The sequence below is a fragment of the Janthinobacterium sp. B9-8 genome (assembly GCF_000969645.2).
In the GTDB taxonomy this organism is placed as follows: Bacteria; Pseudomonadota; Gammaproteobacteria; order Burkholderiales; family Chitinibacteraceae; genus Iodobacter.
Window position 1 is genome coordinate 3,966,269 of record NZ_CP014222.1, and the last position, 57,671, is coordinate 4,023,939.

Sequence of the window (57,671 nt, forward strand, 5' to 3'; positions counted from 1 at the left end):
GAAATGACCGAAAGATTGCCAAAATCGGCTTGCAAATAGCGGCCTTCAAAATCGATATCGGCAATACCAAGGCCGGTAATCACCCGATCTGGCTCGCGCAAGCAATAGAGGCCTACACCGCTATAGCCTTTTTTGGTCGCGTAATGAAAAAAGCCTTTTAGCCCCGCAGGCTCTTTCATTTGCTGGGAAAGATCGGCTTCTTGTGCTTTAAGTTCTTGCAAGGCCACCACATCGGCGTCTTGTTTTGCTAGCCATTCAAAAAAGCCCTTATTTGCAGCTGAGCGAATGCCGTTTAAATTAGCACTGATAATGCGCATTCGGTGTCCTTTTGTAAGAAATGTTATGCTTCGCAGTATTTGAAATTAATAAAACAGGAAAATGCAGCATGAGTGATTTTCGTCGCGACTTTATTTCTTTTGCTGTCGAGCAAAATGTGCTGTGTTTTGGTGATTTTATCACTAAGGCTGGCCGTCAATCGCCGTACTTTTTCAATGCGGGATTATTTAGCGATGGTGCATCCGTAGGTGCTTTGGCGCAATTTTATGCACAGGCGGTACAAGCGTCGGGCGTTGAGTTTGATGTGTTATTCGGGCCAGCCTATAAAGGAATTGTGCTGGCATCGGCGACGGCCGTGGCTTTGGCTACGCAGGGGCGGAATGTGCCCTTTGTATTTAATCGAAAAGAAGCTAAAGATCATGGTGAAGGCGGGGTTTTAGTGGGCGCGCCGCTTAAAGGCCGGGTTATGATTATTGACGATGTGATTTCTGCGGGCACATCAGTGCGTGAGTCTGTAAATATGATTCGTGCTGCGGGAGCAGAGCCAGCGGGTGTTTTGATTGCGCTTGATCGTATGGAGCGCGGCCAGGGGGCCTTGTCAGCGGTGCAGGAAGTAGAACAACAGTTTGGCATTCCGGTGATTCCTATTGCTTCACTGGATGATTTGCTGGGCTATTTAAGCGCCCAAAATGGTATGGATGAGAAGCTGGCTAAAGTCAGCGCTTACCGTAATCAGTACGGAATCTAAAAGGCTTATTTGATGCTGCGTGGTCTGCTTACTTTTTTACTACTGGCCTTGTTGACGGCCCCTGCATTTGCCAAGCTTTATCGCTGGGTGGATGAAACGGGTCGTGTGCAATACAGCGATAAGCCGCCAATGACTGCGCCAACAAGTGGCGTATCTGAACTTAATAAATCAGGAGTAGTAAAGGCTACGCCAGTGCCGGTGCTGAGCAAGGAAGAGAAAGAAAAAATTCAAAATGAGCAAGCGCTGCAAAAAGAGCAGCAGCGTAGAGATCGCGCTCTATTGCAGTCTTTCTCCCGCCCTGAAGAAATTGATCTTATCCGGGATAGACGGATAGGCATGATTCAATCGGCCACGATTGCTAATTCTATGCGTATGCAAGCAGCATCTCAGCGTAAAACGCGTTTAGAAACACAACTCGCTCGTATGAAAAAATCAAAAAGATCAATTCCGCCTGATTTAGAAGCAGAGTTAGCAGCGATCAATAAAGAGATTGTCGATATTGATGCAGATAATAAAACAAAGAATGATGATATAGAAAATGTAAAACGCAGAGCAGAAGAAGATAAAAAGCGTTTGTTAGAGCTGAAATCTGCTATTTCAAAATAAGCTTTTATATAAAAATATTTTTTAAATAAATTAACGAATGGAATAACAATGATTGAGCAAATGGCATCTGCAAAGATTGTTCTAGGTATTGATATTGGCGGCACAGGGATTAAAGGTGCCCCTGTCAATGTGGAAACAGGCGAGCTACTCTGCGAGCGAGTGCGGATCGATACACCACAACCTGCCACGCCAGAAGCGGTGGGGGCGGTGGTTAAGCAGTTAGTTGAGCAATTTAATTGGCAAGGGCCGATTGGCTGTACCTTTCCTGCGATTGTGCACAATGGCGTTACCTTGTCCGCTGCCAATGTGGATGCGTCGTGGTTGAACGCTCCAGCACAAGATATTTTGGCGCAAGTAACAGGCTTACCTTTAAAGCTGATTAATGATGCTGATGCAGCGGGCTTAGCCGAAGGCATTTTTGGTGCTGCAAAAGGTAAAGTGGGCAAAGTACTGATGATTACTTTAGGCACAGGGATTGGTAGTGCATTAATTGTGGATGGTAAGCTGATTAGCAATACCGAGTTGGGTCATTTGATTTTTAAAAATGATGAAATTGCTGAAAAATATTGTTCTGGAAAAGTAAAAGACGATTTAGATTTAAAGTGGAAAGAATACACCCAACGTTTAAATGAATATATTTTGCATTTGCAATTATTACTATCGCCAGATTTATTGATTATTGGTGGTGGAATCAGCAAGAAACACGATAAATTTATCCCGGAGTTAACGGGGTTGCGTTTCCCTGTTGTGCCTGCCGAGCTTAAAAATGATGCAGGGATTGTGGGAGCGGCATTAGAAGCGGCTCGCGAGTTTGGTGTGTTGTAATGGTTGATTGCTGGCACGATGCCGAGCGCTAAATGCCTCGGCTTGCGAAAAAATGGCATGAATAAAGCTTTTAACTCGTTTCTATGATGGCGCTTCGGGCCGGATGTGCTCGTAGATTTAGGGTTGTCTATGTTCCACGTGAAACGCCCCGTAAAATCGGGGCGTTCGCATTTTATCGCTCCGCGATAGTCGTCAAGGCAGATACGGCGTAAAATCTTGCCCCTTTGCTTGCTGGATGCTCAACGCGATGCTTTATCCTACTCGATACGACGTGATTGTTGTCGGCGGCGGCCACGCCGGGACTGAGGCTGCGTTGGCGGCCGCCCGCATGGGTAACAAAACCCTGCTGCTGACGCACAATATTGAAACCCTTGGTCAAATGTCTTGCAACCCATCGATTGGCGGGATTGGTAAGGGCCATTTGGTCAAAGAAGTCGATGCTTTAGGCGGCGCAATGGCGCTGGCGACCGATTTTGGCGGCATTCAGTTTAAAACACTGAACTCTAGTAAAGGCCCAGCGGTTCGTGCTACGCGTGCGCAGGCCGATCGTATTCGCTATAAAGCTGCGGTTCGCCATATGCTGGAAAATCAGCCGAATCTGGATTTATTCCAGCAGGCTGTGGACGATCTGACTTTAGATGGCGATCGCGTTACCGGCGTGATTACCCAAATCGGCATTCGTTTTGAAGCGGGTGCGGTGGTGCTGACAGCCGGAACTTTCCTTTCCGGTAAAATTCACGTCGGCTTGGAAAATCACGTTGGCGGCCGTGCGGGGGACCCTGCTTCGGTCACGCTCGCTGCACGTTTACGCGATTTAAATTTACCTGTTGGCCGTTTAAAAACCGGCACGCCACCACGCATTGATGGGCGCTCAATTGATTTCTCGGTATTAGAAGCACAATACGGCGATACGCCTGAGCCGGTGTTTTCGGCACGCGGAAATGTGGGCATGCATCCAAAGCAATTGCCTTGCTGGATGGCGCACACCAATCTTAAAACGCACGATATTATTCGTAGCGGTTTTGATCGCAGCCCAATGTTTACCGGCAAAATAGAAGGCGTTGGCCCGCGCTATTGTCCAAGTATTGAAGACAAAATTAATCGCTTTGCCGATAAAGATAGTCACCAGATTTTCTTAGAGCCTGAAGGCTTGGATACGCATGAATATTATCCAAACGGTATTTCGACCAGCTTACCGTTTGATATCCAGCTGGCCGCCGTGCGCTCGATTGCTGGTATGGAAAACGCGCATATTCTGCGTCCGGGCTATGCCATCGAATACGATTACTATGATCCACGTAATTTAAAAGCCAGCTTTGAAACCAAAAGCATTGCCGGTTTATTCTTTGCTGGGCAAATTAATGGCACGACGGGCTACGAAGAAGCTGCAGCACAAGGCTTGCTGGCAGGTTTAAATGCGGGCCTTTATGTGCGCGAAAAAGATGCGTGGACGCCAAAACGCAATGAAGCTTATTTAGGTGTGTTGGCTGATGATCTGGTGACCAATGGGGTGACCGAGCCTTACCGCATGTTTACCAGCCGCGCCGAATACCGTCTGCAATTGCGTGAAGATAATGCCGATTTACGCCTGACCGAAATGGGCCGTGAGCTAGGCTTGATTGGTGATGCGCAGTGGGAAGCCTTCTGCAAAAAACGCGATGCAATTGATTTAGAATTAGAACGCTTGCGCACGACATGGGTAAATCCACGTATTCTTGCGGTAAGCGATGCTGAGCGGGTGCTAGGTAAAGCGATTGAGCGTGAATATACGCTGGCCGATTTACTGCGCCGCCCGCAGGTCTCTTACGATAGCTTGATGACTATGGATATTGCCAAGCCCGCCGTGGAAGACCCTCTTGTGGCCGAGCAGGTAGAGATTCAACTGAAATATCAGGGTTATATCGAGCGGCAACAATCTGAAGTGGCTAATCGCGATAATCTAGAAGAATTCTTGCTACCAGCAGATCTAGATTTCACTGATGTCTCGGGCTTATCCAAGGAAGTGCAGCAAAAGCTGATTAAACATAAGCCAGAAACCATGGGCCAAGTGTCCAGAATTTCCGGTATTACTCCAGCGGCCATTGCTTTAATGCTGGTTCATTTAAAGAAAAAGCAAATGCTTGATGCTAGAAAGGTTACTGAATGACTGTATCTACTCCTGATTCTCTCTTCGCCGAACTGGCCGCAGGCCTCGCTGAACTTAAATTAGACTTATCCACAGCACAAGCAGTGAGTTTGCTGGCGTATACCGCGCTGATTGCTAAGTGGAATAAAACCTATAGCCTGACCGCAATTCGTGAACCAGAACGTATGGTTTCGCATCATCTTTTGGATTCACTTGCTCCATTGCCTCAATTTAAAGGGCAGGCGAGTGAAAAGATTCGTATCCTCGATGTAGGCTCGGGCTTTGGTACACCGGGTATTCCATTGGCGATTGCACGGCCAGATTGGCAATTATTCTTGCTCGACTCAAATCACAAGAAAACTACGTTTTTGCGTCAGGTGATTGCTGAGCTCAAGCTCACTAATGTCACTGTGCTTACCGAGCGTGTTGAGCTGTACAAGCCAGAAGCGCCGTTCCAGATTATTACTTCACGCGCTTTTGCTGAGCTAGCCGAGTTTGTAAAACTCACCCAGCACTTGCTGGCACCAGAAGGGGAGTGGGCTGCTTTGAAAGGTGTTTATCCTTTTGAAGAAATCGCACATTTGCCAGCAACAGTAAAAGTAACCGCCGTGGATCATTTAAAAGTGCCGGGCATCGATGCAGAACGCCATTTAGTGCATGTGGTTAAGGTTTAACAGGCCCATGCATCTTTTAAGTACGTCGTTTCGTAGGGTGTACAACGACGTCGTCGTTGCGCACCATCATTCGGTGGGCAGCATTTGCACATCCTACGCTAATAACTTATGTACTTCGTAAAGGTATAACAATGAAAATTCTGGCCATTGCTAATCAAAAAGGCGGCGTAGGTAAAACGACTACTGCCGTTAATTTGGCTGCAAGTCTGGCTCATCTTGGCAGAAAAGTGCTGCTGGTTGATCTGGACCCGCAGGGCAATGCCACGATGGGTGTGGGGATCGATAAGGCTAAATTATCCAGCTCGGTTTACAACCTTTTGCTGGGCGCAACACCGATCCAAGAGATTATTCAGCGTTCAGAATCCGCAGGGATTGATGTGTTGCCGGCCAATCGCAATTTGGCTGGCGCTGAAGTTGAGCTGGTGAACCAAGAGCACAGAGAATCGCGGCTTAAAAATGCTTTAGCTTTAGTTGCAGATCAATACGATTACATTATTTTGGATTGTCCGCCTGCGCTGACCTTGTTAACGCTCAATGGCCTTGTGGCGGCGGATGCGGTACTCATCCCGATGCAGTGTGAATATTATGCGCTGGAGGGTTTATCTGACTTGGTGAATACGCTTAAGCGGGTAAAACAGTCGATGAATCGTCATATCGAGATCGAAGGACTGCTGCGCACCATGTTTGATCCACGTTCTACCCTTGCACAACAAGTGTCAGATCAATTAATTAAACATTACACCAGTAAACTGTACCACACTGTCATACCGCGTAATATTCGCTTGGCCGAAGCGCCTTCCTATGGCCGTCCAATCTTGTCCTACGACAAAAACTCCAAGGGCGCTCAGGCGTATCTTCAACTTGCTGAAGAATTGCTGGCCCGTCACAACTTGCTAGAAGAGATTCCCACAGCATGAAAATGAAAGGACTTGGACGCGGTTTAGATGCCTTGATGGGGGATAGTCAGGACTCCTTGCAAAATCTGCCGATTCATTCTTTGCAGCCGGGTAAATATCAGCCCCGCTTGCAAATGGATGAAACGGCTTTAGAAGAGCTTACTGCATCGATTCAGGCTCAGGGCTTAATGCAGCCTGTGCTGGTGCGGCCAATCGGGCTGGATAAATACGAAATTATTGCGGGTGAGCGTCGTTGGCGTGCGTCGATTAAGGCGGGCTTGGTAGAAATCCCTGCTTTGGTGCGCGAAATTGCCGATGAAGCGGCTTTGGCAATGGCTTTGATTGAGAATATCCAGCGTGAGAATTTAAATCCGCTAGAAGAAGCGCTGGGTATTTCGCGTTTGGTCGAAGAATTTGGCATGACGCATGAGGCGGCAGCTCTGGCTGTGGGTAAATCTAGGGCCAGTGTTTCAAACTTATTAAGACTATTAAATTTATCTGAGCCACTGCGGAAGATGCTAATGGCCGATCAGCTCAGTATGGGGCATGCTCGCGCCTTGCTGTCTTTGGATGATTTGCTGCAATTAGATACTGCGCGAATGGTGATTTTAAAAGGCTTATCGGTCAGAGAAACCGAGGCTTTGGTGAAAAAACAACAAGAAGCCGCACCAGAGAAGCCAAAACCACAACCTGATCCACATTTTTCCCAATTAGCGGCTGAGCTATCCACTAGGGTAGGGGCTAAGGTGTCGATTAAGCCCGGAAAGCTGGGAAGTGGCAGAATTACGATTGAATACAACAGCTCAGAACAATTGGATGGCTTGCTTAGCAAGATGTAACACAGCCAAGGCTAGAATAAGCTCAGTTTGGTGACAGTTAATGCTTCAAATACTCGCGCTTTAATTGAATGACAAGTAAATATTACTTAAAAGATCAATAGGTAAAATTGACGCAACACAAATCAGGTCAGTATAATCGCGGGGTTTTTCCCTAGTGGTGAAGCAATGATCGGGAAAGCACAAGTTCGGGGCATCATCCGGCTAAAGATTGGAATCGCAATCAGTACGGCTCTCCTCCTCTTCTTGATCTTGGGACAAAATCCGGCAATTTCAAGTTTACTGGGCGGATTTATTGCGGTGATGGGCAGTGTTTTATACGCAGCCATTGCATATCGCGTTGAATTCGCTCCGCCAGCAGTACTTCTAAAGCAGCATTTTGCTGCGGAAATGTGCAAGTTGGTTTGTACACTCGTCGCTTTTGCGGCGTTGTTCATTTTGTACCGAAAGGCAGATTGGCCATGGACGTTTGTGGGTTATCTCGCTACCACCAGTGCCTTTTGGTTTGGGCTTTTGATAAAATTTGACGGCAAAAAATAAAATGACTGAACATCACGCACCCGCTAACGCCACCGAGTATATCCAACACCATTTGTCTTTTAATCAGACAGCCAATGGTTTTCACTTGGATACCTTCTGGGTGGCTCTCGTTTTAGGTTTCCTGTTTGTCGGTATTTTCGCATTTGCCGCACGTAAAGCGACCGCTGGCGTGCCTGGTCCCTTGCAAAACTTCGTAGAAATGATCGTTGAGATGGTTGATAGCCAGATCAAAGATGCTTTTCACGGCAAATCAAAAGTGATTGGCCCATTAAGTCTGACAATTTTCTGCTGGGTGTTCTTAATGAACTCAATGGATTTCTTGCCAGTAGATCTGTTGCCATGGATTGGTCAGCACGTATTTGGGATTGAAAAGCTGCGTGTTGTGCCTACGGCTGACGTAAATCAGACTTTTGCGATGTCATTAGCGGTCATGCTGCTCATTATTGGTTTTTCCATTAAGGCCAAAGGGCTTGTTGGCTGGCTGAAAGAGTTATTTACCGCGCCGTTCCATGCTGAAGGCTTGGTGATGACTGTGCTGTTAGCACCAGTTAACTTTGCTTTCCAGATGGTTGAGTTAGTTGCTAAACCAATTTCTCTGGCTCTGCGTTTGTTCGGAAATATGTACGCCGGTGAGCTGATCTTTATTCTGATCGCTCTGCTGCCCTTCTGGGCGCAGTGGGTTCTGGGTACTCCATGGGCTATTTTCCACATCTTGGTGGTGACCCTGCAAGCCTTCGTATTTATGATGTTGACAATTGTTTACCTCAGCCTTGCGGTTGAAGATCACTAAAACTACTTTCGGCCAGCTTTGGCTGGTCGGCGTAAGTGTTTTGCTTTCCCCTTGTTTTACCCAACCTTCCTCTTGGAGATATTAGAAATGGTTGCACCAGAAGTAATTGCTAGCGTTCAAGGCATGACTGTAATCGCTGCCGCGATCATCATCGGTTTAGCTGCTATCGGCACTGCACTTGGTTTTGCTCTGCTTGGCGGTAAGTTCTTAGAGTCTGCTGCTCGTCAGCCAGAAATGATCCCAGTTCTGCAAACTAAGCTGTTCATTATCGCTGGTCTGTTAGATGCTATCTCGATGATCGGCGTTGGTGTTGCTATGCTTTACACCTTCAACAACCCGTTCCTGACTCCTCTGCTGAATGCCGTTGCTCAGTAATCTAGCCCGTCTTTTAGGAGGACATCAGCGTGGATATTAATCTGTCGCTTTTTGGCCAAATGATCACTTTTGCGATCTTGGTCATCTTCACGATGAAATTCGTGTGGCCTCCGCTGACCCAGATTATGGACGAGCGTGCTAAGCGCATCGCCGACGGTTTAGCCTCTGCTGATCGTGCCAAGCAAGATCTTGATTTGGCTGAGAAAGCAGCGGCTGACAAGCTTCGCGAAGCAAAGCAGCACGCGGCCGAAATCATTGCGCAAGCTGAAAAGCGTGGCGCGCAATTGGTTGAAGAAGCCAAGGGCCATGCAAAGGCAGAGGGCGAACGCCTTGTTGCCGGCGCTCAAGCGGAAATTGACCAGCAAATTCAACAGGTAAAAGAAGCCTTGCGTCAGCAGGTTGCAGGTTTGGTACTACAAGGTACCGAACAAATTCTGCGCCGCGAAGTTGATGCAAATGCCCATGCCGAGTTGTTAGCATCCATCAAAGCGGAACTGTAAGAGCGTCATGGCAGAACTCATTACCGTCGCAAGACCCTACGCCGTAGCTATCTTTCGTCTAGCCAAAGAAACCAGCACACTCCCACTATGGTCGGATGTGCTGGCTCAACTCGCCCTGATTGCAGGCAACGAGTTGGCGCTAGAAGTCGTAGCTAATCCAAAGTTTTCCGTGGCTCAGGTTAAGGAGCTGTTGCTTGGATTATTGGGTGGTCAGCAGAGCGATGAAGTACATAACTTCATCGACGCCGTACTTGAAAATCGCCGCTTTACTGCCCTAACGGCAGTAGCAGAGCTATTTGAAGAGTACAAAGCAGCGGACGCTGGCGAAGTTGAAGCCAGCATCGAATCTGCTTTTGCTTTGACCGATACCCAGGTTGCTGAATTATCAGCAACTTTATCCCAACAGCTGCACCGCAAGGTCACGGCCCAAGTCAGCGTTAACCCGGAACTCATCGGGGGCGTGAAGGTGACGGTAGGTGATCTGGTCGTAGACGCATCTGTCCGCGGCAAGCTAACCGCTCTCGCTTCGAGCCTGAAGAGTTAGGAGAAATCATGCAACTTAATCCGTCCGAAATCAGTGAACTGATTAAAGCTCGGATCCAGAATTTATCGACTGCAGCAGAAACGCGTACCACAGGTACAGTCGTTTCCGTAACAGACGGTATCGTTCGTGTGCACGGCCTGTCAGAGGCTATGCAGGGCGAAATGCTGGAATTCCCGGGTAATACCTTCGGTCTTGCGCTCAACTTAGAGCGTGATTCTGTCGGTGCCGTTGTGCTTGGTGATTACAAGCACATTCAAGAAGGCGACGAAGTCAAATGCACCGGCCGTATTCTGGAAGTTCCAGTTGGTCGTGAATTGATTGGTCGTGTTGTTAACTCTCTTGGCCAGCCTATCGACGGCAAAGGCCCACTGGGTACAACAGAATCTGCACCAATCGAAAGAATTGCGCCGGGCGTTATTGCCCGCCAATCTGTGTCGCAACCACTGCAAACCGGTATCAAGTCTATTGATACGATGGTGCCAGTTGGTCGTGGTCAGCGCGAGCTGATCATTGGTGACCGTCAGACCGGCAAAACTGCCGTTGCTCTGGACGCGATCATCAACCAGAAAGGCAATGGCGTGACATGTATTTATGTTGCGATTGGCCAAAAGGCTTCTTCGATCGCTAACGTAGTGCGCAAGTTAGAAGAGCACGGCGCGATGGGTCACACCATTGTGGTTGCTGCTGCTGCTTCTGAAGCTGCTGCTCTGCAATACATCGCTGCATACTCCGGTTGCACGATGGGCGAATACTTCCGCGACCGCGGTGAAGATGCTTTGATCGTTTATGACGATTTGTCTAAGCAAGCTGTAGCTTACCGTCAAATCTCCCTGTTACTGCGCCGTCCTCCGGGCCGTGAAGCGTATCCGGGCGATGTTTTCTACCTGCACTCGCGTCTGCTGGAACGTGCTTCCCGCATTAACGAAGCAGAAGTAGAAAAGCTAACTAACGGTGCAGTAAAAGGCAAGACCGGTTCTTTAACCGCTCTTCCTATTATTGAAACCCAGGCTGGTGACGTATCTGCATTCGTTCCAACTAACGTGATTTCGATTACTGACGGTCAGATTTTCTTGGAAACTGACTTGTTCAACGCGGGTATTCGCCCAGCAATGAACGCCGGTATCTCGGTTTCTCGCGTAGGTGGTGCAGCGCAGACCAAGGTTATTAAGAAGCTCGGTGGTGGTGTACGTTTGGCTTTGGCTCAGTATCGTGAATTGGCTGCGTTTGCACAGTTCGCGTCTGATCTGGACGAAGCAACACGTAAGCAGCTTGAGCGCGGCAAAATGGTTACAGAGCTGATGAAGCAGGGTCAATACAGCCCGCTGAAAGTTTCTGAATTGGCCATTACGTTATTGCTGATCAACAAAGGTGTGTTTGATGACATCAAAGTTGAAAAAGCCTTGGCGTTTGAAGCTGCATTCTTGGCTGAATTGAAGACTAACCATGCAGATGTGCTGGCTCGTATCGAAGACAAGGGTGACCTTGCTTCTGATGACGAAAAAGTGATCGTTAAAGCCGTGGAAGCCTTCAAGGCCAGCGCCGCGTATTGATTTGATACGTTGAGACAAGGATCAAATCATGGCAAGCGGTAAAGAAATTCGGACCAAGATCAAGAGCGTAAAAAATACGCAAAAGATCACCCGTGCTATGGAAATGGTTGCGACATCAAAAATGCGCAAGGCTCAGGAACGCATGCGAGCGGCGCGCCCTTACGGTGAGAAAATCCGTAATGTGGCTGCCCACCTGAGCGCTGCCTTTGTTGATTACACGCATCCTTATTTGCAAAAGCGCGACGTTGTTAAGCGTGCGGGCCTGATTACGATTACTTCAGACAAGGGGCTGTGTGGTGGTTTAAACACCAACTCCCTGCGTCTGGCCGTGAACCGTATGAAGGAATGGCATCAAAACGGCGTAGAAACCTCTGTCACCGCGATCGGTAACAAGGGTATTGGGTTTATGAACCGCTACGGCGCAAAGGTTTTGTCCTCTGCGCACGGACTCGGCGATACCCCGCACCTTGAGCAGCTGATTGGCCCGATCAAAGTAATGATCGACGCCTTTATTGCTGGTGAAGTAGACGAAGTTCACCTCGTTTACACCCGCTTCGTGAATACCATGAAGCAAGAGCCAGTGATGGAGCAGCTGTTGCCGCTATCAGACAACGCATTTGGCGAGCCTAAAAAAGGCTACAACTGGGAATACCTGTTTGAGCCGGATGCGAAGACTGTGATCGACGAATTAATGAGCCGTTACATTGAGGCCTTGGTTTACCAAGCCGTAGCGGAAAACATTTCTTCTGAGCAAGCGGCCCGTATGGTGGCGATGAAAGCGGCGACTGATAACGCAGACAATGTGATCGGCGATCTACAGCTCCTTTACAACAAAACCCGTCAAGCAGCGATTACGAAGGAACTCTCCGAAATCGTTTCTGGCGCGGCAGCGGTGTAACGCCCTGACGCACAACGGATTAACTGGGATTTAGGAATAACGATGAGCCAAGGTAAAATCGTACAAATCATTGGCCCGGTCGTCGACGTGGAATTCCCACGTGACAGCCTGCCCAAGGTGTATGACGCGATCACGCTCGACGCAGTCAACCTGACGCTGGAAGTACAACAACAGCTCGGCGACGGCGTAGTACGCGCGATTGCAATGGGTAGTACTGACGGCCTGAAGCGCGGCATGTTGGTAAGTGGTACTGGCGCACCGATTACGGTGCCGGTTGGTAACGCTACACTGGGCCGCATCATGGATGTGCTCGGTAACCCAATTGATGAAGCCGGTGAAGTGAAGAGCGAGCATAAGCGCTCGATTCACCAACTTGCACCTAAGTTCGACGAACTTAGCCAATCTATCGATCTATTAGAAACAGGTATCAAGGTTATTGACTTGATGTGCCCGTTTGCTAAGGGCGGTAAGGTTGGTCTGTTCGGCGGTGCGGGTGTGGGTAAGACCGTTAACATGATGGAACTGATCAACAACATCGCTAAGGCACACGCTGGTTTATCCGTGTTTGCTGGTGTAGGTGAGCGTACCCGTGAAGGGAATGACTTCTACCACGAAATGAAGGACTCTAATGTTCTTGATAAAGTGGCGATGGTTTACGGTCAGATGAACGAGCCACCAGGCAACCGTTTGCGCGTAGCGCTGACAGGTTTGACCATGGCCGAACACTTCCGTGATGAAGGTCGTGACATTCTGTTCTTCGTAGATAACATCTACCGCTATACACTGGCCGGTACTGAAGTATCTGCTCTGTTGGGCCGTATGCCTTCTGCCGTGGGTTATCAACCTACTCTGGCTGAAGAAATGGGTGCTCTGCAAGAGCGTATTACTTCGACCAAGACAGGTTCGATCACGTCGATTCAGGCCGTTTACGTGCCTGCGGATGACTTGACCGATCCATCGCCAGCAACAACATTTGCTCACTTGGATGCAACCGTTGTTCTTTCGCGTGATATCGCTTCACTGGGTATCTACCCAGCGGTTGATCCACTCGATTCAACATCGCGTCAGCTTGACCCGCAAGTTGTGGGTGAAGAGCATTACGGTGTTGCGCGTGGTGTGCAGCAAACATTGCAAAAGTACAAAGAACTGCAGGATATTATTGCGATTCTGGGTATGGATGAATTGTCTCCTGAAGACAAATTGTCGGTTTCCCGCGCACGTAAGATCCAACGTTTCTTGTCACAGCCTTTCCATGTGGCCGAAGTGTTTACTGGTTCTCCAGGAAAATACGTGCCACTGAAAGAAACCCTCAAGGGCTTCAAGGGCATTCTTAATGGCGATTACGACCATCTTCCAGAGCAAGCCTTCTACATGGTAGGCAGCATCGAAGAAGCGGTTGAAAAAGCCAAGACCATGCAATAAGGATTAGTGCCATGGCAATGACAATGCATGTGGACGTGGTAAGCGCAGAAGCACTGATTTACTCTGGCGTGGCTGAGTTTATCTCGGCACCCGCCGAAAAAGGTGAAATTGGTATTCTGCCGCGCCATGCCCCACTACTCACTCGTGTGAGGCCCGGAGCGGTGCGCATCAAAGTTGCCAATAGCGATGAAGAAGTGATTCTTTATGTTTCAGGCGGCATGTTAGAAGTGCAGCCTCATATCGTTACCGTGTTGGCAGATACTGCCATTCGCGGTAAAGATATCGACGAAGCTAAGGCGCTAGACGCCAAACGCCGCGCCGAAGAATCAATCAAGAATCACGGATCATCGATGGACTTTGCGATGGCTCAGGCCGAGCTAGTGGAAGCGGTAGCAAAACTTGCCGTGATCGACAAGCTCAAAAAGCGTGGTCACTAAGAATCTTTAGTGTGGTGATAAAAAAGGCAGCTTCGGCTGCCTTTTTTATGTTTGGGGATTGAGCTATTTGTAGGGCGGGTGTAACCCGCGTATTTTTCAGCATCGCTCGTGGGTTACACCCGCCCTACAAAAGGTGCAATGCATGCTATTGGCTTAGCTTAATGCGCATAGGGCTGATCAAGTTTTAGCCCAAGCCATCGTGCCTATTTATGATTTATTCGTTTTAAAAAACACCAGCATTGTTTGTACTTGCTGGGCTTGCTCGCTAAGCTGCTCGGCGGTGGCAGAGAGTTGTTCTGATGCGGCGGCATTGGTTTGTAGTAGTTGTGAAAGCTGGTCGATATTGTGATTGATCTGCTCTAGTTCATGGCTTTGCTCAAAGCTACTGGCTGCGATTTCTTGGACTAAATCGGCGGTTTTTCTAATTGATGGCTCAATTTTATTTAATAGCATGCCCGCCGATTCGGCCAGTTGTACGCTGCTGCCTGATAATTCGCCAATTTCTTGGGCTGCGGTTTGGCTACGCTCGGCTAATCTGCGCACTTCTCCTGCTACAACGGCAAAGCTCTTGCCATTGATACCTGCTCGGGCCGCTTCAATGGCTGCGTTGAGGGCGAGCAGATTGGTTTGATAGGCAATATCGTCGATTATTTTGATTTCTTTGGCTATTTTTCGCATGGCAAGCACGGTTTGCTGTACGGATTCGCAGCCATTTCTGGCGTCTAAAGATGATTGCTGGGCCATGCCATCGGTAATGTGAGCGTTTTGGGTGTTCTGATTAATATTGACGCTTAGAGTATCGATAGAGGCGCTGCTTTCCTCGATATTATTCGCGTTTTCAGTGGTGTTTTGGCATAGCGCCAGCGCGGCGCTGGAAACCTCTGCTGAGGATAAGGCGCTGATACTGGCTGCAGTTCTAAGCTCGATGACAATATGGTTGAGTTTTTCTACCATCTGGCTCATGGCAAAAAGCAGGCTGCTGTGATCTTTAGGCTGCACGATGACTTTTACACTTAAATCGCCTGCAGCAACTTGTGTGGCAATATGTGCAGCGTAAGCAGGCTCTCCGCCCAGCTGGCGCAGGATTTGCTGGGTGCTGAACCATACTGCAGCAAGGCCGATGAGAAAGCCTGAAATGGCCGCAATGACGACCACCCAAAAGATACGGTGGCCCTGGGCATCAATCTGCTTGCGAGCTATTGCGATATCGTTTTCTTCTAGTTTTACCAATTTGCTGAGATGCGCCATTGCCGCCTTATAAGCACGGTAGGCATCGCCATTGATAAGGGCATACGCCTCTGTTGGTTGGCCTTGTCTTGTAAGCTTAAAGGCTTCTTTATCTATTTTTTCAAATTGCAGCAGCTGCTTGCGGGTCTCGTCAATTAAAGCCTTACGGCTATTATCGCTTTCTAGTGCGTATAAGCTTGCTAAAGCGCTGCGCCCTTTATCTAAATTGATCTGGAATTGTTTCTCGGCATCCGCCTCCATTTGCGTAGTCCAAGCGTGAATTTGATTACGATCATCGGTGGTCGTGCTATTGATATGAAACGCGGCCTGATTCGCCAGAAACACTCTGCGGGCGTTTTCATCCAATGCAGAAGAGGCAAGGCGGCTGATTGATGAAATAGCATGTAAAGAAAGCAGCACAATCAGCATCGTTACCAGCGTAAGTAAGCCTGCTGGCAGCATGATTTTCCAGATAATCTTCAGGTCCCGCATACGCCACACTCTCCTTTTACCTATGTAGATTAGCTGGCGTCTTGCTTACTTGCTGTTTTACCTTGCTTAAATACTCCTTATTTCCTTCGTCGCATGCCTTGTGCCTAGCCGTTTTTCGGCTCAGCGTAATTGTGAATCAAACGCCAACAGACCCTAGGGTTCAAAGCAATTGCACTTGCTATGCAAGCTGGCATGATAAGTATTCTTACCTATAGAGATCCTATGCAAATGAGCCAAACCGCTTACCAAGCTGTGCTTGCAACTTTCACCCGTATTTATCGCTACGAGCATCTGGGCTCTTTGGCTAGCTGGGATCAGGCTGCCATGATGCCGTCTAAAGGCAATGATGCACGTGGTGCAGCAATGGCTGAGCTGGACGTGCTGATCCATAACACGCTGACCGACCCGGCATTGGCCGGGTTGATCAAGGCGGCAGAGCTGGGGGATTTAAGCGAGGTAGAACAAGCCAGCTTGCGTGAAATTAAGCGCGACTGGGAGCAGGCCAATTTGCTGCCTGCCAGCTTGGTAGAAGCCAAGACACTGGTAGGATCGCATTGCTCACACGAGTGGCGTACTCAGCGATCCAATAATGATTGGCAGGGTTTTTTAGCCAATTTTCGCGAAGTAGTGCGTTTATCTCGCGAAGAAGCACAGCTTCTGGCCGGGGAAACCGGTTTATCGCCTTACGAAGCGCTATTGAATAAATATGAGCCGGGCATGAACTGTGCAGAGTTGGATTGTATTTTTGGCGATGTAAAAAGCTGGTTGCCTGGTCTGATTCGCCAAGCGATGGAGCAGCAAGGCTCAGAGCAACTGATTGCAGCGACTGGCCCGTTTGCGGTCGAAAAACAACGCGCCTTGGGCCTGGAAGTGATGGCCTTGCTGGGTTTTGATTTTGAAGGCGGTCGTCTTGATGTATCAAACCACCCTTTCTGCGGTGGCGTTCCGGAAGACGTGCGTATTACTACCCGCTATCGCGAAGATGATTTTATGCAAAGCATGATGGGCATTGTGCATGAAACCGGCCATGCCCGTTACGAGCAAAATCTACCGCGTGAAACGGTCGCTTTGCCGGTTGGCCGTGCTCGTTCAATGGGCATTCACGAAAGCCAGAGCTTATCGTTTGAAATGCAATTAGGCCGCAACCCAGCGTTTTTGGCGCTGATTAGCCCGCTGGTTAAAAAGCATTTAGGCGATCAGCCTGCGTTTGAGGCGGCCAATTTAGCCAAAATGTACACCCGTGTTCGCCCTGATTTTATTCGCGTCGATGCGGATGAGCTGACTTACCCTGCACACGTAATTTTGCGCTACGAAATTGAACGTGCGCTGATCGATGGCGAGATCGAAGCCGACGATGTGCCAGCCTTGTGGGATGAAAAGATGCAGGCCTATTTGGGCGTGGATACCAAGGGCAATTTTAAAAATGGTTGCTTGCAAGATATTCACTGGACCGATGGCGCATTTGGTTATTTTCCAAGCTACACCTTGGGCGCAATGTATGCCGCGCAGTATTTTGCGGCGATTCGCAAGCTGCACCCGGATGTGGACGAACGCATTGCTGCGGGTGATTTAGAGCCGATCTTTAGCTGGCTGAACGCCAATATCTGGCGCCAGGCCAGTCAGTGGGAAACCGGTGATTTAGTCCGTCGCGCCACAGGCGAATCGCTTAATCCCGCGCATTTCCGCAAGCATCTAGAGCAGCGATATCTGGCTTAACCAAGTCGTTTTGTAGGGTGTGAAACGACGAAGTCGTTACGCACCGAGAGTCGGTGCGCAAGAAAAACGAATGTACACCCTACGAAAAATCGGCTTTTGCACTGTTTCTTGTCATAAAGGATGCCTAGAGAGGATGAGTACTACTCGCCCTTGCGAGTACTCCAAATAGATGGCCTAAAGTGTTCGCATTACGCATTGACGCGGGTTTGTAGCGAAAAAAGGGTTAAAATAATGTCTTTTAGCTTACTAGGTCTTGTCGTATGAGCGCTTTGCTTGATGTAGTTGTTCTCGCTGCCGGCCAAGGCAAGCGTATGTACTCCAAAATGCCTAAGGTTTTGCATCGCTTGGCGGGCAAGCCGCTGTTGGGGCATGTGCTTGATACTGCACGACATTTAAAACCGAGCAAGCTGGTGGTGGTTTATGGCCATGGTGGCCAGCAGGTACAAGAAGAGCTGTTAGGTAGCAAAGATCTAGCTTGGGCACATCAGGCCGAGCAGTTGGGCACGGGTCACGCGTTGGCGCAGGCTTTGCCGCATTTGCAGGGTGAAACCACGCTGATGCTATACGGCGATGTGCCTTTAACTCGTTTAGCTACGCTGCAAGCGCTGTTAGCAGCAAGCAGCCAGGGTAAATTAGGGATCCTGACGGATATCCTGGACGATGCCACCGGCTATGGCCGTATTGTTCGCGATGCAGAGGGTAAGGTGACCTGCATCGTTGAGCAAAAAGACGCAAGCCCTGAGCAAGCCGCCATTAAAGAAATGAATACCGGAATTTTAGTGCTGCCAACAGCCAAGCTGGCAGGCTGGCTTTCCGAGCTTAAAAACGATAATGCACAGGGCGAATATTACGCCACCGATTTGATTGCTCTTGCTGTGCGTGATGGCGTTGAAATTGCTACCGTGCATCCGAAGGAGCACTGGGAAGCTGAAGGCATTAATAATAAGGTGCAACTGGCCCAGCTAGAACGCATTCATCAAGCCGAGATCGCCCAATCACTGTTGCTGGCAGGTGTTAGCCTGATTGATCCGGCGCGTATTGATGTACGCGGCACGCTGCGTCATGGCATGGATGTGATTATCGATGTGAATTGCGTGTTTGAAGGTGAAGTGCTGCTGGGTGAAAATGTACGAATCGGTGCAAATTGCGTTTTAAAGAATGTAACGATAAATGACGACACCATCATTCACCCATTTAGCCATCTAGAAGACGCGGTAGTTGGCAAGGGCAATCTGATTGGCCCGTTTGCCCGTCTGCGCCCCGGTGCCGAGCTGGCTGACGATGTGCATATCGGCAACTTTGTAGAAATTAAAAAAGCCACTATTGGGCAAGGCTCCAAAGTAAATCACCTGAGCTATATCGGCGATACCACCATGGGTAGCAAGGTGAATGTGGGCGCGGGCACCATTACGGCCAATTACGATGGTATTAATAAATTCCGCACCGTGATTGAAGACGAAGTACGCATTGGTTCGAATAATGTGCTGGTAGCTCCCGTCACCATCGGTGAAGGCGCAACGACAGGCGCAGGATCGGTGATCGGCAAAAATGCACCGGCTGGCGAGTTGACTGTGGCACGAGCCAAGCAGGTGACGATTTATGGCTGGCAGCGGCCGGTGAAGAAGTAAGGCTCGGGGATATTAAGACCCAATGTAGGATGGGTGGAGCCGTTTTTTGGCGATACCCATCAATCACAAGCCGATGAGTATTTCCCTGTTCCTCCTATGGCTGATGGGTATCGCTCTACGTGCGTTGTCTTTTTTCGCTCAGTGAAAGCTCCACCCATCCTATAATGCTATTCAGGCCAGCTGAGTTCCCGCTGGCTTTCAAAGCGCCTGTTTTCACCTGTAAACGGATCTACAAACTCAATGGCCCGCGCTAATAATTGCAGAGGGCGACTGAAGTCGTCGCCTTTTTCGGGTAGTAATTCGGGATACCAAGGGTCATTTAAGATTGGCACGCCCAAGGCGCTTAAATGGGTGCGTAGCTGGTGCTTTTTGCCGGTGTGCGGTTTAAGGCGATAGCGTGCCCACGCACCGCGTTGCTCGATCAGCTCGATATAGGTTTCGCTATTAGGCTCGCCTGGGGCTTCTTCCATGGTGAACATGCCCTGTTGTTCCTGCATAAAGCTGCGATGCACACGGGGTAGCTCCAAATCAGCACGAAACGGCGCAATCGCCTCGTATTCCTTTGCTACATCCCGCTCTGAAAACAGCGCGTGGTAGCCAGCGCGGCAGGCCGGATCGAGGCTGAACAACATAATCCCTGCGGTTTCTCTATCTAAGCGATGAATCGGCGCAATGTCGGGTGCACCTAGCGACTTACGTAATCGGGTTAGCAGCGTTTCTTGTAAATAACGCCCAGCCGGAATACAGGCTAAAAAATGCGGCTTATCCGCCACTAGCAAGCGCTCATCCTGATAAATAATGTGCTCGGCAAATGGCACAGGTGTTTCTTCGGGCACTTCGCGGTAATACCAAATCCGCCCATTTGGCTGGTAGCTACTAGCAACATTTAATACTTCACCCTGATGATCGACGATCTCGCCACGCTCTAGACGCCCACGCAAAATTTCTGCAGGCATATGCGGAAAGCGGGTGATAAGAAACGTCAGCAAATCAGGCCATTGCCCGGCAGGCAGCTGCAAAAAACTCGGGGCAATGCCATCACGATGCGGCAGGGGGGAAGTACGGCGTTTACTCATGAGCGGGGCAATCAAAGGCAAAGGAGCTGCAGTTTACGGGGCGGGGGCGGGGAAAGGAACCTTAGCATTGCCTAGAGGAGGAGTTACGCTCGTGCAGAAACCCAAATCTTGAACCACAGAGAGCACGGAGGACACAGAGTTACACAGAGAAAACCGAGGCTTAAATGATGTGCTTGTTTATGAATTTTAAGCGCTTGGTCAGGAACCAAGCACCGTGGGCCAGTCGCTTTTCTTGCGCACCGCTCTCTGTGCTCGATTGCGTTGCTGTACACCCTATAAAAGGCTAATTTATTGAGTTGCTGGATAGAGCAGGCATAAATAACTTGCCAGTTCATTCTAATCCAGAGATTTTCTCCGTGAAACTCCGTGTTCTCCGTGGTTCAAGACTTGGGCTTTTGGGCGGAACACCCGCCGTTTGCCAACGGGATTTGTGCAGGGTGGAAGCGGCATCGGTCACAATCGGGTAAAATCCCGCTTTTAAAGTATATGTTGGCCGCGATTTGCGGCGAAAGGATGATATGAGTCTCAAATGCGGCATCGTTGGCCTGCCTAATGTCGGTAAATCGACCCTGTTTAATGCACTGACCAAGGCCGGTATTGCGGCTGAAAACTATCCTTTTTGCACCATCGAGCCTAACGTCGGCATCGTTGAAGTGCCGGATGTGCGCCTTGCTCAGCTATCTGAGATCGTTAAGCCACAAAAAATTCAATCGGCGATCGTAGAATTCGTTGATATCGCTGGTCTGGTTGCGGGCGCTTCCAAAGGTGAAGGCTTGGGTAACAAATTCCTCGCCAATATCCGCGAAACCGACGCGATTGTGAACGTGGTTCGCTGTTTTGAAGACGATAACGTCATCCACGTGAATGGCCGTGTAGACCCAATCGCCGATATCGAAACCATCGGTATCGAGCTGGCACTGGCCGATTTGGCCACAGCAGAAAAAGTATTTACTCGTGATAGCAAAAAAGCCCGCGCAGGCGATAAAGAAGCCATCCAAATGGTGGCGGTATTAGAAAAGCTCATCCCATTGCTAAATGACGGCAAGCCAGCACGCTCGGCTGGTCTGAGTGATGACGAAGTACTCGCGATTAAGTCGCTCTGCCTGATGACCATCAAGCCAGCGATGTACGTGGCCAATGTGGCCGAAGACGGCTTCAAAAATAATCCGCTGCTCGATCGCTTGGTGGCCCATGCCGCTCTAGAGGGCGCACCGGTGGTAGCCGTATGTGCCGCCATCGAAGCTGAAATTGCCGAGTTGGATGACGCCGACAAGCAAGAATTCCTCGCCGAGCTAGGCCTAGAAGAGCCAGGCCTGAACCGCCTGATTCGCGTTGGCTACGATTTACTTGGCCTGCAAACTTACTTTACCGCTGGCGTAAAAGAAGTACGTGCTTGGACGATCCACAAAGGCGACACCGGCCCACAAGCCGCTGGCGTGATCCACACCGACTTCGAACGCGGCTTTATCCGCGCCCAAACCATCGCTTTTGAAGACTTCATCCAATACAAGGGTGAACAAGGCGCAAAAGAAGCGGGCAAGATGCGTGCAGAAGGGAAAGAGTATGTAGTGAAAGATGGCGATGTGTTGAATTTCTTGTTCAATGTGTAAAGCCTGATCAGCAATTGATGAATTAATTGCCTGAATATAAAAAGCCCAGCGGATAAAGCTGGGCTTTTATTTGTGGATTAAAAATCCCAGCGTAATTGCAAGGTGGCGATGCTTTTTGATTTATTTTTACTGTTAAATGCTTTTGCATCGGGCACATAGCCAAGCTCGATTGCTATATTTTTATAAGAAGCATAAATAAAGGGTAAAGCGACTGCACCATTTTGATGAGGGCTATTTAAATAGCCACCCATGATAGCCAAACCTGCCCTAAAAGAATCATTAATAGGCCAATCTTGCCGTATACCCACTGTGGCATAGGCTGCCGTATCAGAATAAGAATCCCGATAAACCCCTGCCCGCACAAATGGCTTTCCCCAATCCTGTGTTTTAGCAGACCACTCGATGCCAAGTCCGGGATTAAATTCATTGTAATCACAAGTATTGCCTTTTTTCTTTTCGCAGCCAAAATGTTTGGATAGGCCATTTACAGTCATTGCAACATCAGCAAAGGCGGTTTGATTGAATAGGCAGAGCAGTGCTGCTATTAAAGAAAAGTGACGCATGTATTCCCCTGCGTATTTATTACCCAGCCGAAATCCGTCATGCAAAACGGCCTTAGCAAAGTAATTAGTCGATGTTCTATGAGATATCAAGTAAGCCGCATATTTTTTTAGAAAAATGTGTGTTTTATATTTTTTGGCTTTACTCGTTTTTATATATTAGGTCAAAAAAATAACGGGCGCGGGATTTTAATAGAATTTAATTTCAATTAATTTTAAATAAGCGAATGGATAGGGAAATACAGGCAAGGCTTTAGACAAGGTGACCACTAGGGTATGCCATAGCTTGTAAGCTAATCTCGGGAGTGTAAGGGGTCTATGTTAAAAGCAGGTTACAAGTTGTTCGCGTGGGTTTGGGTGCGTCAGCCTTAGCAAGTTAGGAAAAACTAGCGTAAGCCAAGGTTATGCAGCGCATCTTTTGTAGGGTGGGTGAAGTCTAACCCTATCAACTTAAGGTCAAAGCAAAGTATGGTTTTTCGTAGGGTGTGCAAGTTAGTTTTCTTGCGCACCAGCTTTCTGGGCTCTGGCTTCGTCGTTGTACACCCTACGAATATTGATTTAATTTATGAAGCCTAAGTTGATAGGATTGGAGTGCAATCCGCGAGCAATGCTGAAAAGTACGCAACGCCCTATGCTGGTAATCCCCATGCGGCGTAATACAGCCAAGCAAAAAAATGCTTGGCTGTATTACGCCCTGCGATGAGCGTCAGGTGGTGTCAGGGGGGATTGCGTCGCACTACATTGTCAACAGCATGATGCTATGCGCAATGGTAAGAATGGGCGTGATTGAGGTATATCTACAGGCGTTTTCACCATGGGTGATCGGGCTCTGCTCGGGGTTTTTGCTGATTAATGGCTCTGGCTTGGTGAATACAACAGCTTTGGGTTTTGGCTGGGTGTGGCTTGCAGGGGTAATAGGCTTGGTCGCCACTGCTTGTAGCTGAGATGTGTTTTTAGGAGTACCCCAAACTAGCCCGCTATATGATTCAAGCATTTTCAGCGGCTTATAAAAGCTGCCATTGAGCTGAGTTTTGGCCACCAAATGATCTCTAAAGTGCAGATATAAGCCGTTATCCGGCTTGGCGTTGGGGGCCGCTTGCCAGAATTGATCCAGCCCGCCTTGATAGGTCAGGCCAGTAATATCATACATGGCATTGCCGCAGGTAATAGTCGGCGCGCCGTGATGTAGGGCAGATAAACCTACGGTGCTGTTCACCACCACCACGCCGCGTACATGATTAAGCAAGGTGGGTAAGTGTTGATCATGGATATACAGCACCCGTGTTGCTACTTTGGCCTGACGGGCCAGCTTTGTGATCAGCCCAGTGTAATCCCGATAGCCTCTGTCCATTGGATGATGCTTAAAAACAAGTAGCGTGTCTTTGGGCGCATGTTGGGCAAAGGAGAGCAGCGTGCTTTCAATAAAGTGCTCTACACCATCAAAACCTGCATGCACGGTGATTTGCGAATCATTAAATACCTGCAAGGGCGCTAGAAAAAATTGCCTATCCCAATGGGTGATCAGCTCTTCTTGAATACCGCGCTCTGCCCAGCGATGCCATTGTTTGCGCCGCGCCGAGCGCATCCATGGGAAAAGCTCAAGCAGCGATAAAGGGCGGTGGTGCTGATAATGTCTAAAGAAAACTTTGCCTAAGGCCGCAATGCTGCCATACCAAAATCCAAACCAAATCATGGCCCAATACGCATTACCCACAGGCTGTTTTTTGGGGACAGGTGTTTTTTCCTGATAATCCGCAGGGTTGCGGGATAATTTGGAATAAGCATTTACGCCAAATCGCTCCAGCGTAATGTAATCAGGCCGCACATAACCTTCTTCAAATACGCCGATTTCTAAGCCATGCTTATCAGCAATAGCGTGCGCATCCTGATGAATGCGGCGGCAATCGCCAAATAATAAAATGGCATCAATATCCAAGTGTTGAATAAGCGCCTCAAAATAGGCAGGCCAATCTTCCATCTTGCCTTGATAATTGATGGCATTGCGCGGATAAAAAAACCAATCGCCGGCATTAAAATTAACTTTAAAAACTTCTGCCCCAGTATTGCGTAAATCTTTTGCCAGGCGGGCAAAGAATGTGGAAACCGGCCCTTGTAATAACAGCACGCGTTTGCCAGCAAATGCCTGAATACCTTCATTAATCATGATTTAAAAATCCAAGCTTTCGCCAATATATTAAGCTTGCGTAATTGGCGGCGTACCAAGCCAACGCGCAGTTTTTCCAGCCCATTTTGGGCTTCAAGCGTATTGCGGGTTTGAATAATCTGCTGCAATACCGCCTCGCAGCAGGTGTAGCCTTTTAAAGCCCAATCCCAATACAGCGGGTAATCCAATAAGGTGCCTGCTACCAATTCATCGAGCGATAATTGCCGAGTGCGGCGGGCAAAGGCTGTCCCTTCGCTTAGTACATCTTTAGTTAGCCCCCAGCCCGCATAGAATGGCTGGCCATACACCACCACTCGCTTATTACGCAGCAGCGCATCAAAGCCGGTGAGAGAAGTCATGGTATGCACCACATCGCAGGCATCGATGCAGCTGACCACCGATAGCCTAGCCTCCACAAAATCGGCAAATTGCAGCGCCTGAGCCAGTGCCAGCTTGCCCGCCCGGTTACCAGACATCACATCGGGATGCGGTTTGTAGACAATAAATGCATCGGGATGCGCCGCTCTGGCCGCCTGCAGCAGGCCCAGATTGGTTTTAATATCGCTGCAACCATAGCGAATCGAAGCATCGTCTTCGACTTGGCCTGGCACCAGCACAACTTCTTTGCCAGTGCTGGGCCATTGGGCGATATCACGTGGTTCTAAATTATATTTACTGATGCCATGCTGAGTGATGAAGTGGCGTAAATGCTGGCTGCGCGTGCATTCTTCATCAGAAAATTGCGTGGTGTTTAAGATGTGCTCCAAAGCAGAAGTTTGGCTAGGGTCAAAATAAATCCCCTGCTCATCTAGCACTAGCGACAGCGGGCGGATTAAATCTGAGCCTAAGCCCACCGAGCGCACAAAGCCATCCTCCATGCGTAGCAGCCGCGAGCCAGCTGAGGCCGCCAGCTCTGCCACACCTTTAGGCGCTTGCCGTCCCCAAAACACCAAGCAATCCGCCGCTTGCAGCTTTAAGCCCGCCGCCTGAGCCGCATCTTTTACAAATAAAACTTGCCCAGCATGCAGCGATAACAGCGGCTTGATATTCACTGCCTTCCAGCGCCTAAAGCCCACACCAATCATTCGGCCAGAATAACGGTTGGCCATTTTTCGCTGCAAAATCAGCCAATCAATCACATCAAAAATAGTGCCGGGTTGATGATTCACTGGGTTTAAATAACGGCTGTAATGGAAATACGCCGCCGCAAATAATTCATCCACCGAGCGGTGCTGAGTACGGCGCGGGCAGGGTAGTCGATCGTCCGTCATGCCCCAGCCCGCATACCAAGGCATGCCAAATACACTGACCGGTTTCGCCGCTAGCAAAGCCTCGAAACCCATGGTGGACGTCACCACATACACTTTATCCATCTGCTCAATAAGGCTCAGCGGATTAATCGCTTGGCGTAACACCACCGTGCGGGCATCATCTTGCACATGGCTTAAATAGCCCTGCTTGCGCCCTGACGTAACCTCTGGATGCGTCTTTACATAAACCGTAGCATCAGGATTTTCGGCGTAAGCCGAGGCCAGCATCTGGCTAAAACTAGCCGCATTCGCACCACCCAAAACTACGCTCATATCGCCAGCAGTTTGATCAATCACCAGCACCCGCTGGTGGTCATCACCGCGCAGCAAAGCCAGATCCAACACCGGCGCATGATTGTATTTACTCAGCTGATGCTGCAGCAGCAAAGCCTTAGCCCGCGCCACATCCGCCGCGACATTCGCCAGCAAATCAGCTTTAGAATTCAGTAAACTTTCTAAAGCCGAAGGGCCGGTGCAATCGTAGTAAATACCCTCAGCATCGAGCACAAGAGCCAAAGGGGGGCTGTGCTCACCAGTGTTATGCGAGCGTAAGAAACCGTCTTCTAGTGCAAGAAAAGGAAGGCCAAGTTGAGCTGCTTTTGCTCTTGGTTTTTTGCTGCTTGGGCGTTTGCCCCAGCCTGCAAATGCGTCTACTTGTTGAAGATTGATAGCTCTAATAGGACAGATTTCTGCGCCAACTAAAGCACTTAAACAAGGAATACGAAGAATGCCGCTGGAGTAAATGCCAATTCTATTAATATTTTTTACAGGCATTAATTATCTATATCGAAAATCTGCAAGATTCCAACGACCTTATTCATATTATTTTTAACCACTAATGCATTCACTTTTGCGATGCGAATACGTTCTTCCGCATCTACAAAACGTTCATCAGGTGAGGCGCATTTAGGATTTTTACTCATGATGTGTGCTGCTTTGACTTGCTTGTAATCAAGATCAGAATCAAAGGCACGCCTTATATCGCCATCGGTAATGATGCCCAGCAGCTCATCGTTTTCCATCACTAAAGCCAAGCCTAAGCGCCCGCTGTTAATGATATGCACCACATCTCTGAACGAGTCTTCCTGCTGGCAAACCGGCAAATTATCTTTACGCATTACATCCGCAACACGGGTCAGCAGGCGGCGGCCTAAGCTGCCGCCGGGGTGGAAGCGCGCAAAGTCTTCAATCTGAAAGTCATACTTTGTGGATAAAACAATCGCCAGTGCATCACCCATCACTAAAGTTGCAGTGGTAGAGCAAGTTGGGGCTAGGTTGTTATTACAGGCTTCTCGTTCTACAGAAATATCCAGTACTACGTCGGCGTGTTTGGCGAGGGTGGATTTCATTTTGCCGGTCATGGCAATCACGCGGTTTTCTTGATGCACTAAGAATGGCAGCAGGCGAATCAGTTCTTCTGTTTCGCCACTATTAGAGATCATCAGCACCGCGTCTGATGGTTGAATCATGCCCAGATCGCCATGAAAAGCCTCACCGGGGTGAACAAAAAATGCTGCAGTTCCGGTAGATGCCATACTTGCCGCAATCTTTTTTCCGATCAAGCCCGATTTGCCCATGCCCACCACGACCACCCGGCCCTTGGCATTTAAAATAATATCAATGGCTTTTTGAAAGCTTCCGTCAATTCGATCCGCCATTGCACTAAGGGCTTGAATCTCAATTGCCACGATATTTTTAGCTTGTGAAATAACTGCAGTCATTTTGGTTCTCTATTTAATGTATTACTGCGTAATGCCATTCATAACGGTAGAAAAGCCTTTGGCAGTGCCAAATACATCTTCTTTGCCTTGGGCTAGCAAAATCATATCGGCCAATTCTCTGAATGCACCTGCTCCACCTTGCGTTTTTAATTCGTGGCTAGCTTTGGCTTTTACATAAGAGGGTGCATCTGCCACCGCGAAGGAGAGGCCACATACCTCGAATGCAGGCAGATCAATACTGTCGTCACCGACGCAAACGGTTTGGTGCACTTGGGCATGGGCTTGTGCCATTAGCTCAAAGCAGGCGCGTGCTTTGTCCTTTACGCCAAACTGATGCAAGGTCACACCTAAATCTGCGACACGTTTACGCAAGGTGGCTGAGTCTCGGCCTGATAACACCGCCACCCGAATGCCGCTTTCCTCCAGTAAGCGAATGCCTAGGCCGTCACGCACATGAAAACGTTTCAGGCATTCACCTGTCGCGTCGTAATACAAGCCACCATCTGTAAGCACGCCATCCACATCGGTAATCACCAGCTTGGTTTCTGCTAGCGAGGGCTGACGCTGCGTTGGTAAGCGAGCCATGATCGCCCTTACATGTGCCAAGCATTCTGGCGTATCAACACCCGGGCCCGTTGGCTCTACTTCAAAAGCACGGATGCGTAAGCCCGCAGCCAGCAGGCGCAATTGCTCTAATTTTTCTGCTTGCTCAAGCATGGTTTGTGGCAATTGGGCGTAAGCCTCCAGTACTTCACGTCGATAGGCATACACGCCCACATGCTTCAGATAGCAGGCGCTGCTCTCGTCATCACGGGGATAAGGAATGGGCGCGCGGCTAAAGTAGAGCGCATCGCCATTGCTGGCGAGCACCACTTTTACCGTATTGGGATTACTGGCTTCTTTATGAGGAATAGGGTGGCAGAGTGTGCCGACTTGCACCGTTTCATCGGCGCACATTCCCGCCGCCAGTTTTGCAATATCAGCGGAGCGTACTAATGGCTCATCGCCCTGTAAGTTGATATAAATATCTGCATCGATCTGGCGCATGACTTCAGTAAGGCGATCTGTACCTGATGGATGATCGGGCGAGGTCATTACATATTCCCCTCCAAACAGCTGTATTGCATCGGCGACGCGTACATCATCAGTAGCAATCAGCACTTTATGGATATGCGGCACTTTAAGTGCCTGCTCATACACATGCTGCACCATTGGCTTACCCAGAATATCGGCTAATGGCTTGCCCGGTAAGCGGCTAGAGCCATAGCGGGCAGGAATCACAATAACCAGACGTTTTGCAGTTAAATCATTCAAAGCAGGGCTCTCTTAATTAAGCAATATGCAGGGGAGCAAAAGATTTCACCAAATCGTCCACAGCCTTAATTTGCGTAAGGAAAGGCTCTAACTGATCTAATGGCAAGGCGCTTGGACCATCGCATTTTGCTTGATCAGGATTGGGATGCGCTTCTAGGAAAAGCCCCGCCAAACCGACCGCCATACCTGCACGGGCCAGCTCCAAAACTTGCGCCCTGCGCCCACCGGAAGCCGCGCCCATAGCATCGCGTTGTTGTAAGGAATGAGTTACATCAAAAATGATCGGCAAGTCATTGCAAACCTTTTTCATCACCCCAAAGCCCAGCATATCCACCACTAGATTGTCATAACCAAAGCAAGTGCCACGATCACAAAGAATCAGTTGCTCATTGCCTGCTTCTTTAAATTTATCAACGATATTAAGTACTTGAGAAGGGCTTAAAAACTGTGGCTTCTTGATGTTGATGATGCGGCCAGTCTTCGCCAAGGCCACCACCAGATCAGTTTGCCGTGCCAAAAATGCCGGTAATTGCAGAATATCTACCACCTCTGCCACCGGCTGAGCCTGCCAAGGCTCGTGCACATCTGTAAGCATAGGTACGCCAAACTCAGCCTTCACCGCCTCAAAAATCCGCAAACCTTCCTCCAAACCCGGCCCGCGATAGGAGTGAATTGAAGAGCGATTGGCTTTATCAAAACTCGCTTTAAAGACGTAAGGAATCCCCAGTTTTTGCGTAACCCTTATATATTCAGCGCAGGTTTTAAGTGCGAAATCTTTGGACTCTAGGACGTTGATGCCGCCGAAGAGGGTAAAAGGGGCGCTATTCTTAATAGTGGTAAAATTATTCATTGTCAGAGAGCCGTTACTAAAAAATATTAATCATAAATCATGTATTTAATGAGGATGTATATGTGGTTTGGCCACTACAATTTGTAGTGGCCATTTGTATTTTTAATGAATATATTTTTTATTTGAAATAATGCTTAGTAGCAATTTATGCATTACTGCACCTGTGGCATTCTTCCCAAACAAGTGCTGCAAAGGTCGGAGAATTACATGTTGACTATCTGCGAAGAATCTATCCGGACGCTCTATTAGTTTAATTCTACGTTTTTCTTTATTTGTTAGGCTTGAATTTTTGTTAATGGTTGGCTTAGCAGAATGATTGATAGTAATTTCAGGCGCTGTTGTTGTGCTTGTAATTCTGTCTGCTACAACATTTGTTTGTATCAAATATTTTTTATAAGCAGCAATGGCGCCTTCTTTCCATTTTGATTCTGATATTAGCCGCTCATAAATTTGTCGGTTTAGTTTTCCTGATTTGTCTAGATAAGGACTAGGATCTGAAATTACATTAAATTCGGCTCCAGCAAATAAATTTTCCAGAATCAACCCTTGAAATATTTGCATGTCATGTTCATTCGGCGTGCGAGATGTTTGCAATAATGGATATGACGAAATAGCTGGTGAAAGCTCAAAAGCATCTTTGTCTAGACTACCAAATGTTGATTTCCAGTCTTTTGCAAATTGTAATGCTCCCTGATGTAGCTGGCGTATAAATGCTACACGATCTTTTTCGTTAGAAACCTCTAAGAAATTAGCAATTAAATCACCTTTATTATTTTCCTCATAGCATACTAAGCTTGCCTCTTCTGAGGAAAGTAAGCTTTCTAAAAGAGGAATATAATTATTCGTATCATGCCTGATTGATGATCTTTGATTGTCAAAACTGGCTAGCCATCCTTCAAAGGTTTCATCCTTAAAGGTATGTATCACATAATCATGAGTTAATACATATAAACCGTGATAGTTAATCCCTGTTAATTCGGTCATTTTTCGTTGCATTGTACCTGAATAACCGATATCAATTAATGCGGATTTCATATTTGGATCAGTTATGCCAATTTCAGAAAGATAGCGAAGGTATGTTTTCTTTTCCTTTTGTGATTGGTTTTCAATTTCCGGCATAAACGCATTGATTACTTTATTTACTAATGGAATGTCACGTGGGTAACTAACTTTTGATTTACCATCAGCTCGTAAACCTAGATCTATTAGTTTCTCTGCTGATAAATCAGAAGCAGATAATCCAAATCTAGAGCTTAATAATTCATTTAATGGCATAGTACCAAAGTTCAAGGTCGCTATTTCTTTCACTGCACTTGGATTTCCAGCAAGGGCAGGGACAACTGCTGATCGTCTAGAGCAATATAAATATTGAGCCTCAGGCAATCCATCATTATCATCTTTTAATATTTCATAAACACGCATTGGCAAATATGCATCGCGTGCTAAGAAATATGCATTATCTGCTTTTAAAGCTTTTAAACGACGTTGTACCCATTGAGTATACCCAACTACAAATGGGCCAAGCATGGCGTATCCAAAGTCAAATAAATTGGCATCAACAGCACTTTCTTTATTATACCCAGTATTGGGGGAAGAGAAAAAACGATTAGCGGTAAGCCCAATTACAGCAGAAGACATAGCATTAAGTGATGCCAATGGTGCTGCATACATTTTGCCAAGTGCAGTTTGTTTCAATAAGTCGATAGATTTAGGAATTATTAATGTTTTAATCCCATGTCGTGATGCCATTTCACCATCTGCACGATTATTATCTCCTATATGGAGTAATGTTTCTGATTTTGGGAATTGTCGACGAACTTGAGATAAATAATGCGGGTACATTGTCCCATCTTCTTTCCGTATGCGGAGCTCAGAAGAAACAAGAAGTATGTCATAGTTTGTAAGGCCGTTTTTTCTTAGGATTTCTTCAATAATCTCTTGTGAAAAATAAATATCTGTAATAATTGAGCGCGGCTTTCCAAAACACCCAGCCATACGCCAAGTACGTAACATTCCATTCTTTGGTTGAATAAAATTCAACTCTGCTTTTATCTCTGTTTCTTTTATCTGAGAGACAATGTGTGGCTCTAGTCCAGAAATTCTTTCAAATTGATGATATATTTCATCAAATGTGATCTCAATTCTATGGTTATGTTCAGAACGTGCTAAACGTTCAGCTTCTCGACGTAAGTGATGAAAAGGAATATATATGTTTTTTGTTATTTTTCTTACAATTGGTTCTATTGCTTGAAATAGCTCATGGGGCTGGATAAATGGACGCTGAACTAATGTGTCAAATAAATCCCAGCTAATTGCATCTGCAAAACAAATATTGAGTAATGCAGGATTTGGCGTGGTTTTTATTTGCTTATTTTCAAGTTCGCGTGACCATATTTTCCATTGTGAATTATTTTTAAGGTCTTTGAAAACTTCATCTAGATTTTTTTGTACAGGAAGAGCGTCAATTCCAATGCACCCATTTCTAACATTATTTACAATAGTAGATATTAAAGAGTAATGAGCTGCACCATTGTCGATAACTGTTTTTCGAACATGATGCAATCTAGTTAGAAGGAAAAATAGGACAGGGAGGAAAATTTCTCCATTATGATCCTTGAATGTATTTTCTATATTTTCAAGGCTACATGTTGAGAATGCATTTATGTGAGATTTACCTGCGCTAATTACAGGTATATCAAAAAACATTGCCTGATATGCCAATGAACTAGAAACGGTAACAATTGCATCCATATGCACAAGTAAAGCTTGTGATGCATTGGGTACTTTTTTTGATTCTGGCAGGTATACTAGATTACTGTACTCTCGTTTTAGACGGGCCAGTACTGGACTTGTTAGTAGTTCAGTGTAAGCAAGGTGTTCAGTAACAACTACACCCCAATTTTTTGGGGTCTTTGAAAGTACATCTTCTAGGAATTCTAATTGAGAGTTATATTCACTACACGCATCAAATGCATAATATCCATCTACTTGTAGCGGACAAAGAATCAGCTTATCAAAACGATGTTGCCAAGGTTCGATATTTAACCATAGTGGGTCGTGAGCGATGGTTTGAGTTGCAAACCAGCCCTTTATTTCTTTAATGGTTTTTTTCTCGTTTTCACTTAATGTGATAGATTTAATTTTCTCTGAATCTTTAACTAGTATGGAATTATTGTATAAGCCTGATGGGTCGTATTGAGTTAGTTGTGGATATGGTGCACGGTAAGTAAGACCAAACATCTGATGGAGAACGACTGCATTTGGCCATGCTAGTTTAGCGTATGGAGCATGTGATTCATGAATAATTACTGCATCTGGAATAAAATCGCCAGTAATTTTCCTAAGTAAATGGGCAATGTCATTAAGTTGTTCTTCAGAATAGGCTTTATTATACCAATTTTCACTTAAACTATCCGAATTAAGTATATTGTCAACTTGCTTTGCAGAAACAACATGCGTTTTGAAATTATGAACAATTTTGTTATTTTCAGAGGCTAATGAATCTGCTGTTTCTTCAGCAATTAACAGTCTGCACTCAATATCAGGTATCGCATTGACCATATTGTTCATTTGGAAAATGTAGTCCTTGACGGACCCATTTCTAAAATCACTAGATAATTCTGGTTTTAATTCAGTTAAGAATAAAATATTCATTTTTATATATTGCCTTTTGATTTAATTACAAGCCAAATACTACTTTTGCACCAACTGCTATCTGATAAATAATCTGTGTCATATCTTTCCAAATCTGCCTTGATTTCACGTCGATTTTTGGCAGTACCAGAATCTCGTCGCCAGATTGAATGGCGATTTTGCTTTTGGCGGAGCCAAAGATGCCGGTTTCGCTGCTGGCTTCGTTAAAGCTGCCATCTCGGCGGGCGACGATGATGCGGGCTACGTCGGTGTTTTGGGTGTAGCCACCGGCACGGTTGATGTAATCGTCTAGCTGTAGTGTTTGGTCGAAAGCCACAGCGTTGGGGAAGAGCACTTCGCCGCTGACCAGTACTAGGCCGTCTTTGATGGGCACGCGTAATACGTCGCCGTTTTCTAGTAGTAGCTGATCACGGCTGCTGGCTTGGGCGATGACAACTTGGCCACTTGGTTCGATTTTTTTAGCGCGTTCTACCCATTGCAAGATCTGCTCTGATTCTTCTTTACGCAGACGGGCTTCATCGCTGGTGCCTGATCGGGCGGTGAGGGCGGCGGCTTCTAATGATCGCAGCGAGGTATCGAGCATTTGTTTTTGCCGGACTTTTACGCTTTGGCGAAATAGCTGCAGGTTGGCTTGATCGGAATGATCGGTGTATTGGATTTGCGCTAGCAGCTGGCTCATGCGTGTGCCGTAGGGCAGTACGTATTCTTGGGCGCTGTTGTGCTCACCCTCTACCCGCACGGTGATGCTGCCGGGTTTTTTATCGGCGGTGAATTCCAGTTCGTCGCCATTTTGTAGCACCACGCTGGCGGCATCGCCTAGTGGGTAGTATTCGATATTTTTGATGCTACCGGTGTTGCGAATCACGCGCACATGGGTGGCGGCGGCGTTGGGCTTGGTAATTTTGATCAGGTCGGCAACGGTGCGTGTCTGATCGCTAAATTCAAAGCGTTTGGCATTGGCGGCTAGGCCGCTTACTTTTACGCTGCGTTGACGTGGCGCTACAAAAATAACGTCGCCATCGCTCAGTTGAATCAGCGGCATGGTGCCGTTTAGTAAGAAGTCGTAAAGATTGGCGCTGGCACGGATGGTTTGGCCGCGCTTTACTTGCACGTTTAGGAATGAACCGCGCTCCGCATCTATCCCACCTGCTTGGTCTAGATAGTGCAGCAGGCTGTCCATGCTGGTGCCGCTATAGAGGCCTGGGCGGTTTACAAAGCCGCTGACAAATACGCGCACGGGTTGGGCTGCGGCTAGGCTGGCGTAGCTGTTTACATTGCTGCGAAAAGTGCGGGCAACGGCGGCTTCAACAATGCGTTGTAAATCTTGATTACGCACGCCCAAGACGGTGACGGGGCCAACATGGGGCAGAAAAATATTGCCCTTGGGGTCTACTGTCAGCTTGGTATCAAAATCAAACGCGCCCCACAGGCGAATCTGGATTTTGTCACTCACAGCTACGGCGTAATCAGGGTTGAATTGCGTCGCGCCTGCGCGGGCAAATGCGCCGGTAAACAGGTTGGCACCAAACACATCACTTTTTAGATTGGTGCTGTAATCATAGCTCTGAGGTGGCTCTGCCGAGGGCTGTTCATCTGCCGGGGAGGCAAGTCTGGCAAGTTGTTGCTCTTGCTTTGCTGTCTGCTTTTGAACGGCGCTTATTTCAAACGGGCTGGCGGCCATAGCGGGTGCGGCGCAAAGTAGTGCCAGCATGCTGATTAGGGCGGAGGCGATTTTCATGGGGTCAGTCCTTATGGTCGCGAATAATGGCGGCCAGCAGCTGCGCCACACCTGCTATAAGCATAATGACGAGCATAAATACCAGCGTGTTGTAATAGCGGCGTGGTTCTAGTGGGTATTCGGGCTGGCTTGGGGTTTGAATTACCGATACTTTTTTGATCATGCGGGTAGCTTCGATATGGCCTTTTTCCAGCGCAACCAGTGCTACTTTGTAAACGTCTTGGGCAAAGGCAGCCTGCATTTCCAGGCGCTGAAATTCTTCTACCGTGCGGTTAAGTGGCTTGCCTGTGGGCGAGGTCAGCTTGGCCTGCTCTTGGGCGAGCTGCTTATTGATGGCTTCAATTTGCTGATTTAGCTGAATAATGCTGCTGTGGTCTTGCACTAAATAGGATTGTAGTGCGCTACGTTGGGTTTCTAGTTCGGTGCGTTGTGCTTCTAGTTTAGCCACGATGCCGACAATGTTTTCTGCTGCGGCTTGTGGGGAAACAAGGCCCTGTTTGTTTTGGTAGCTTAATACCGCTTGGCGCGCTTTGATGGAGCGCTCGTTCATGGTAATCACTTGTTTTTCTAGAAATTCAACCTGCGTTTTACCTAGGCTATGTGCTATTGCATTCATAAATAGTTCACCTTCTTGCACCAGCAAGGTGGTGATGGCTTGGGCCATTTTTGAGTCATAGCCTTGGGCTTTGATAATCAGCACGCCGGTGTAGTCGTCAAATTCCACGCTCACACGGGATAGGTAATAGTTATAAAAATGCTCTATAGAGTTATCCGAGGACCACATGCGGGATAGCAGGTCGTGATGGCTATCGCTGTAGTGGGCGCGTAGATTTAAGCGGGTATCGAGCTTTTTAAGCATGTCGATAGAGAGCAGATGATCGCGTAGCAGCAGCTGATCGGCGCGGTTGCCGCCAGATCCTCCCAGTAAGCTAGAGAAATCCATCGCTTGGCCACCGGCCACGTCAGTACGTTGAATAATTACATGTGCGGTAGATACATAGCGATCTGATGCAAGGGTCAGCCAGTAAAAGGCCGATAGCACAAATGCAAATAGGGCGATGGTAAAAATCAGGTTGCGCTTGAGCTGCGGCGACCATTTTCGGCGGTTTCTGGCCCATGTTTTAGCGACACGGCCATTTCTAAATTTTTTAATCATTTCTTTAATGTGTCTTTATATGCTTTTAGCGCGTCGTCAATCTGGTCAAACCAGTGCGCCTTGCCGTCGTGAATCCAAATGCCTGCGGAGCAAAATTGCTTTAGTGTGGTCTCGCCATGCGCCACCATAATCAGCCCAGCTTTGTCGGCTAGATTTTTAAAGGCGGCAGCGGCTTTATCGCGAAATGCGGCATCGCCAACCGAGGTCACTTCGTCGGAGATATACACGTCGAAATCAAAAGCTAAAGACATAGCAAATTGCAGCCTTGCTTTCATGCCCGATGAATAGCTTTTGACGGGGTGATCAAAGGCGTCGCCAATTTCGGCAAAATCTTGAATAAAAGCCAGCCGGTCGGGGATATCGTCTTCGTGGCCGTGAATGCGGCAGACAAATTTGGAGTTTTGCCGGCCAGTTAAGGATCCTTGCAAGCCTCCGCCAAAGCCCATCGGCCAAGACACTTTGCACTGGCGCTCTACGCTGCCTTTATTGGGGTGATCGACACCTGCCACAATCTGTAAGAGGGTGGATTTACCCGCGCCATTCGCGCCAATCAGCCCGACATTTAGCTTGGGTGGAATCGTAAAATTAACGCCTTGCAATACCCATTTGCCGGGGCCGTGATCGGTGAGGTAACGCTTATGCACATCTCGGGCAATAATCATTTAGTGGTCAGCCTTTGGGCGAAACGGCGGTGTAAAGCCAAGCCTAAAAAGATGCTGACAAGGGCAAAGCTGTAGATATAAGTAATACTCAGCTCGGGTACGGGGTGGTAATTGCCTGCAAAACCAAGCCGTGCGGCCTCTAGGCCATGAGCTACAGGGTTGAGCAACAGCCAGTCGCGGTAGGGCTGCGGTACAGTAGCCATAGGGAACATCACGCCGGACATCATATATAGCGGCATCATGATTAAGCCGATGATCTTGCCAAGCTCTGGGATGAGCTCGCTGAAAATAGACGTTACCAAGCCAAAGCCTAAGCCAACTAGCCACAGTCCGAAAAAAGCTTCGAGTACCGCTAGAGGGTTACTAGGGGCAACGGGGTGATTAAACAGTGCGGCGCACATCAGCAAAATGCTGCTGATGAGAATCATCAGAAAGCCTTCTAGTGCGCCACGCACCAGTACGGTATCAACCGGTTTTACTTGTCGGTAGGCAAAGAGGGCTTGATTAGCATTCACCGCATTCATGACTTGGGTGCTAGTACGGGTAAACATAAAGTAGGCCAGCATGCCGACCATAATCCAGATGGTGGTATCGATGCCGCCGATATTGCTTACGCGAATGCCGGTAAAAATAAAAACCAGATATGCCACATGAAACATCGGCTCGGCCAGCAGCCAAAACCAAGTGGCGCGGCCAGAAAATAAGCGGCTGACAGCTTCGCGTAGAAATAAGGCTTTCCAAACAGCCAAGGTGATGGCTGTGGCGCTGCGGGCCATTTTATTTGGCACTCTGGTTTAGAGCGGGGGTAGAGGGGGCGGAGTTGAGCGAGCGTTGCTTATCGGCATAAAAGTCTGGCATGGCCAAATTCTTATGTTCAAGCAGCCCTGCTTGATAAGACGTTTTTATTTTTTTAATTGATTGATACATCTAATTAGCCAAATTAATGAGTTGTTTAGCCTCACTAAATGATCAACTAGCTTTTTGATGTAAGTGAGAAAGAGGTGTTAAAGCGTGTAGAGTAATTTGAATGTCATTTTTGTATGACATTTGCGTTAATCTTTTATTACATTGACGCTGAATGTAAACACTCTGAATTAACGTGTCAATAATAGGAGTCGTTATCATCGGTGTTAGTTTTATCCATATAAAAACACTTGTTTATGGTGTTGTTTTAATGTGTTTTATTTTTCGAGTATGATTATGTCGTGGTAATTTTTGTAAATATTTACAGTTTTTTTTGTTTGATTTAGCTCGATCTGAGTGTGATTTATGGTTTTTTGCTTTCAATATATCTTTTGTTGTTAGTAAGATTTTAGTCGATTATTTATATGCTTTTCACATTTTTATGGGCTGATTTCAGAGCATAAAAAGGCATAGTTTGTATTTACTCGATGTGGTTATTCATTTTTGTAAGTATTTTTAGTATGTCATTTTGTGGTTATTTGTTTGCTTTCAATAAAATTGCCAAACATTTGTTTTTGGTAATTTTATTTTATGATGAGTAAGTTTTAGTTTGATTGGTGCCGTGACTCGATAGCAAAGCTGCTTGATATTTTTAGTAAATACTTACGTATAAAGATTTTTTACTCTTATGTATGCGTAATCCCTCCCTCTTTCTGTGGTACCACGCTGCTCTGGTATAATCAGTAAAAGCTTCTTGAATGAATTGCCGGATGAAAAATCTGCTTGTGTGTCTCTGTATGCCATTGCTCGCAAAGCCGGTCATAAACAGGTTTTTGTCATTTTCTAGAAACATAAATGTAATATTATTAAGGTGATACTAATGAGCCGCACTGTGAACTGTGTAAAGCTGGGCCGTGAAGCTGAGGGGATGGATTTTCCGCCGCTGCCGGGTGCTTTGGGTAAGAAGGTTTTCGAGAATGTGTCTAAAGAAGCATGGCAGGCTTGGATTAAGCATCAAACCATGTTGATCAATGAAAACCGTCTGAGTTTGGCTGATCCGCGCGCGCGGCAGTATTTGCAGCAGCAGTTAGAGAATTATTTCTTTGGCGATGGTGCAGAAATGCCCGCGGGCTTTGTGCCGCAATAAAAGTTAAGCACAGGCCACTTATAGTGGCCTTTGTTTTTTCTACAACCCCATTTATGCCCATTGCAAAACGGTGGTGTATTTAAGATTTACAACTCAATGCCATGTGATTTTGCTGCTTTGTTTCAAGCCAGCGGCGATCAGGTTTTCTGCTGGCCTAAAGGCTACGTAGTGAACGGATCTGGGCATCTGGCAGGCTGAGTTGTGTTTCTTTTCATCCGTTTTTTGATGAGCTATTTATTCTGAGAAGAGTGATGAGTTACAAACCTGCTGACAATCAATTAATGCTGAACCGTGAAATGGGGTTGTTAGAGTTTAATCGTCGGGTATTGGCCCAGGCGGAAGACGCAAGTAATCCTTTGTTGGAGCGTTTGAAGTTTCTGTGCATTGTGTCGTCCAATCTGGATGAGTTTTTTGAAGTGCGCGTGGCATGGCTTAAAGAAAATATGCGGCTTAATCCAACACGGCTGTTGCCGGAGGGTATGACGTCTTTACAGGCTTTTGAGCTGGTCACGCGTGAAGCGCACGATTTGGTTGATCGCCAATATAGTTTGTTGCTGGAAGTCATGTTCCCTGCCTTGGCTAAAGAGGGGATTCATTTTTTCCGTCGCAGCGTGTGGACAGATGAGCAGCGCGAGTGGGTTCGTGATTTTTTCTTTCGTGAGCTGATGCCGATTCTGACGCCGATCGGGCTTGATCCTTCGCATCCTTTCCCGCGTGTTTTAAATAAATCGCTTAATTTTATTGTTGAGCTGGAAGGCAACGACGCCTTTGGCCGTAGCTCGGGCATTGCGATTGTGCAAGCGCCGCGTATTTTGCCGCGATTTGTAAAAATGCCGACCGAGATTTCTGGTGTAGAGCATGGCTTTGTATTCTTGTCGTCGATTTTGCATGCGCATGTGGATGAGCTGTTTTCAGGTATGCATGTGTTGGGCTGCTATCAGTTCCGTGTGACGCGTGATTCTGATTTATCGGTTGATGATGATGATCTGAAAGACTTGCGGGCCGCTTTAAAAGGCGAATTGTCGCAGCGCTCTTACGGCGATGCGGTGCGTTTAGAGCTAGCTGATAATTGCCCTAAGCATTTACAGGATTTCTTGCGTGATCAGTTTGGCTTGCAAAATGCTGATTTATATCGGGTAAACGGGCCGGTCAATCTGGTGCGTCTGATGCAGGTGCCAGATCAGGTTGAGCGCTCTGATTTAAAGTTTGAGCCTTTTATTCCGGGGATTCCGCTAGAGCTACGCAAGCAGCCGGATATGTTTGCCGCGATTCGCCAAGGCGATATTTTATTGCACCACCCTTATCAAAGCTTTACACCCGTGATTGATTTGTTGCAGCAGGCAGCAAGAGATCCACAGGTGGTGGCGATTAAAATGACGGTTTATCGCACGGGTACGGAATCCGCGTTGATGGAAGCCTTATGCGATGCAGCCGGGCGCGGTAAAGAAGTTACCGCCGTGGTGGAGTTGATGGCGCGCTTTGATGAAGAGGCGAATATCAATTGGGCCGCTAAGCTGGAGCTGGCTGGCGTGCACGTGGTGTATGGCGTGTACGGCTATAAAACGCATGCCAAGATGCTGCTGATTGTGCGGCGCGAAGAAGGGCGTTTGCACCGCTATACTCACGTTGGCACGGGTAATTACCATCCGCGTACCACTAAGCTGTACACCGACTTTGGCTTGATGACCTGCAATGATGAAATCGTTAGCGATGTGAATGATGTATTTATGCAGCTGACTGGCCTTGGTCTGGCGGGGGATCATCATCAGCTATGGCAGGCACCGTTTACTTTGCAGCCAAATATTCTGAAGTACATTGATAAAGAAATTGCGCATGCAAAGGCGGGGCGTAAGTCGGTGATTATCGCCAAAATGAATGCTTTGCTAGAGCCTACAGTGATCGAAAAGCTGTATGAAGCATCGCAAGCTGGCGTGACGATTCATTTGATTGTGCGTGGCGTGTGCGCTTTACGGCCGGGTATTCCGGGCTTGTCAGACAATATTCGTGTGCGCTCTATTGTGGGCCGTTTATTAGAGCATCACCGTGTATTCTATTTTTATAATGATGGTGCCGAAGACGTTTACTTATCGTCTGCCGATTGGATGGGGCGTAATTTATTCCGCCGTATCGAAATCGCTTTCCCAATTTTGAATGCAAAAATCAAACGCCGTGTGATTCGTGAAAGCTTGCGCCCAAGCTTGGTGGATAACACTCAGGCGTGGGAAATGCAATCTGATGGCCGTTATCGCCGTAAGACGGCGCGGGGTGGTAAATCGCGTTCTTCACAAATGACGCTGTTAGCAGAGCTAACGGTGAAGCCACGCGGTTGATTGGTTTCGTTTTTTGAAAGCTGCTTTTCGCTATGTGCAAATAAGCCCCTGGGGTGGATCTGCTTAGTTGCAATGCCAATATCGTTGCGGTTTGTAATTTGTTTTTTGTTGGGTTACAGCCGTGATTTCCTATTGAGTATAAAGCTTAGCCTGATCTCACCTTAGCCATGCTAAATCATGCAAGGAGGGTGATTATGGATTTGATCTTGTGGCGTCATGCTGAGGCTGAGGAGGGGGGCGATGATTTACTTCGCCCCCTTAGTAGTAAAGGCCGTAAACAGGCAGAGAAAATGGCGGCTTGGTTGGGCAAGCGTTTTGCTGATGGGGCAATCACGGTGATTGCCAGCGAGGCATTGCGTAGCCAGGAAACGGCCAAGGCTTTAAGTAAGCAGTTTAAAATAGATGCAAGACTTAATCCGGGCTCGAAGGCGTCGGCTTATCTGGAAGTCAGTAATTGGCCGCGTGAGACTGGCAAGGTATTGGTTCTGGTGGGCCACCAGCCTGAGATAGGCCGGGTTGCTGCGGTGATCTTAGCGTATAAAGAGCTGGATTGGGAGCTGCGCCGAGGAGCTTGCTGGTGCTTACAACGGCGAGTAAAAGAAGGGCAAATTACTTATTTATTACGCGCGGTGATGTCGCCGGATTTGTTGTAATATTTTTGCAATTGAAACTTAATGTTAATGTAGCTGAAAGTTAATAACTTGTTTCTAGTCAAACATTGGTTAATAGTTACAATGTATTGTGTTATGATCGTGTAATGTGCTAATGCATACTACTCGGGGGCAATAAAATGCTAAGTCATACGCAAGTCCGTAAACCCGTTGTACCTACTACTCCTCCTAAATCATCCGAGCTTAATTTTTTTGAGCGCAATAAAAGCGCATCACCATTTGCTTGGATTGCTTTTTCTGGCGATGTAAAACCATCTCAGCTGCCTGCACAGAAAAAGTAAGGTCTAAAATAAGCAAAACGGCTGCATTGATATCAATGCAGCCGTTTTTTCTTGCCTTAAACAATTATTTTAGATCAAGCTGGCTTGCGGTAATGCCAAGGCTAAGCTTGCACGATAGTGCTGGCTGGCAGCATCATTTTTATCTAAGGAATCGAGTAATTCGGCTAATTCTGAATGTGCCACTGCCGTTGGGTGTACTGCAATGCTGGCTTCCAGATAGGTCTGCGCTTTGCCCCATAGGCTGCTCGCCCGGCAGAGTCGTCCTAAGGTAAGCAGAAGCAAATGATCTTTAGGATGCTGCTTGAGCCAGAGCTCAGCTTGTTGCAGCTGAGAAATCAGCGCTTCACCAGTTAAACCTAAGGAGCCATAACGGCCAGCCAAGGTGCTCGACCATTCATTGCGTAAGCTTTCTTCGAGCAAGGTGCGGGCTAAAGCGGGCTCACCCTGGCTCTTATAGCTGTCTGCAACGGCTTCAAGCAGCTGTGGCAGTGCTTTATCTGCACTAGGCAGCTTATTCCACCAGTCTTTGAGCTGCTGGCAGGATAAGGGCTGCTGTTTTAGTTTGAGCAAGTAGGCTTGGTTGCGAATTCGTCTGGCCTGATCGGCATCCAGCGCCTCACTTTTGCTTAGCTGCTCTGCCAAACGTAAGACCGCATCGGGATTTTCTTCACGTAAACGCAAGCGCAGCTCTAGTTGCAAAGCAGCAGTAAGCTTTGGAGAAATCTGTTTGGCGGCGGCGAGTGCATTGCCTGCATCGGCATAACGGCGCTCATCCAAGTAAAGCTCGGCAGCCATCATGGCAGCAGGTAAATGTTGATTACCAAAGCGCTGCTGGAGTTTTTCCAGATATTGATCGCGGCGGGCAAAATCGCGCATTTGATGTGCGGCACGCGTGGCAAGCAGGGCATTTACTGCGTAGGCATCGTTGTTTTCGCTATGATTGAGCGCTTCGCCAGCCAAACGTTCGGCACGCTGGTAGCGGCCTTCAAAAAACGCTAAGCGTGCTTCGCGCTCAAGCTGGATAGAAGCTTCTCTTTTTTGACGTTCACGGTATTGCTTAACCTGATGGGGCAGGCCGCCTAATTCGGCCACTACGCGCAGTAGCAAATACAGCAGGGCAATGCTGACCAGCGTGAGCATGGCAAAGACATTGAGTGATACTTCAATGCGCCACGGCGGCAGAAACACCAGTACATAGCCGGTATTCAGCTGGGCAAACAGCGTAAGGCCCACAGCCAGTGCAAATAAAGCGATGATCCAAAGCAGGATTCTCATTGCTTAGCCCTTTCTGCTACGGTGCGGGCGCTGCGAACGGCTGCAAGGCTAGCGCCCAGTTCGGGCAGCTTAATCACCAGATCTTGTGACGACAGTTGCTTTAATGTGGCGATTGATGTGGCCGTTTGCGGTGCTTTTTGATCGAAATATTGTTCTAAATAACGCTGGGCAGCGCTGATATCACTGCGGTAGCTGGTTTCATCTTTAAGCAGTAGAGATGTGCGGGCGTCGAGCAGCCTTAGCTTGATATTTTCACGTAGAAAAAAGCTTTGCTCAGGAGAGAGCAGCATGGCCTCGGGTTTATCCATACGGCGAATTTGAATCAGCTGTTTGAGCTGATGCCAGATTTCATCAGAAAAACGGAGTAATGCGGTGTTGCTGGTCGATTCTTTAATTTGCGGCGCAGCCTGACGATAGCCATCGATGGCTAAGGGTAAATTTTCTAAACCAGAAATCAGGCTGTCGAGCTTGGCGCTAATGCCGATCACATCCACATAGGGTAGGGCTTTAAGCGTATCAATATCACGGGTAATACTTTGGCGCACACTGATCAGCTCGGGGCGATTGAGCTGGACAAGCTTTTGGTCGATATTAGATAGCGCAAGCAGGGCGCCATTTACATTGCCGCCTAATTGCAATTGCTGGCTGGCAAAGCCCAAAATTTGCTCAATCTCGGATAAGGCACGATGTGTTTCATTATGCGTGAGCGCTTCGTACATATTATTCAGCGCTTGCTGCTGGCTGAGTGATTCTGCTTGTTTGGCTTCAAGGAGCGAAAGCTTAGCGCTGAATTGCTCCTGCAATTTTGCACTGTTGGCCAGCTGCTGGTTAAACTCGGCCGTGCCGGTTTTATTTGCGGCCAGCTGACGGCTTACTTCAAGCTTGAATTGCTCCATGGCCTGCTGCTGATAGAGCCAAACACCCGCTGTGGCAATAAGGGCCACGCTGCTAAGCACCACGGCCGTTTGGGGTACAAAGCGACGGTTAGGCGTTTGCAGTGCTGCTGCGAGCGAGTCTTGTGAAGTGTCCTGAGTCATTTTGATTCCTGGCGGGGATTTGTGAAGTGTTGACATATGCCACGCAAAATACCGCTATCCCCAGCATCCGTAAGTTCTATTTGTTTGGCACCCAAAGCGCTCAGCGTCTCTGCGATGCGCGGATGAGGCACGAAATATAAGCGTGATTGTAACGCTTGCCGCGCCTCACCTCCAGCTAGGTGAAATAAGTGTTGCGCCGCTTCTGAACTGGATATGACGATGCCATTACAGCCTGTCGCTAATTCCATCGTTAAGCGTGCTAAATCAAAGCAGGGCGGTTGTCTTTGGTAAGCGGTAATTAAAGTCAGAAGTGCGCCACGCTCTTGTAAGGCGTTTGGTAATAATTCACGCCCACCATTCCCGCGAAATAACACCAGTTTTTTGCCCTGCAAAACCTGCATTCTGGGCTCTTGCAGCAGGCCTTCACTATCAAATTGCAGCGCTGGACAAATCACATCCTGAATGCCCAGCTCCCTAGCACGTTTCTCGCTGCCCGGGCCGACTACTGCCACCGCCAAGCCCACTGGCCACGGCTGTTTTAATTGCTCAAATACCGCATCGAGTGCAGATGGGCTGATAAAAACGGCTAAATCAAATTGCTCGATATTGGCAAGTGCAGTGCTCAGCGGTGCTGGATCGGCAGGAGGCGCGATTTCTAATAAGGGTAAGCTTATTGCGTCTGCGCCAGCGGCGTGCAGCAAGCCGATTAAGCCTGCTGCTTGCTGGCTGGGCCGTGTTACCCACAAACGCAAACCGCTGAGTATTTGCATTATTCTGCGGCAGCCGCAGCGGCCAGATTTTTTAAAATCTCTGTTGCGCCTTCGGTGCAGAGTAATTCGGCCACTTGTAGCCCCAAGCCATTCGCTGCCGCCAAAGAGCCATTGCCTTCGGCATAGATAATATCGCTGCCATCCGGGTTGGCAATAAAGGCGCGCAGGCGTAAAAAGCCATCGTCTTCTTCGGCAAATGCGCCTAATGGAATCTGGCAAGAGCCGCCTAAGCGGCGTGATAAGGAGCGCTCTGCAGTGACACATGCCGCCGTTGCCGGATGATTTAAAGGCGCGAGCAGTGCTTTTAAATCTTCACGATCGCTGCGGATTTCTATCCCCAATGCGCCTTGCCCAGGGGATGGCAGGCTGTCACTAGGGGAAATAGCGCTTTTAATCCGGCTGGATAAGCCCAAACGAATCAGCCCTGCTGCTGCCAGAATAATCGCATCGTATTCACCGGCATCCAGCTTGCCTAAACGAGTACCCACATTGCCGCGCAGCGGTTTAATCACTAAATGCGGAAAACGGGCGCGCAGCTGTGATTCGCGGCGCAAGCTGGATGTGCCGACGATACAGCCAGCGCTTAATTGATCCAGCGAATCGTATTGATTAGAAACAAAGGCATCACGCGGGTCTTCCCGCTCGCCAATCGCGGCCAGCGTAAAGCCCTCTGGCAACATCATTGGTACATCTTTCATTGAATGCACGGCAAGGTCGGCACGGCCTTCCTCGATAGCGGCTTCCAGCTCTTTAACAAATAAACCCTTGCCGCCGATTTTATTCAGCGTCACGTCTAAAATCCGGTCGCCCTGCGTGGTCATACCGAGCAATTCAACCTGCAATGCTGGATAAAGCGCCTCAAGCCTCGCCTTAACATAGTTGGCCTGCCAGAGCGCAAGCGGGCTTTCGCGGGTGGCGATAACAAGGCGATTAGGGAGAGTCACTTGCGTATCCTTTAGCATGAGTGCAACAAGGGCGCATTCTATCATTAGCTGATGGCTAGGTTTGGAGCGGAGTAGGAACTTAGTGGTTGTAAATTTTTTTCTAGGGGTGCTGATTGCAATTGCGCTATGCCAGCGTTGTTGAATGGCTTAAGAGATACAGCAAGGCGGGGTAGATTAGCCCGTTTGGGTGTGATTAGCTTTTACGTGGCTCAAAGACTGACAGGGGAGGCTGTAGCTCGATTTCTAATTCGACTAAATCAATTTCTTCGAATGTTTCCGCATCATCACCGGGAATTGACGCTTCGATGGTTTCTTCTTCAATATCATTGTTTATTAAAGAGATATTCAAGGGGCTGTTTTCTTCTTCTGGGGGAGAAAACTCCAGTGATGGCAGGTCAAGCGAGATGATTTGCGGTGCATCGGTGTGTGGAAAAGTGTCTTCAACTTCTGCTGCCGGTGATAAAAACTCCATCAGCATGGCATCTTGTTCACGCAGTGGTTCCGTATCAATAGCGATTTCTGCAGGCTCAGTGCTTACAGGCTTAGTGAGCGAGATGCTGGATTCGATGGCGATTTCAACCGGGGTTTCTTCAAGCGCAACTTGAGCTGGCTTGGCTACTTTGCTCTCCTCAAGATGGGCGCTATAGAGCGGATTGTCTGGATCAAGTCGATAGCCAATATTACGCACTAAAGCCCAATCATCTGCGTCGCCACCTAAATCGTGGAAGCGTCTGGCAAGCTGGGCGTACTCTGTTTTCATGCCTTGCTGGCGTAATACGCGGAACAGCAGTAGCCACGGCTCAGTATCCGCTTCGTTTTCTTCAATGGTGTGATACAGAAGCTCGATTGCCTGATCGGTTTCGCCTTGAGCCACCAAGAGTTGCGCACGCTCTAGTGTGGCGCTGCCGTCTTCTTCCTGAACTTCAATTCCGCCATAGAAAAGCTGGCTATGCCTAAATAAGGAATGCTCGCTCTGCTGTGCATCGGCTGGCTTGGCGTTATGCGTGCGGGACACTTGGGAGATAGAGCTTTCTGCATCAGCATCCCAGGTGTTTTGATTTTTTTTGCGGCGCAGCCATAGGCCAAATCCGGCGCCTGCCGCTAATAAAGCAAGAACAACGGCCATCCACCAGCTATTGTTGCCAGCAGATTCATCAACGCGCAGCCGTTTGGGTGCAACGGGGGTTGGAGCAGGCGTGGCTGAAGGCAGTATTGCTTCACTATTGCTGATGCTTAATGTGGCCGCAGGTGCAGGGCTGGTGCTGCTGACGGCTACGCTGGCACCACTTAAAGTTTGCAGGTGTAGCATGGATTGTTGCAGGCGTGCCATTTCTGATTGCAGCTGCTCTTGCAAGCTTTGCATCATGGCTATCTTGGTTTTTAGCTCTTCCGGGCTCAGCACCGCAGGTGCTTGGTTTTTAAAACTTAATTCACTTTCAATTCGCAGTTGTCCGTTGCTCGAGGGCAAGGGGATTACCGCGCTAGGTGCGGGTGTGGTGGTGTTTTTGAGTGCGCTGCGTGAGGTAGTTTGCCCATCAGGCTTGATGACGGCGGCTGCGGCCCGGCGGCTGCGTACCTGCGCCGGAGTGGTTTTAGGGCTTGCTACTTGGCTGTTGTCTTCTATGATGCTTGGAAGATTAAGCGGGGCAGGGTCTAAAAAGACGGTATAGCTGCGTTGCAGCTGCTGTCCTTTGCATTCCATTTTAATACTGAAGCCCGCCATTGGCTCATAAACGGCATCGTTGGATTGAATCAGAATTCGCCCCCCGCGCTCCTTACTTTGCAGGCGCAGTGTCGCTTGGCCAATTCCGGGCAGATCGTTGTTTGGGGCAGTGATGCTGAGTTTGCTACAGTCTTCGGCTAAGCCGTCTTCAGGTGAGAGCTGGTAGCTCACACTGCCACGAAAGCGTTGGCCCACTGCGGATTGGATAGATAACTCACCCAGAGTGAGGGCCGTAGCAGACCCACTCCAAGCTAAAGCCAGAGCCAAGCACAGCATTTTGCAGCTAAAGCGCTGTCTGCTTAGGGATATGGTGGTTATCATCGATTAATATGAGCCGTTTAATGCTATGTAGATGTAATTTATAGATTTAGTTGGACTGTAGACTATTTACTTAGGGCTGACAAAGAGAGCGCAGTTTTAATGAGCTTCTTCCCAGTTCAGCCCAACACCTACTTCTGCAAGTAAGGGCACGGTGAGCTTGGCGGCTGCCGACATTTTAAGCGGTAATTGTTCCCGCATCATTTCGACTTCTGAATCGGGGACTTCCAGCACCAGCTCATCGTGTACTTGCATAATTAAACGGCTTTGCAAGCCCTCGGTCTTAATCCAGTCCGCCACATTAATCATGGCTAGTTTAATTAAATCTGCTGCCGTGCCTTGCATGGGGGCATTAATGGCCGCACGTTCCGCGCCTGCACGGCGGGCAGCGTTGGCAGATTTTATTTCTGGCAACCAGAGGCGTCGGCCAAAGACGGTTTCTACATAGCCGTATTCTTTGGCGCTGGCGCGGATGTTTTCCATATATTGGGCTACACCGTTGAAGCGTGCAAAGTAGCGGTCGATAAAGTTTTTGGCGGCGTCGCGCGGGATTTCCAGCTGGGCAGCAAGGCCAAATACGCCCATGCCGTAAATCAGGCCAAAGTTAATGCTTTTGGCGTAACGGCGCTGCTCGCTGCTGACTTGATCCAGCGCCACGGCAAACACTTCGGCGGCGGTGGTGCGGTGGATATCTTCGCCGGAATTAAATGCGGCAATCATGGCCTCATCGCCAGATAGGTGCGCCATGATGCGTAGCTCGATTTGAGAGTAATCGGCCGACATGATTTGCCAGCCTTTTGGTGCGATAAAGGCTTCGCGAATCTTGCGGCCTTCCATGCTTTTTACCGGGATATTTTGCAGATTAGGTTCGCTAGAGCTTAAGCGCCCCGTAATCGCCACGGTTTGGTTGTAGCTGGTATGCACGCGGCCAGTGCGTGGGTTGACCATCAGCGGTAGCTTATCGGTGTAAGTCGATTTCAGTTTGGATAGTGAACGGTGTTCGAGCAGCACTTTGGGCAGCGGGAAGTCTTTTGCTAGTTCTTGCAACACTTCTTCATCAGTAGATGGTGCGCCCTTGGGGGTTTTCTTGATGACGGGCAGCTTGAGCTGCTCAAAGAAAATTTCGCCAATTTGCTTGGGGCTGGATAGATTGAATGGCTGCCCCGCTAAATCGTAAGCATTTTGCTCGAGTGCCAGTAAGCGCAGGCCAATTTCATGGCTTTGCTGATTGAGTTTCTGGCTATCGAGCAACACACCAGTGCGCTCCATTTCAAACAAGATGCTGCGCGATGGCATTTCGATTTCACGGTAAACATGCGCCAGCCCACCCGTCAGGCGCGGCAGCAGAGCGTGAGCCAGTTGCAAGGTAATGTCAGCATCTTCGGCGGCGTAAACGCTGGCGATATCGACCGCAACTTCATCAAAGCCAATTTGCTTAGCGCCCTTGCCGCACAGCTCTTCAAATTTAATCGTGGTAACGCCCAGCTCTCTCTCCGCTTGCGCATCCATACTGTGTTTTTCGTGGCTGGCCAACACGTAAGACATCAGCAGGGTATCGTCTTCGACCCCCGCCAGTGCAATGCCGTGATTAGCAAAAATATGCTGGTCGAATTTTAAATTCTGACCGAGTTTTTTATGGTTGGCTGATTCTAGCCAAGGTTTAAGCTTGGCTAGTGTGGCATCCAGCGGTAGTTGATCGACCGCATCTGGCCCGCGGTGAGCGAGCGGCAGATAGGCTGCATGGCCTTCACTTATGCAAAACGACATGCCGACAATTTGCGAGTTTAAAGCATCCAGACCCGTGGTTTCGGTATCGAGCGACACGACTGAAGCGGCCATCAGCTGCGCTAGCCAGTCATCTAGCTCGGTATCGCTCAGAATGGTTTGATAGTTGCGTGGGGCAGGCGTGAGCTCGGCAGGCGAGTCGATGATGGGGGCGATGCTTTCTGCTTCGGTAATGGGACCGTTGCTGGCGACCAAACTGAATAAATCGTCGTTCGCTGGGGCTGGAATGGAAGCAGCAGCGGCTTTGCTTTCTGCTTCGCGTATCCAGCTGCGGAAATTGGCTAGTCGGAATATCCCCAGCAGCGTGTCCCAGTCTTCGCTCTGCGGCACCAGATCGGCAAATTGCTGTGGCAGCTCGCTGCTTAAATCCAGATCACATTTAATGGTAACCAGCTGCTTGGCCATCGGCAGCCATTCTAGTGTGTTGCGTAAATTCTCACCCACTACGCCTTTAATTGCGGCGGCATTGGCCATCACGGCATCGAGTGTTTGGTACTCATCGAGCCATTTTTTCGCGGTTTTTGGCCCGCATTTTGGAACGCCAGGCACGTTATCAACGGTATCGCCAATCAGAGCGAGGTAATCGACAATTTGCTCAGGGCGCACGCCAAATTTATTGATGACGCCTTCGATATCGAGCACTTCTTCGGTCATCGAGTTTTCGATACGCACATATTGATTAACCAGCTGTGCCATATCTTTATCGCCGGTCGACATAATGGTAGTAATACCGTGTTCTGTACCCCAGCTTGCAAGTGTACCAATCACATCGTCAGCTTCTACACCATCCACCATCAGTATCTTGATACCAAATGCTTTCACTGCGGCGTGAATTGGTGCAATTTGCACACGCAATTCATCGGGCATAGATGGGCGATGCGCCTTGTATTCGCTGTATAAATCGTCGCGGAAGGTTTTGCCTTTGGCATCAAATACGCAGGCGATATAATCGGCTGGTGTTTGCTGGCGCAGCTTTTTCAGCATATTAACAAAGCCGTACAAAGCATTGGTGGGCGTGCCGTCTGGAGCTGCCAGATCGCGGATCGCATGGAAGGCTCGGTAGAGGTAGGAGGAGCCGTCAATTAAAAGCAGGGTCGCCATGCGATGAAACTCTCTATACTTGGTGTAAGAAAAACAGCTGGGTATTTGTGATCTTGGCTTAAGCCATTGTTTGGCTTTGATGTTAAGCCATCAATAAATCCAGCGTATTATAAGGCTTAAGCTATTGAGCCGTTGTGTTTAATGTGTCAGCTTAGATCTAGATATCTGCTCATAAAAAGCGTTACTTGCGCTGCCCGCTGTAAAGAATAAACCAGACTCGAGCAAGTAGCTCGTGCTGGTCTCAAAAGGAAACCACACCATGCGCCTGATTTTACTTAGCCTATTAGTAAGTAGCTCTGTCTACGCAGCTCAACCTAGCGACGTGCCGCCTCCATTACCTGCCACAGAAAGCGAGGGCAAAGTGCTGGAAGCGCCGGAAGTGCGCGTGATTGAAAAATCAGATGCAACGATTGCTGAGTATCGCTTGCGAGGAAAACTTTATATGGTGAAAGTAACGCCAAAAGTTGGCCCCCCTTATTTCCTGATAGATAAGGAAGGGCAGGGGCGTTTTGATCGTAGCGATGATTTGGGTGGTAGTAATTTATCTGTGCCACGTTGGGTTATTTTTGAATTTTGAGTTGAATCTATGTCCGTTTTTACTACCGTGACTGCGGAAGACCTCGGTCCCTTCCTGAAGCGTTACTCCATTGGCAGCTTGCTGGAGCTTAAAGGTATTGCCGCTGGCATTACTAATACCAATTACTTTGTAACAACGACGCACGGTCGTTATGTGCTGACATTATTTGAAAATCTGGCTGCGGATGAATTGCCTTTTTATGTCAATTTAATGGCCCATCTCGCTCATCATGGCATTGCCGTGGCCGCGCCGATTGCTAATCTGGATGATCAATATGTGGATGTGCTGAATGGCCGCCCAACATTGTTAGTGCAATGCGTGCCCGGCACGGTGGTAGACGAGCCGAATGCAACGCAATGCGCCGAAGTTGGGGAAATGCTGGCGCAAATGCATTTGGCGGCACGTAGCTATCGCGGGCAAATGAGTAATCCACGTGGCGCCGATTGGTGGAATGCAACTGCGCCACAATTATTTGATTTGATGGATAAGGCTGATGCAGAGCAGCTGCGGGCTGAGCTGAGCTTGCAAGCTGAGCATCATTTTGATGGCCTGCCGCAGGGCGTGATCCATGCTGATTTGTTCAGAGATAACGTGTTATTAAATGGCGATCATGTGGGTGGTTTTATTGATTTTTACTACGCATGTAATGACACCTTGTTGTATGACTTGGCAATTACACTGAACGATTGGTGTGTTACAGAATCTGGAGATATTGATCCGGGGCGTGCCAGTGCTTTATTGCAAGGCTATCAAGCGGTTCGCACACTACAAGCCGACGAAATTGCGGCTTGGCCCGTGTTATTGCGTGCTGCAGCACTGCGTTTCTGGGTTTCCCGCTTGTATGATTTTCATAAGCCCGCAGCAGGCGAAATGACCTTTGCTAAAGATCCACTGCATTTCCAGCGGGTGATTAGCGCGCATGCAGAACGTCAGGATTTCTGGCTGTGAAGATTTTTCTTGATGAGCTGAATTATTTATTGGATGCCGCTGGGGTTTTAACAGGTAAGGATACGGCGGCTTATTGTTTAGATCAGCGTCGCCGTTATCAGGGGGCTGCACTGGCTGTGGCAAGGCCGCGCTCCAGCACTGAAGTGGCTGCTGTCGTTCAATTGTGTGCCCGGCATGGTGTGGCGATTGTTCCTCAGGGAGGCAATACCAGCTTATGCGGTGGAGCAACGCCTGATGCTTCGGGTGCGGCACTGATTTTATCGCTGGAGCGGATGAATCAGGTACTGGAAGTTGATGCAGATAACAACACCATTACGGTTGAAGCAGGGGCCGTTCTGGCCGATGTGCAGGCGGCGGCAAGGGCGGCGAATCGTCTGTTTCCGGCTGAATGGGCCGCTGCTGGTTCTTGCCGGATTGGTGGTGCTTTGGCAACCAATGCTGGCGGCGTTAATGTTTTGCGTTACGGCAATATGCGTGAGCTGACGTTGGGCTTGGAGGTGGTGCTGGCCAGTGGCGAAATCTGGAATGGTTTGCGAGGTTTAAGAAAAGACAATACAGGCTATGATTTAAAGCAGCTGTTTGTAGGATCAGAAGGCACATTGGGCGTGATTACCCGGGCTGTGTTGCGGCTTTATCCTCTGCCAACGGCGCATGCAACGGCACTTGTGGCGGTGGATGATCCTACCGCAGCGGTGGATCTGCTGCGTGGAGTGCAAGCCGCAGTAGGAGATAGGGTGACGTCTTTTGAGTTGATCTCCCGGCCCTGTTTTGAATTATTGGCTAAACAATGCCCGAATTTGCCTCACCCTTTTAGCCCTTTGCCTGAGTGGGCGGTGCTGGTGGAGTTATCAGATGGCGGGGATAGTCATGTACTGACAGATCAGCTTGCTGAAGTTTTACATATTATGGGCTGCGATCATGCTTTGCTTGCGCAAAATAGCAGGCAAGCCAAGGATTTCTGGCGGTTGAGGGAGCATATCCCCGAAGCGCAACGCAGAGAGGGTGTAAGTATCAAGCATGATATTAGTGTGCCAGTGGGAAATATCCCGGCATTTCTAAATGAATGCGGGCATCAATTGCAATTGGCATTTAATGATGCGGTAATTATTGCTTTTGGACATTTAGGCGATGGCAATTTACATTACAACGTTTTTCGCACAGATAAAACGTCTGCTTTATATGCAGATGAGCCTATGGTCAATGATATTGTTTATTCATGTGTTGCAGATCACAATGGCAGTATCAGTGCAGAACATGGAATTGGGCAATTAAAACGCCATCATTTAGTTAAATATAGAAATCCTTTAGAATTAGCGCTGATGCAACAAATAAAGCAAGTGTTTGATCCAGCGCAAATAATGAACCCAGGTAAAGTATTTATCGATTAGATATTATGTAATCATTTTCTTATATATTAAGTTTCGGTCTATTGTGTATATGAATTAACTTACATTATGCGTAGAATTACTTTTCATAACTACTAAAATGAATCAGGCATGAGCGAGTCCAATCCCAGCCATTTTAAAGCGACTGAGCGTCCTGACTGGCGTGTGGGTGAACATCAGAGTCGTTTTGATCCCCTTCTAGATTGTTTAGCCGAGCTAACACGCATTCATGGCAGTCCGTGGACCTGTGAGGCTTTGTCCGCAGGTTTGCCGCTGACAGATAATTTATTGTCGCCTTCCCTCGTGCCGCGTGCTGCGGCCCGGGCGGGTTTGTCTGCCCGCGTGGTGCGCCGTTCCTTACAGGAACTACCTACCAGTCTGTTCCCTGTTATTTTGTTATTAAAAGATCGTGGTGCTTGCTTATTGCTAGAGTGGGCCGAAGCAGGACTGGCCCGCGTTTGCTTTCCGGAAACGGGTGAATCCTCTGAGCTGATTGATGCAGAAACATTGGCCGAATCGCATAACGGGATTGTTATTTTTGTCCGGCCTAAATTCAGGTTTGAAACGCGCGCACCCGAGCATGGCTCGGTGCGTAGCCGTCACTGGTTTTGGGGGGTGGTGCAGGATAACTGGCGCTTATATCGTGATGCCCTGCTGGCCGCTTTGCTGATTAATCTTTTGGCTTTGGCTATGCCGCTGTTTTCCATGAACGTATACGACCGAGTGGTCCCCAATCATGCACTGGAAACGCTGTGGGTGTTGGCGATTGGCGCATTGGCCGTATTGTGCTTTGATTTTATTTTGCGAACGATTCGCGGCCATATTATTGATGTGGCATCCAAGCGCATTGATGTCACCTTATCTGCCTTGATCATGGAGCGGGTCTTGGGTCTGCGTATGGAGGCACGTCCTGCATCGGTGGGCTCATTTGTGGCTAATTTGCGGGCGTTTGAATCGGTGCGTGATTTCATCGCCTCGGCGTCGATTACCACCTTGGTTGATTTACCTTTTGTGCTCATTTTCTTGCTGGTTATGGTGTGGATTTCACCGTGGCTGGCGGTGCCTGCCATGGTAGGGATTGTGTTAGTGGTGGTGTTTACGCTGCTTGCCCAAGACAAAATGCAGGAGATGGTTGAGCTTACACAGCGCGCATCAGCTCAGCGCAATGCCACCTTGGTTGAAGGCTTGGTGGGGATTGAAACAATTAAGGTGATGGGGGCAGAAAGTGAGTTTCAGCGCCGCTGGGAGCGTTCAACGCATTTTCTGGCGCAAGTAGGCTCAAAACTTAAATTGCTTTCATCAACCACGGTTAACTTTGCTTCGCTGATTAGCCAGTTGGTGAGCGTAGTGGTGATTATTGTGGGGGTGTATTTACTCACCGAAAATATGGTGACGATGGGGGGGATTATCGCCGCTTCTATGTTGTCGGGTCGGGCCTTAGCGCCGCTTGGGCAAGTGGCGGGTTTGCTAATGCAGTACCAAAATGCACGCACTTCCCTGGCTGGTATTGAATCGCATATGAAGTTGCCGGTTGAGCGGCCGGCAGACAGTAATTTCTTGCACCGTGAATCGTTCCGGGGGGATATCGAGTTTAAAAATGTCAGCTTTGGTTATGCCGGTAGCGATGAAAAAGTACTTAATAATGTGTCGTTTAAATTAAAAGCCGGTGAAAAAATGGCCATTATTGGCCGGATTGGTTCGGGTAAAACTACGATAGAAAAACTGATTCTTGGCCTTTATTACCCTACAGAAGGCGCCGTGCTGATTGATGGTGTGGACACCCGGCAAATCGATCCGGCAGAGCTGCGTCGTGCCATCGGCCATGTGCCGCAAGAGCCCATCTTGTTTTACGGCACTTTGCGCCAGAATATTGCGATGGGTGCACCGTTTGCAGATGATGCCAGTATTTTGGCCGCTGCTGAGCTGGCCGGGGTGAAGGAGTTTTCAGATCTGCACCCGCGTGGCTTTGATATGCTGATTGCCGAGCGGGGAGACTCCTTATCGGGCGGGCAGCGGCAAACGGTTTCTATTGCTCGTGCCATGTTGAATGATCCACCGATGTTGTTGCTTGATGAGCCAACCAGTGCCATGGATCATTTGTCTGAAGAAAAACTAAAAGCGCGCTTAAAAGCATATGTGATGCAAAAAACACTGCTACTGGTGACGCACCGTACCTCGCTGCTTGATTTAGTCGATCGTTTGATTGTGTTAGACCAAGGCCAGGTGGTGGCAGATGGGCCTAAGGCACAGGTGATTGAGGCGTTGCAGCAGGGCAGAATAGGTAGGACCAGCTGATGATGCAGATTGAAAGCACAAAGCCCGGTTTTTGGAAAAAAAACTGGCAAAAAGTAGTGAGCCAAAGTTCGTATTGGTTTGATCGCTATCTGTTTCGGGGTGAATCCGACACGATGGTCGATCACAGCGATTTTGTGGCCGATGCCGATTGGGTCATTGTTGAGCAAAGTCCTCGCGGAGCCAGAGTTTTAGTCTGGACTTCGGCATTTACCGTGCTGGTTGTGCTGCTCTGGGCTGGCTTTGCAAAAGTTGATGAAGTAACGCGTGGCGAAGGCAAGGTGATTCCTTCACGGCAGATTCAGGTGATTCAAAGCCTAGATGGCGGGATTGTTAAGGAGATTTTAGTCAGAGAAGGCCAGCAGGTAAAAATGGGGCAATTACTGGTGACGATTGATCCAACACGCTTTGTGTCATCACTTAAAGAAAATCGTGCGCAATATTTATCTTTGAAAGCCAAGGCTGCGCGTCTTGAGGCTTTGTCTTCTGGTTTGCCCTTTATTGTTCCTGCCGAAGTACAAGCCGAATCGCCTGAGATTGTGATTCAGGAGCGGGGCTTGTATGAATCCCGCAAGGCTGAAATGAATGCTCTGATCAGCGGTGCACAGCAGCAGCTGGTGCAGCGTGGGCAAGAGCTGAATGAAGCGCGTGCAAGGCGTGAGCAAGCAGGGCAGGGCTATGCGCTCACTTTGCGTGAACTGGAAGCCACCAAGCCGCTGCTGAAAAGTGGCGCGGTGTCTGATGTGGAAGTCTTACGCTTAGAGCGTGATGTATCGCGTTATTTGGGTGAGCGAGATTCCGCAGGATCACAAATTCCACGTATTCAATCGGCAATGAGCGAGGCAGGCAGCAAAATTCGTGAAGTAGAGCTGACGTTCAGAAATCAGGCTCGCTCAGAATTAGGTGAAACAGTCGGCAAGCTCAACAGTCTGACCGAAGGCAGCGTGGCCTTGGCTGATCGGGTAAAGCAATCTGAAATCCGCTCTCCCGTAAATGGCACGGTGAAGCAGTTGCAAGTAAATACCGTGGGTGGAGTGGTGCAACCGGGTAAGGATATTATTGAAGTTGTGCCAGGCGATGACGCGCTATTACTGGAAGCTCGTATCTTGCCGAAAGATATCGCCTTTTTGCGGCCTGGCGCGCCAGCAATTGTGAAGTTTACTGCCTATGATTTCTCTATCTATGGCGGGCTTGATGCAAAGCTGGAACACATTAGTGCAGATACCGTGGTGGATGAAAAAGGGAACGCTTTTTATATTGTAAA

The 57,671-nt window shown here is 48.3% G+C and carries 47 protein-coding genes (2 of these 47 running past the window's edge); 27 read left to right on the forward strand and 20 right to left on the reverse strand.

Features of this window, described 5'->3' with window-relative positions; translation table 11 throughout:
• On the reverse strand, window positions 1-317 hold the 5' end (the start) of the coding sequence (locus tag VN23_RS17920) for an exodeoxyribonuclease III (protein WP_046353792.1). Its footprint begins 457 nt before the window's first position; the window shows 317 of its 774 coding nt (coding positions 1-317); it begins with the start codon at window positions 315-317; the stop codon falls past the left edge of the window.
• A gap of 68 nt (window positions 318-385) precedes the next feature.
• Here VN23_RS17920 and pyrE point away from each other — a divergent pair, with 68 nt between their 5' ends.
• The 16 genes from pyrE to VN23_RS18000 all read left to right on the forward strand — a co-directional run bounded on the left by pyrE (window position 386) and on the right by VN23_RS18000 (window position 14,042).
• On the forward strand, window positions 386-1,024 hold the full coding sequence (gene pyrE, locus VN23_RS17925; RefSeq protein WP_046353793.1) for an orotate phosphoribosyltransferase: 639 nt from the start codon (window positions 386-388) through the stop codon (window positions 1,022-1,024).
• A gap of 12 nt (window positions 1,025-1,036) precedes the next feature.
• A complete protein-coding gene (locus VN23_RS17930) occupies window positions 1,037-1,630 on the forward strand; it encodes a DUF4124 domain-containing protein (protein ID WP_046353794.1) in 594 nt (197 codons plus the stop codon).
• A 48-nt stretch (window positions 1,631-1,678) separates the two neighbouring features.
• Window positions 1,679-2,455, forward strand: coding sequence for a polyphosphate--glucose phosphotransferase (gene ppgK / locus VN23_RS17935; protein ID WP_082752835.1), 777 nt, complete (start codon window positions 1,679-1,681; stop codon window positions 2,453-2,455).
• Between the two features lie 247 nt (window positions 2,456-2,702).
• Complete coding sequence (mnmG, locus tag VN23_RS17940; protein WP_046353875.1) at window positions 2,703-4,601, forward strand: tRNA uridine-5-carboxymethylaminomethyl(34) synthesis enzyme MnmG; 1,899 nt, start codon at window positions 2,703-2,705, stop codon at window positions 4,599-4,601.
• Entirely contained in the window at window positions 4,598-5,254 is a 657-nt protein-coding gene (gene rsmG, locus VN23_RS17945; protein ID WP_046353795.1) for a 16S rRNA (guanine(527)-N(7))-methyltransferase RsmG, read from the forward strand. Before mnmG ends, rsmG begins: the two co-directional genes overlap by 4 nt.
• 131 nt (window positions 5,255-5,385) lie before the next feature.
• Window positions 5,386-6,171 carry a ParA family protein gene (locus VN23_RS17950; RefSeq protein ID WP_046353796.1) on the forward strand — a complete coding sequence of 262 codons (786 nt, stop codon included), beginning with the start codon at window positions 5,386-5,388 and terminating at the stop codon, window positions 6,169-6,171.
• Window positions 6,168-6,989, forward strand: coding sequence for a ParB/RepB/Spo0J family partition protein (locus VN23_RS17955; RefSeq protein WP_046353797.1), 822 nt, complete (start codon window positions 6,168-6,170; stop codon window positions 6,987-6,989). The genes VN23_RS17950 and VN23_RS17955 overlap by 4 nt, the downstream gene beginning before the upstream one ends.
• A gap of 165 nt (window positions 6,990-7,154) precedes the next feature.
• Window positions 7,155-7,526 carry an ATP synthase subunit I gene (locus VN23_RS17960; protein ID WP_046353798.1) on the forward strand — a complete coding sequence of 124 codons (372 nt, stop codon included), beginning with the start codon at window positions 7,155-7,157 and terminating at the stop codon, window positions 7,524-7,526.
• A 1-nt stretch (window position 7,527) separates the two neighbouring features.
• Window positions 7,528-8,316 carry a F0F1 ATP synthase subunit A gene (atpB, locus tag VN23_RS17965; RefSeq protein ID WP_046353799.1) on the forward strand — a complete coding sequence of 263 codons (789 nt, stop codon included), beginning with the start codon at window positions 7,528-7,530 and terminating at the stop codon, window positions 8,314-8,316.
• A gap of 87 nt (window positions 8,317-8,403) precedes the next feature.
• Window positions 8,404-8,691 carry a F0F1 ATP synthase subunit C gene (gene atpE, locus VN23_RS17970; protein ID WP_046353800.1) on the forward strand — a complete coding sequence of 96 codons (288 nt, stop codon included), beginning with the start codon at window positions 8,404-8,406 and terminating at the stop codon, window positions 8,689-8,691.
• A 29-nt stretch (window positions 8,692-8,720) separates the two neighbouring features.
• Window positions 8,721-9,191: a F0F1 ATP synthase subunit B gene (locus VN23_RS17975; RefSeq protein WP_046353801.1), complete on the forward strand. Its 471-nt coding sequence runs from the start codon at window positions 8,721-8,723 to the stop codon at window positions 9,189-9,191.
• Window positions 9,192-9,198: 7 nt separating this feature from the next.
• Entirely contained in the window at window positions 9,199-9,735 is a 537-nt protein-coding gene (locus VN23_RS17980) for a F0F1 ATP synthase subunit delta (protein ID WP_046353802.1), read from the forward strand.
• 8 nt (window positions 9,736-9,743) lie between these two features.
• Entirely contained in the window at window positions 9,744-11,285 is a 1,542-nt protein-coding gene (gene atpA, locus VN23_RS17985; RefSeq protein ID WP_046353803.1) for a F0F1 ATP synthase subunit alpha, read from the forward strand.
• Window positions 11,286-11,313: 28 nt separating this feature from the next.
• Window positions 11,314-12,183 (forward strand): F0F1 ATP synthase subunit gamma, encoded by an 870-nt coding sequence (gene atpG, locus VN23_RS17990; RefSeq protein ID WP_046353804.1) that lies wholly within the window; start codon window positions 11,314-11,316, stop codon window positions 12,181-12,183.
• A 42-nt stretch (window positions 12,184-12,225) separates the two neighbouring features.
• Window positions 12,226-13,605: a F0F1 ATP synthase subunit beta gene (gene atpD / locus VN23_RS17995; RefSeq protein ID WP_046353805.1), complete on the forward strand. Its 1,380-nt coding sequence runs from the start codon at window positions 12,226-12,228 to the stop codon at window positions 13,603-13,605.
• 11 nt (window positions 13,606-13,616) lie between these two features.
• The gene (locus VN23_RS18000) at window positions 13,617-14,042 is read left to right on the forward strand and encodes a F0F1 ATP synthase subunit epsilon (protein ID WP_046353806.1); all 426 of its coding nucleotides are present in this window, start codon (window positions 13,617-13,619) and stop codon (window positions 14,040-14,042) included.
• 207 nt (window positions 14,043-14,249) lie between these two features.
• Here VN23_RS18000 and VN23_RS18005 read toward each other — a convergent pair whose 3' ends face one another.
• Window positions 14,250-15,761 carry a methyl-accepting chemotaxis protein gene (locus tag VN23_RS18005; protein ID WP_052746825.1) on the reverse strand — a complete coding sequence of 504 codons (1,512 nt, stop codon included), beginning with the start codon at window positions 15,759-15,761 and terminating at the stop codon, window positions 14,250-14,252.
• Between the two features lie 222 nt (window positions 15,762-15,983).
• On the opposite strand from VN23_RS18005, the gene VN23_RS18010 reads away from it, so the two are divergent.
• Window positions 15,984-17,477, forward strand: coding sequence for a carboxypeptidase M32 (locus VN23_RS18010; RefSeq protein ID WP_231743296.1), 1,494 nt, complete (start codon window positions 15,984-15,986; stop codon window positions 17,475-17,477).
• Between the two features lie 260 nt (window positions 17,478-17,737).
• The gene (gene glmU / locus VN23_RS18015; RefSeq protein ID WP_046353807.1) at window positions 17,738-19,105 is read left to right on the forward strand and encodes a bifunctional UDP-N-acetylglucosamine diphosphorylase/glucosamine-1-phosphate N-acetyltransferase GlmU; all 1,368 of its coding nucleotides are present in this window, start codon (window positions 17,738-17,740) and stop codon (window positions 19,103-19,105) included.
• Between the two features lie 167 nt (window positions 19,106-19,272).
• Here glmU and VN23_RS18020 read toward each other — a convergent pair whose 3' ends face one another.
• Window positions 19,273-20,181 (reverse strand): RluA family pseudouridine synthase, encoded by a 909-nt coding sequence (locus tag VN23_RS18020; RefSeq protein WP_046353808.1) that lies wholly within the window; start codon window positions 20,179-20,181, stop codon window positions 19,273-19,275.
• 518 nt (window positions 20,182-20,699) lie between these two features.
• Here VN23_RS18020 and ychF point away from each other — a divergent pair.
• Window positions 20,700-21,791 carry a redox-regulated ATPase YchF gene (gene ychF, locus VN23_RS18025; RefSeq protein WP_046353809.1) on the forward strand — a complete coding sequence of 364 codons (1,092 nt, stop codon included), beginning with the start codon at window positions 20,700-20,702 and terminating at the stop codon, window positions 21,789-21,791.
• A 77-nt stretch (window positions 21,792-21,868) separates the two neighbouring features.
• On the opposite strand, the gene VN23_RS18030 is transcribed toward ychF, so the two are convergent.
• The 11 genes from VN23_RS18030 to VN23_RS18085 form a co-directional block, all read right to left on the reverse strand.
• Window positions 21,869-22,354 (reverse strand): hypothetical protein, encoded by a 486-nt coding sequence (locus tag VN23_RS18030; RefSeq protein WP_046353810.1) that lies wholly within the window; start codon window positions 22,352-22,354, stop codon window positions 21,869-21,871.
• A 733-nt stretch (window positions 22,355-23,087) separates the two neighbouring features.
• Entirely contained in the window at window positions 23,088-24,515 is a 1,428-nt protein-coding gene (locus VN23_RS18035) for a capsule biosynthesis protein (protein WP_082752836.1), read from the reverse strand.
• The gene (locus tag VN23_RS18040) at window positions 24,512-26,599 is read right to left on the reverse strand and encodes a capsular polysaccharide biosynthesis protein (RefSeq protein ID WP_046353811.1); all 2,088 of its coding nucleotides are present in this window, start codon (window positions 26,597-26,599) and stop codon (window positions 24,512-24,514) included. Before VN23_RS18040 ends, VN23_RS18035 begins: the two co-directional genes overlap by 4 nt.
• Window positions 26,599-27,546, reverse strand: a complete 948-nt coding sequence (locus VN23_RS18045) for a KpsF/GutQ family sugar-phosphate isomerase (protein ID WP_046353812.1) — start codon at window positions 27,544-27,546, stop codon at window positions 26,599-26,601. The genes VN23_RS18040 and VN23_RS18045 overlap by 1 nt, the downstream gene beginning before the upstream one ends.
• Window positions 27,547-27,567: 21 nt before the next feature.
• Window positions 27,568-28,860, reverse strand: coding sequence for a 3-deoxy-manno-octulosonate cytidylyltransferase (gene kdsB / locus VN23_RS21600; RefSeq protein ID WP_082752837.1), 1,293 nt, complete (start codon window positions 28,858-28,860; stop codon window positions 27,568-27,570).
• A gap of 16 nt (window positions 28,861-28,876) precedes the next feature.
• Window positions 28,877-29,710: a 3-deoxy-8-phosphooctulonate synthase gene (gene kdsA, locus VN23_RS18060; RefSeq protein WP_046353813.1), complete on the reverse strand. Its 834-nt coding sequence runs from the start codon at window positions 29,708-29,710 to the stop codon at window positions 28,877-28,879.
• Between the two features lie 102 nt (window positions 29,711-29,812).
• A complete protein-coding gene (locus tag VN23_RS18065) occupies window positions 29,813-33,364 on the reverse strand; it encodes a hypothetical protein (RefSeq protein ID WP_046353814.1) in 3,552 nt (1,183 codons plus the stop codon).
• Between the two features lie 25 nt (window positions 33,365-33,389).
• Complete coding sequence (locus tag VN23_RS18070; protein ID WP_082752838.1) at window positions 33,390-35,102, reverse strand: polysaccharide biosynthesis/export family protein; 1,713 nt, start codon at window positions 35,100-35,102, stop codon at window positions 33,390-33,392.
• Window positions 35,103-35,106: 4 nt separating this feature from the next.
• Window positions 35,107-36,258 (reverse strand): chain-length determining protein, encoded by a 1,152-nt coding sequence (locus VN23_RS18075; RefSeq protein ID WP_046353815.1) that lies wholly within the window; start codon window positions 36,256-36,258, stop codon window positions 35,107-35,109.
• A complete protein-coding gene (locus tag VN23_RS18080) occupies window positions 36,255-36,920 on the reverse strand; it encodes an ABC transporter ATP-binding protein (RefSeq protein WP_046353816.1) in 666 nt (221 codons plus the stop codon). Before VN23_RS18080 ends, VN23_RS18075 begins: the two co-directional genes overlap by 4 nt.
• A complete protein-coding gene (locus VN23_RS18085) occupies window positions 36,917-37,696 on the reverse strand; it encodes an ABC transporter permease (RefSeq protein WP_046353817.1) in 780 nt (259 codons plus the stop codon). Before VN23_RS18085 ends, VN23_RS18080 begins: the two co-directional genes overlap by 4 nt.
• Window positions 37,697-38,703: 1,007 nt before the next feature.
• On the opposite strand from VN23_RS18085, the gene VN23_RS18090 reads away from it, so the two are divergent.
• From VN23_RS18090 to VN23_RS18100, 3 genes are all read left to right on the forward strand, one after another.
• The gene (locus VN23_RS18090; RefSeq protein ID WP_046353818.1) at window positions 38,704-38,970 is read left to right on the forward strand and encodes an oxidative damage protection protein; all 267 of its coding nucleotides are present in this window, start codon (window positions 38,704-38,706) and stop codon (window positions 38,968-38,970) included.
• 251 nt (window positions 38,971-39,221) lie between these two features.
• Window positions 39,222-41,300: a polyphosphate kinase 1 gene (ppk1, locus tag VN23_RS18095; protein WP_046353819.1), complete on the forward strand. Its 2,079-nt coding sequence runs from the start codon at window positions 39,222-39,224 to the stop codon at window positions 41,298-41,300.
• Window positions 41,301-41,494: 194 nt separating this feature from the next.
• A complete protein-coding gene (locus VN23_RS18100; protein WP_046353820.1) occupies window positions 41,495-41,953 on the forward strand; it encodes a SixA phosphatase family protein in 459 nt (152 codons plus the stop codon).
• 368 nt (window positions 41,954-42,321) lie between these two features.
• Here the strand turns inward: VN23_RS18100 and VN23_RS18105 are convergent, their stop codons facing one another.
• From VN23_RS18105 to polA, 6 genes are all read right to left on the reverse strand, one after another.
• The gene (locus tag VN23_RS18105; RefSeq protein WP_046353821.1) at window positions 42,322-43,527 is read right to left on the reverse strand and encodes a heme biosynthesis HemY N-terminal domain-containing protein; all 1,206 of its coding nucleotides are present in this window, start codon (window positions 43,525-43,527) and stop codon (window positions 42,322-42,324) included.
• Window positions 43,524-44,564, reverse strand: a complete 1,041-nt coding sequence (locus VN23_RS18110) for a uroporphyrinogen-III C-methyltransferase (protein ID WP_052746826.1) — start codon at window positions 44,562-44,564, stop codon at window positions 43,524-43,526. The genes VN23_RS18105 and VN23_RS18110 overlap by 4 nt, the downstream gene beginning before the upstream one ends.
• The gene (locus VN23_RS18115; protein ID WP_046353822.1) at window positions 44,561-45,334 is read right to left on the reverse strand and encodes a uroporphyrinogen-III synthase; all 774 of its coding nucleotides are present in this window, start codon (window positions 45,332-45,334) and stop codon (window positions 44,561-44,563) included. The genes VN23_RS18110 and VN23_RS18115 overlap by 4 nt, the downstream gene beginning before the upstream one ends.
• Window positions 45,334-46,278 carry a hydroxymethylbilane synthase gene (gene hemC, locus VN23_RS18120; RefSeq protein ID WP_442905407.1) on the reverse strand — a complete coding sequence of 315 codons (945 nt, stop codon included), beginning with the start codon at window positions 46,276-46,278 and terminating at the stop codon, window positions 45,334-45,336. Before hemC ends, VN23_RS18115 begins: the two co-directional genes overlap by 1 nt.
• A 193-nt stretch (window positions 46,279-46,471) precedes the next feature.
• The gene (locus VN23_RS18125) at window positions 46,472-48,277 is read right to left on the reverse strand and encodes a type IV pilus assembly protein FimV (RefSeq protein ID WP_046353823.1); all 1,806 of its coding nucleotides are present in this window, start codon (window positions 48,275-48,277) and stop codon (window positions 46,472-46,474) included.
• A 141-nt stretch (window positions 48,278-48,418) separates the two neighbouring features.
• On the reverse strand, window positions 48,419-51,205 hold the full coding sequence (gene polA / locus VN23_RS18130) for a DNA polymerase I (protein WP_046353824.1): 2,787 nt from the start codon (window positions 51,203-51,205) through the stop codon (window positions 48,419-48,421).
• A gap of 259 nt (window positions 51,206-51,464) precedes the next feature.
• Here polA and VN23_RS18135 point away from each other — a divergent pair, with 259 nt between their 5' ends.
• The 5 genes from VN23_RS18135 to VN23_RS18155 form a co-directional block, all read left to right on the forward strand.
• Window positions 51,465-51,782: a DUF2782 domain-containing protein gene (locus tag VN23_RS18135; protein WP_046353825.1), complete on the forward strand. Its 318-nt coding sequence runs from the start codon at window positions 51,465-51,467 to the stop codon at window positions 51,780-51,782.
• A 9-nt stretch (window positions 51,783-51,791) separates the two neighbouring features.
• On the forward strand, window positions 51,792-52,730 hold the full coding sequence (locus tag VN23_RS18140; protein WP_046353826.1) for a homoserine kinase: 939 nt from the start codon (window positions 51,792-51,794) through the stop codon (window positions 52,728-52,730).
• Entirely contained in the window at window positions 52,721-54,118 is a 1,398-nt protein-coding gene (locus VN23_RS18145; RefSeq protein WP_197433127.1) for an FAD-binding oxidoreductase, read from the forward strand. The genes VN23_RS18140 and VN23_RS18145 overlap by 10 nt, the downstream gene beginning before the upstream one ends.
• 108 nt (window positions 54,119-54,226) lie before the next feature.
• Window positions 54,227-56,410 carry a type I secretion system permease/ATPase gene (locus VN23_RS18150; protein WP_052746827.1) on the forward strand — a complete coding sequence of 728 codons (2,184 nt, stop codon included), beginning with the start codon at window positions 54,227-54,229 and terminating at the stop codon, window positions 56,408-56,410.
• A gap of 8 nt (window positions 56,411-56,418) precedes the next feature.
• Window positions 56,419-57,671 carry the 5' portion of an HlyD family type I secretion periplasmic adaptor subunit gene (locus tag VN23_RS18155; RefSeq protein WP_442905461.1) on the forward strand. The gene runs 163 nt beyond the window's last position, so 1,253 of the gene's 1,416 nt are visible here — the first part of the coding sequence; it begins with the start codon at window positions 56,419-56,421; the stop codon falls past the right edge of the window.

Excerpts from the sequence above, each read along its gene's own strand:
- VN23_RS18090 (WP_046353818.1), top strand. The coding sequence starts at position 38,704 with ATGAGCCGCACTGTGAACTGTGTAAAGCTGGGCCGTGAAGCTGAGGGG.
- rsmG (WP_046353795.1), top strand. The coding sequence starts at position 4,598 with ATGACTGTATCTACTCCTGATTCTCTCTTCGCCGAACTGGCCGCAGGC.
- VN23_RS17930 (WP_046353794.1), top strand. The coding sequence starts at position 1,037 with ATGCTGCGTGGTCTGCTTACTTTTTTACTACTGGCCTTGTTGACGGCC.
- VN23_RS17950 (WP_046353796.1), top strand. The coding sequence starts at position 5,386 with ATGAAAATTCTGGCCATTGCTAATCAAAAAGGCGGCGTAGGTAAAACG.
- mnmG (WP_046353875.1), top strand. The coding sequence starts at position 2,703 with ATGCTTTATCCTACTCGATACGACGTGATTGTTGTCGGCGGCGGCCAC.
- VN23_RS18100 (WP_046353820.1), top strand. The coding sequence starts at position 41,495 with ATGGATTTGATCTTGTGGCGTCATGCTGAGGCTGAGGAGGGGGGCGAT.
- VN23_RS18150 (WP_052746827.1), top strand. The coding sequence starts at position 54,227 with ATGAGCGAGTCCAATCCCAGCCATTTTAAAGCGACTGAGCGTCCTGAC.
- VN23_RS18110 (WP_052746826.1), bottom strand. The coding sequence starts at position 44,564 with ATGACTCAGGACACTTCACAAGACTCGCTCGCAGCAGCACTGCAAACG.
- VN23_RS17955 (WP_046353797.1), top strand. The coding sequence starts at position 6,168 with ATGAAAATGAAAGGACTTGGACGCGGTTTAGATGCCTTGATGGGGGAT.
- polA (WP_046353824.1), bottom strand. The coding sequence starts at position 51,205 with ATGGCGACCCTGCTTTTAATTGACGGCTCCTCCTACCTCTACCGAGCC.
- atpD (WP_046353805.1), top strand. The coding sequence starts at position 12,226 with ATGAGCCAAGGTAAAATCGTACAAATCATTGGCCCGGTCGTCGACGTG.
- VN23_RS17980 (WP_046353802.1), top strand. The coding sequence starts at position 9,199 with ATGGCAGAACTCATTACCGTCGCAAGACCCTACGCCGTAGCTATCTTT.
- VN23_RS18135 (WP_046353825.1), top strand. The coding sequence starts at position 51,465 with ATGCGCCTGATTTTACTTAGCCTATTAGTAAGTAGCTCTGTCTACGCA.
- VN23_RS18105 (WP_046353821.1), bottom strand. The coding sequence starts at position 43,527 with ATGAGAATCCTGCTTTGGATCATCGCTTTATTTGCACTGGCTGTGGGC.
- VN23_RS18125 (WP_046353823.1), bottom strand. The coding sequence starts at position 48,277 with ATGCTGTGCTTGGCTCTGGCTTTAGCTTGGAGTGGGTCTGCTACGGCC.
- VN23_RS18020 (WP_046353808.1), bottom strand. The coding sequence starts at position 20,181 with ATGAGTAAACGCCGTACTTCCCCCCTGCCGCATCGTGATGGCATTGCC.
- ychF (WP_046353809.1), top strand. The coding sequence starts at position 20,700 with ATGAGTCTCAAATGCGGCATCGTTGGCCTGCCTAATGTCGGTAAATCG.
- atpB (WP_046353799.1), top strand. The coding sequence starts at position 7,528 with ATGACTGAACATCACGCACCCGCTAACGCCACCGAGTATATCCAACAC.
- VN23_RS18140 (WP_046353826.1), top strand. The coding sequence starts at position 51,792 with ATGTCCGTTTTTACTACCGTGACTGCGGAAGACCTCGGTCCCTTCCTG.
- kdsA (WP_046353813.1), bottom strand. The coding sequence starts at position 29,710 with ATGAATAATTTTACCACTATTAAGAATAGCGCCCCTTTTACCCTCTTC.
- VN23_RS18010 (WP_231743296.1), top strand. The coding sequence starts at position 15,984 with ATGCAAATGAGCCAAACCGCTTACCAAGCTGTGCTTGCAACTTTCACC.
- VN23_RS18035 (WP_082752836.1), bottom strand. The coding sequence starts at position 24,515 with ATGATTAATGAAGGTATTCAGGCATTTGCTGGCAAACGCGTGCTGTTA.
- VN23_RS18070 (WP_082752838.1), bottom strand. The coding sequence starts at position 35,102 with ATGAAAATCGCCTCCGCCCTAATCAGCATGCTGGCACTACTTTGCGCC.
- pyrE (WP_046353793.1), top strand. The coding sequence starts at position 386 with ATGAGTGATTTTCGTCGCGACTTTATTTCTTTTGCTGTCGAGCAAAAT.
- VN23_RS18030 (WP_046353810.1), bottom strand. The coding sequence starts at position 22,354 with ATGCGTCACTTTTCTTTAATAGCAGCACTGCTCTGCCTATTCAATCAA.
- VN23_RS18085 (WP_046353817.1), bottom strand. The coding sequence starts at position 37,696 with ATGGCCCGCAGCGCCACAGCCATCACCTTGGCTGTTTGGAAAGCCTTA.
- ppk1 (WP_046353819.1), top strand. The coding sequence starts at position 39,222 with ATGAGTTACAAACCTGCTGACAATCAATTAATGCTGAACCGTGAAATG.
- VN23_RS18065 (WP_046353814.1), bottom strand. The coding sequence starts at position 33,364 with ATGAATATTTTATTCTTAACTGAATTAAAACCAGAATTATCTAGTGAT.
- atpA (WP_046353803.1), top strand. The coding sequence starts at position 9,744 with ATGCAACTTAATCCGTCCGAAATCAGTGAACTGATTAAAGCTCGGATC.
- VN23_RS18005 (WP_052746825.1), bottom strand. The coding sequence starts at position 15,761 with ATGCGGGACCTGAAGATTATCTGGAAAATCATGCTGCCAGCAGGCTTA.
- glmU (WP_046353807.1), top strand. The coding sequence starts at position 17,738 with ATGAGCGCTTTGCTTGATGTAGTTGTTCTCGCTGCCGGCCAAGGCAAG.
- VN23_RS18000 (WP_046353806.1), top strand. The coding sequence starts at position 13,617 with ATGGCAATGACAATGCATGTGGACGTGGTAAGCGCAGAAGCACTGATT.
- VN23_RS18045 (WP_046353812.1), bottom strand. The coding sequence starts at position 27,546 with ATGACTGCAGTTATTTCACAAGCTAAAAATATCGTGGCAATTGAGATT.
- VN23_RS18040 (WP_046353811.1), bottom strand. The coding sequence starts at position 26,599 with ATGCCTGTAAAAAATATTAATAGAATTGGCATTTACTCCAGCGGCATT.
- VN23_RS18080 (WP_046353816.1), bottom strand. The coding sequence starts at position 36,920 with ATGATTATTGCCCGAGATGTGCATAAGCGTTACCTCACCGATCACGGC.
- atpG (WP_046353804.1), top strand. The coding sequence starts at position 11,314 with ATGGCAAGCGGTAAAGAAATTCGGACCAAGATCAAGAGCGTAAAAAAT.
- atpE (WP_046353800.1), top strand. The coding sequence starts at position 8,404 with ATGGTTGCACCAGAAGTAATTGCTAGCGTTCAAGGCATGACTGTAATC.
- ppgK (WP_082752835.1), top strand. The coding sequence starts at position 1,679 with ATGATTGAGCAAATGGCATCTGCAAAGATTGTTCTAGGTATTGATATT.
- VN23_RS18075 (WP_046353815.1), bottom strand. The coding sequence starts at position 36,258 with ATGATTAAAAAATTTAGAAATGGCCGTGTCGCTAAAACATGGGCCAGA.
- VN23_RS17960 (WP_046353798.1), top strand. The coding sequence starts at position 7,155 with ATGATCGGGAAAGCACAAGTTCGGGGCATCATCCGGCTAAAGATTGGA.
- VN23_RS18115 (WP_046353822.1), bottom strand. The coding sequence starts at position 45,334 with ATGCAAATACTCAGCGGTTTGCGTTTGTGGGTAACACGGCCCAGCCAG.